Here is a 46,229-nt window from a genome sequence, read left to right on the forward strand (position 1 = left end):
GACGAGTCATGATTCAGATGCAAACAAACCTCGACGTTGCCGATAACAGCGGTGCGCGTCGTGTCATGTGCATCAAAGTGCTCGGCGGCTCCAAACGGAAGTATGCTGGCGTTGGCGACATCATTGTTGTCTCCGTCAAAGAAGCAATTCCGCGGGGTCGTGTTAAAAAGGGCGACGTGATGAAAGCGGTCGTCGTGCGCACGGCTAAAGACATCCGTCGTGCAGACGGCAGTGTGATCCGCTTCGACCGCAACGCGGCTGTGCTGATCAACAACAACAAAGAACCGATCGGAACACGTATTTTTGGCCCAGTTCCTCGTGAACTGCGTGGCAAGAATCACATGAAGATCATTTCGCTTGCGCCGGAGGTGCTCTGATGCCCGCGAAGATCAAAAAGGGCGACAAGGTCGTCGTAATTGCCGGTCGTGACAAAGGAAAGACTGGGGAAGTTCTCCAGATGATCCCATCCGAAAACCGCGCTGTCGTGCGTGGCGTAAACATGGTGAAACGTCACCAGCGCCAGACCCAGCAGAGCGAGGGTGGCATCATCACAAAGGAAGCTCCAATTCAGCTTTCCAATATTGCCATTGCTGATCCTAAGGATGGCAAGCCGACCCGCGTCGGTTTCACGACTAATGAAGCAGGCAACACTGTACGCGTTGCCAAGCGTTCAGGAGACGTGATTGATGGCTGACGCTACTTACACTCCACGGCTGAAAGCGCACTACAATGATGTAGTGCGTGGCCAGCTTCAGGAGAAGTTTAACTACACCAACCCAATGATGATCCCTTCGGTCGAAAAGATCGTTTTGAACATGGGTGTTGGTGAAGCTGTTGGTGACAGCAAGAAGGCTCGTATCGCTGCTGAAGATCTGAGCTTGATTGCTGGTCAAAAGGCGGTTATTACCCGTGCTAGAAAATCTATCGCGACCTTTAAGGTTCGTGAAGATATGCCACTGGGTACTAAAGTTACACTTCGTCGTAACCAGATGTTCGAATTCATGGATCGTTTGATCACCATCGCGCTTCCGCGCGTACGTGACTTCCGCGGCCTGAATCCGAAGAGCTTCGACGGACGTGGCAACTACGCTATGGGCCTTAAAGAACACATTGTCTTCCCAGAGATTGACTACGATAAAGTAGATCAGATGTGGGGTATGGACATTGTTGTTTGTACCACAGCGAAAACCGATGACGAAGCGCGTGAACTGCTGCGCGCGTTCAACTTCCCGTTCCGCAAATAATAGCGGTATACGGGAAAGGAACGAGGACAGACGATGGCGAAGAAAAGCGCGGTCGAGAAAAACAAGCGGCGCGTAGCTCTTGTTAGCAAGTTTGCTGACAAGCGTGCTGCCCTGAAGGCCATGGCCAAAGACGAGAGCTTGTCCCTTGAGGAGCGTTTCAATGCACGGCTTAAGCTTGCTAAGCTGCCGCGCAATTCCGCGCCTACACGGGTACGCAACCGGTGTGAAGTCACAGGTCGCCCACGCGGTTACTACCGCAAGCTTAAGATGTCGCGTATTGCGCTTCGTGAGTTGGGTTCCCTGGGCAAGATCCCGGGTCTCGTGAAGTCGAGCTGGTAAGGAGTTACTGCTATGTCGATTTCCGATCCAGTCGGGGATATGATCACGCGCATCCGTAATGCGCAGATGCGTCGCAAATCTAAAGTAAGCACACCTGCTTCTAAGTTGCGCGCTCGCATCCTGGACGTTCTGATTTCTGAAGGTTACATCCGCGGTTACACCGCTGTTGACTTCGGTGCAGGCAAGTCCGAACTTGAAATTGAACTGAAGTACTTTGATGGCGAACCAGTGATCCGCACCATTGAGCGCGTATCTAAGCCTGGTCGTCGCGTGTACTCTTCAGTCAAGAACATCCCACACGTTGCAAACGGCTTGGGTGTATCTATTCTGTCAACTCCTCAGGGCGTTATGGCAGACCACGATGCACGTGAGAAAAATGTGGGTGGTGAAGTACTCTGCCGCGTCTTCTGACGCGGCATTGCACGATTTAACAAAATAACAGACAGGTTGATCTTATGTCTCGAATTGGCAAGAAGCCAGTCCCTGTGCCTAGCGGGGTAACGGCAACGATCAACGGCCAGGATGTTATCGTAAAAGGCCCGAAGGGGGAACTCTCCTTCGTGGTCAACGATCTCGTTTCGGTCGAAATGACGGATGATGGTATCCGTCTTGATCCGCGCAACCAGTCCAAGACTGCGCGTTCTATGTGGGGTATGTCCCGCACCATGGTCGCTAACCTCATCACAGGTGTGACCTCCGGCTTCGAAAAGCAGCTGGCGATTACCGGTGTTGGTTACCGTGCACAGGTTCAAGGCAAAACTCTTAATCTTGCTCTTGGTTTCTCTCACGATGTCAAGTTCGACATTCCTGAGGGTGTAGAAATCAAATGCCCGAAGCCGACAGAAATTGTCATCAACGGCATTAACAAGCAGCAGATTGGGCAGGTAGCCGCGAACATTCGTGAATATCGCCCACCTGAGCCATACAAAGGCAAGGGTATTCGTTATGCGGACGAGTTCATCGTTCGTAAAGAAGGCAAGAAGAAGTAACGGTACGGACCATGGCGAATGGAAATTCTTTCGAACGTCGTCGCGCCCGTGTGCGCCGTTCGATCCAAAAGGTAGCGAATGGTCGTCCTCGACTGTCCGTTTTCCGCTCATCCAAGCAGATTTACGCTCAGATCATCGACGATTCCAAGGGTGTGACCCTTGCTTCTGCGTCTACCATTGAGAAAGACGTAAAAGTAGAATACGGCGGCAACAAAGATGCTGCTGCTGTAGTTGGTAAGCTGATTGCTGAACGCGCTATTGCTGCTGGCATTAAAGAAGTCGTGTTTGATCGTGGTGGTTACATCTATCATGGCCGTGTAAAGGCCCTGGCAGATGCTGCACGTGAAGGCGGTCTGAACTTCTGATCGGCGCCTGTAGGTGCTCCTAGAGAACGGGAAACATTATTATGGCGAGACAGGATAATCGGGATCGTGAAGAGCGCGACAGCGAATTTGTCGATAAGCTTGTTCACATCAACCGCGTCGCTAAAGTAGTTAAGGGTGGCCGTCGCTTCGGCTTCGCTGCTCTTGTAGTAGTAGGTGACCAGAAGGGCCGTGTAGGCTTTGGTCACGGTAAGGCTCGCGAAGTGCCTGAAGCCATCCGCAAAGCAACTGAAGCTGCTAAGCGTACTATGGTTCGTGTACCACTTCGTGAAGGTCGTACTCTTCACCACGATGTTGAAGGCCGTCACGGCGCAGGTAAAGTTGTACTTCGTGCAGCTCCTGCTGGTACCGGTATCATTGCTGGTGGTCCAATGCGTGCGGTGTTCGAAACACTTGGTGTTCAGGACGTTGTTGCGAAGTCCCTCGGTACTTCCAACCCGTACAACATGGTTCGTGCAACCTTCGATGCGCTGAAAAAAGAAGACAGCCCGCGTTCTGTTGCAGCACGTCGTGGTCTCAAGGTATCTTCCTTGCAGGCTCGTCGTCGTGACAACGATGATGCGGCACCAGTAAAGGCTGAGGCGTAAGCCTTAGCTTTGCTGACTGAAGAACAAGGGTTAGTGTCATGGCTAATACTGAAAAGACTGTAACAGTCGAACAGATCGGTAGCCCGCTTCGCCGTCCTGCTGATCAGCGCGCAACGCTGGTTGGTCTGGGCCTGAACAAGATGCATCGTCGTCGTACTCTGAAGGACACTCCAGAAGTACGTGGCATGATCCGCAAGGTTCAGCATCTGGTTCGCGTTGTAGACGAAGCATAAGCGGACCGGGAGAACTATCATGAAGCTCAACGAACTCCGGGATAACCCGGGTGCAAGTCAGGATCGTACCCGCGTAGGTCGCGGTATCGGTTCTGGTAAGGGCAAGACCGGTGGCCGTGGTGTCAAAGGTCAGAAGTCCCGTTCGGGTGTTGCTATCAAGGGCTTTGAAGGCGGCCAGATGCCATTGCATCGTCGTCTTCCTAAGCGCGGCTTCACCAACATCTTTGCTAAGGACCTGAACATTGTGTCCTTGGGTCGTGTTCAGACAGCTATCGATGCAGGCAAGCTTGACGCTTCCGCACCGGTTACTGTTGAAGCACTTGTAGCAGCTGGCGTTGTTCGCCGCGTTCTGGATGGCGTTCGTCTGCTGTCCGACGGTGAACTGAAAACCGCTGTAACATTCGAAATTGCTGGCGCTTCCAAAACTGCTGTTGCAGCAGTTGAAAAAGCAGGCGGCAAGGTCGTAATCAAGGAAGGCAAGGCTTAACAGCCTTGTCTTTTTTTCGGGGTGTATCCAAACTGACCGGAGCGCGGAATGGCTTCTGCAGCCGAGCAACTTGCTTCAAACCTTAACTTTTCTGCCTTTGCTAAAGCCGAGGAACTGAAGAAGCGAATCTGGTTCACGCTAGGCGCGCTTTTGGTTTATCGATTCGGAACCTATATCCCTCTGCCTGGAATTAATCCTGACGCGCTCGCACAGGCCTTCGGAAACGTACAGACTGGCATTGTTGGCCTGTTTAATATGTTCTCCGGTGGTGCTGTCGAGCGTATGGCTATTTTTGCCCTCGGCATCATGCCTTACATTTCTGCGTCGATTATCATCCAGCTTATGACTTCCGTTGTTCCTACACTGGAACAGCTGAAGAAAGAGGGTGAGCAGGGCCGGAAAAAAATCAACCAGTACACACGTTTTGGTACAGTGATTCTGGCGACCTTCCAGGCTTACGGAATTTCCGTTGGTCTTGAAGCCGGCACGAACATTGTTATCGATCCGGGCTGGTTCTTCCGTATTGCAACAGTTCTTACCCTTGTTGGTGGTACTATGTTCCTGATGTGGCTGGGTGAGCAAATCACCTCACGCGGCATTGGTAACGGCATTTCTTTGATCATTTTCGCTGGTATTGTTGCCGGGCTTCCTTCTGCGATTGCTTCCACTTTGGAACTTGGTCGTCAGGGTGCTCTTGCAACTCCGATCATTCTGGCAGTTGTTATTCTGTCAGTCGTGGTTATCGGCGTTATCGTATTCATGGAACGTGCACAGCGTCGCTTGCTGATTCAGTACCCACGTCGTCAGCAGGGCAATAAGATGTTTGAGGGGAACACTTCGTTCCTGCCACTCAAACTCAATACGGCAGGTGTTATTCCACCGATTTTTGCAAGCTCCTTGTTGCTGGTACCAGCGACTGTTTCCAGTTTCCAGACCGGTGATTCCACTGGTTCTATGGCGTGGTTGACGACTGTCACTGCGTTGCTGGGTCACGGTCAACCAGCCTACATGGTTCTTTATGCAGCACTAATCATCTTTTTCTGCTTCTTCTACACTGCGATTGTTTTCAATCCGTCGGAGACTGCAGACAACCTCAAGAAGCATGGTGGCTTCATTCCAGGGATCCGTCCAGGCGAACGTACGGCGCAGTACATTGACCATGTGCTAACTCGCATTACGGTTGTCGGTGCAATATACATTACTCTCATTTGTTTGTTGCCAGAGTTCCTGATCTCAGCAACGGGTGTGCCGTTCTACTTCGGTGGTACGTCTCTGCTCATTGTTGTTAGCGTCACCATGGATACCGTTTCTCAGATCCAGGGACACCTTCTTGCTCATCAGTACGAGGGCTTGGTGAAGAAGACGAAGTTGAGGGGGAAACGTAGATGAGATTGATTCTTCTTGGCCCTCCTGGTGCTGGTAAAGGCACTCAGGCAGGTCGACTTGTTGCGGCGCATGGTATTGTTCAGCTTTCGACTGGCGACATGCTTCGTGCAGCTGTAGCGGCTGAAACCGAAGTCGGCTTGAAGGTCAAAGATGTTCTGACACGTGGCGAACTGGTATCTGATGACCTGATTTGCTCCATCATTTCTGATCGTATTGATCAGGCTGATTGCGCAAAAGGTTTTATCCTTGACGGTTTCCCACGCACCATTGCTCAGGCTGACGCTCTTGGCGAACTGCTTGAGAAGAAGAACCAGAGACTTGATGCTGTTGTTCAGCTGAAAGTTGACGAAGGTATCCTTCTTGAACGTATTGAAACCCGTGCTCGTGAGAGTGCTGAGGTGCGTTCCGATGACAATGCAGAGTCTTTGAAGAAGCGTCTTGCAGTGTACAACGAGCAAACAGCTCCTCTCATTCAGTACTACGGTGAGCGGAACATGCTGATGACCGTTGATGGCATGAAGTCCGTTGACGAAGTCGCTGCAGAGATCGATACGATTTTGAGCACGGTTTAATCCGTGCTTTTTGAAGGCAGGCGCTTGCGCTTGCCTTTATAATAAAGTATAGCCGGCGCACATCGACACCATAATCGATTGGCGCCGGTTTTCCTTGGGAAACCGAGGCTGATCTTTTTGCTGTGTGATGGTGCGCCTTCAACCTGCCAGGTTGCTGGTGTGTTATCGGCAAAAAATGGGAGAGGGGACAACCGTTCCCTCGTAATTGGAGAAAATAAACGTGGCACGTATTGCTGGCGTCAACCTTCCGACGAATAAGCGCGTAGTTATCGCGCTGCAGTACATTCATGGCATTGGCGCGAAGTTTGCGCAGGAAATCACCGACAAAGTTGGTATTGCTGCAGAACGTCGTGTTAACGAACTTTCTGACGCAGAAGTTCTGAAAATCCGTGAAGCAATCGACGCTGAGTACACCGTAGAAGGTGATCTTCGTCGTGAAACTGCAATGAACATTAAGCGTCTCATGGACCTTGGTTGCTACCGTGGCCTTCGCCACCGTCGTGGTCTTCCTGTTCGTGGTCAGCGCACTCATACCAACGCTCGTACCCGTAAGGGTCCTGCAAAAGCGATCGCTGGTAAGAAGAAGTAATTAGCCGGTTATCCGGTGGAGCCGCCGCACTACGGCGGTGAAGATATCGAAGTTAGGAAATAGAATGGCTAAAGATTCGACGCGTGTGCGTCGTCGCGAACGGAAGAACATTTCTTCTGGTGTCGCGCATGTGAACTCTACGTTCAACAACACCATGATCACCATCACCGATGCTCAGGGCAACGCGATCTCTTGGTCGTCTGCCGGCGCGCTCGGCTTTAAGGGTTCTCGTAAGTCTACCCCTTATGCTGCACAGGTCGCTGCCGAAGACGCTGGTCGTAAGGCTGCTGAACACGGCATGCGTACTCTCGAAGTAGAAGTACGTGGTCCAGGTTCTGGACGTGAATCCGCTCTGCGTGCGCTTCAGGCTGCAGGTTTCGTTATTACATCTATCCGTGATGTAACTCCGATCCCGCACAACGGTTGCCGTCCACGCAAGCGTCGCCGCGTCTAACAGTTCGTTAGGCAAGTTTTCCACCCAGGCAAGGAATTGTTGGCCATTAGGCCTACGGGATAGCCAGAGGGTATTTAAACGTGACAATTCAGAAAAACTGGCAAGAGCTTATCAAGCCAACCAAACTCGACATTCGTGCTGGCGATGATGCACGCTTCAAAGCTTCTGTGATTGCAGAACCGCTTGAGCGTGGCTACGGCCTTACTCTTGGCAACGCACTGCGCCGCGTTCTGCTGAGCTCCCTTCAGGGTGCTGCAGTGACCGCTGTTCAGATCGATGGCGTTCTCCATGAGTTCTCATCTATTCCTGGCGTTCGTGAAGATGTGACCGACATCATCCTGAACATCAAGGAAGTAGCGCTTCGCATGGAAGGCGAGGGACCAAAGCGCATGGTTCTGCGTAAGCAGGGTCCAGGTGCGGTCTACGCTGGTGACATTGAAACTGTAGGTGACATCGAGGTTCTTAACCCAGGTCTGCTGCTGTGTAACCTTGATGAAGGTGCGGAAGTTCGCATCGAATTCACTGTTAACACCGGCAAGGGTTATGTTCCTGCAGCCGCTAACCGCCCAGAAGACGCTCCAATCGGCCTGATTCCGGTTGACAGCCTGTATTCTCCGGTTAAGAAGGTTTCTTACAAGGTTGAGAACACCCGTGAAGGTCAGGTTCTTGACTATGATAAGCTGACTTTGACTGTTGAAACTGACGGATCTGTGATCCCTGAAGATGCAGTAGCATTTGCTGCTCGTATCCTGCAGGATCAGCTGTCTATCTTCGTTAACTTCGAAGAGCCACAGCGTGAAGTTCAGGAAGATACAGTTGCAGAACTTGCGTTCAACCCAGCACTGCTGAAGAAGGTTGATGAGCTCGAGTTGTCTGTACGTTCGGCAAACTGCCTGAAGAACGACAATATCGTATATATTGGCGATCTCATTCAGAAGACAGAAGCAGAAATGCTTCGCACACCGAACTTCGGTCGTAAGTCTCTCAACGAGATCAAAGAAGTTCTGGCGCAGATGGGCCTGCATCTCGGTATGGAAGTGGCAAACTGGCCACCAGAAAATATCGATGAGCTCGCTAAGCGCTACGAAGACCACCAATATTAAAGGAACAGGAACCGAGTGCTTTGCATGAGGTTCCGGCGGTCTGAAGCAGATCGCAATTGACTTAACAAAGGAGAGGGCCATGCGCCACGGTAAATCCGGCCGCAAGCTCAATCGGACGTCAAGCCACCGTAAAGCGATGTTCGCTAACATGGCAGCTTCGCTCATCCAGCATGAGCAGATTGTAACGACGCTTCCGAAAGCAAAAGAGATGCGTCCAATCATCGAAAAGCTCATCACTCTGGGCAAGCGCGGCGACCTGCATGCACGTCGTCAAGCAATTTCCCAGATCCGCGACACTGCAATGGTATCCAAGCTGTTTGATACCCTCGCAGAGCGTTATGCGGACCGTCAGGGTGGTTACGCTCGCGTACTGAAAGCTGGCTTCCGTCATGGTGACAACGCACCAATGGCTGTTATTGAGCTGGTTGACCGCGACGTAGAAGCTAAAGGCGCTGCAGACCGTGCACGCGTTGAAGCAGAAGAAGCTGCGGAAGCAACTGAAGCTGCTGCATAAGCTTTTCGCATAAGCGATTTTAAAAAGGGTGCCTCCGGGCACCCTTTTTTATTGCCTGAACGAATTTCACCTTGAGGACGCCTGAAATCGAGAATCCTGAAGGGATCACAGGGTCGCGTTAGGGCAGTTTTATCAGGTGGAACGGGATCTGCGTGTGGTGCACACTGTGCGCTAGGCATTGCAACTTAGGCTGGTGGAGAAAGAGACTAGCCGCGTGAAGAAATTCGGCTAAATGGCTTTGGTATTTTAAGATTTCTTCGATTTGAAAAGCATTTTAAATATTTGTTTTAAGCAGAGATTAACACTATAGCCTGACTATGCTCCCAACGTATTACTCGGGGGCTAATATGCGTTCTAAATCTGATGAGAGCGGCTCTGTATCCTCACCAAGAGTCAAAAATTATTTTAATCGTATTGCTGTTCGTCTTCCATTCATCATGGTTGGACTTGCAATTATTGCGAGTGCCGTCGTGGCATTCCTTGGGTATACGCGTGCGGAAAGCGCGCTGACTGAAGCAAGCAAGAAACAGCTGGTTCTTGTGGCTCAGGCTCGTCGGGACACACTCGATGAAAAGCTTGAGCGTGTTGATAGTGATATCAAGCGTCTGGTTAAGAGTAACGCCATGCGCGTTGCGATGACGGACCTGCTGGCATCCATGGACTCTCTGAGCGCTGACAAAGAAGACATCCTTGGCTACTTCCAGAAGAGTGGGTCTTCAGCAGCTGAGCGTTTGCAGTTGACCGGTAACGGTAACAAGACGCTTTATTCCTGGCGCCATGCGGTGGTTCACCCAGATTTCGTAGCCAGTGTCACTGGTGGCGGGTATACGGATATTCTGATCATGGACGCAAATGGTCTGGTGATCTACTCCGCAACCAAGTCCTCAGAGTTTCTTGAGAGTGTGAAAGAAGGAAAGCTTTCTGGATCTCTTTTGAGCCAGGAGTTCAACAAGGCGGCGAAGGCATCCGAAGGCGATGTGATCTATTCTGAGATTGCTCAGTATGAGCCGGATGGAAATTCTGCTTCCCTTCTGATTTCTGCACCCGTGTTTGTCGAAGATTTCAGTCAGGTTGTCTTCAAAGGCGTGATCACTGTTCGTCTGGACTCCTCGTTCTTCGATAGCGTTCTGCAAAATCGTGAGAATATGGGTGAGACTGGTCAGACTTATCTAGCACGCATTGATGGCACCATCCTTTCCAACCAGGCTCTTTCTGATGTTCCAACTGCATTGGTGAAGAAAGACGACCCTGAAGTTGTTGAGAAGGTTGTGGCAGATCTGCGTGCTAACCCAGAAACCAATGTGGGCTTTGCTGAAGTTCAGGAGCAGTTCGTTCTGGCGCTGCCACTTGGCTTTGAGAAGCTGCCAACCGTTATTGTTGCAAAGACTAGTGTGAGCGAAGCACTGGCTGTGGTTCATGCGCTTGCCAAAGAGATCATCATCAGTGGCCTGATCGTTCTGGCTGTTGTTGCTGCGATCGGCATCTTCATGGCACGTAGCCTGTCTACTCCGCTCAATCGTCTGTCCTTCAACCTGAAGCAGATCGCTAACGGTAATCTGGATGTTGAGATCATCTCTGCTCAGCGCAAGGATGAGATCGGTGACATTGGCCGTGCAGTGAAATCCTTCCAGGCTGGTCTGGTTCGTGCAAAAGAGCTGGATGAGAAACAGGAGAGGGAACAGCAAGAACAGGAAGAGCGCGTGAAACGTGTTGATGCTCTCAATGAGAGCTTCGATGTGGGCGTTCGTGATATCCTGACCACTGTGACTGATGCTGGTGGCAATCTGGAAAGCACTGCGAAGAGCATGGCGAGCATTTCAGAGCAGACCAACACTGAAGCGCAGACTGTGTCTTCTGCTTCTGAGCAGTCTCTGATGAACCTTCAGGCTGTGGCTGGTGCTGCTGAAGAGCTTTCTGCAACGGTTGGTGAGATTGACCGTGAGGTTCGTCGTTCCGCTGATGTATCCAAGCAGGCGGCTGAGAAAGCTGCTGCGGCTGAGGTCTCCGTCAACGGTCTGATGGAAGCTGCTCAGCGTATTGGTGAAGTTGTTTCTCTCATCAATGACATTGCTGACCAGACCAACTTGCTGGCGCTGAACGCTACCATTGAGGCTGCACGTGCTGGTGAGGCTGGTAAAGGCTTTGCGGTTGTTGCATCTGAAGTTAAGGGACTTGCGAACCAGACTGGTCAGGCGACTGGCGAGATCAGTGTTCAGATCCAGTCCGTTCAGGCTGAAACCGAGAAGGCTGTTGAAGCCATCAAGGAAATCAGCACTGTTATTGCGGATGTGAATGAAGCGGCCACCGCGATTGCTGGTGCTGTTCAGGAGCAGGCAGTGACCGCAACTGATATCTCCAGCAACATTCAGCAGGTGACTTCCGGTAGTTCTGAAGTGGCTCAGGCCATCACCCGTGTGAGTATGATTGCAAGTGATGCTGGTCATGAAGCGGAGAATGTTCTTGGTGCTGCAAACCAGCTGACCCATCAGTCTGAAGAGCTTAAGGTGATGGTTGAAGAATACCTTGAGAACATCAGAGCAGCTTAACACCTGCCAGTTCTGACTAAGATTAGTGAAGCGCCGGGGAGACCCGGCGTTTTGCGTTTGTGGAGGTATGGGTGATTGGTGCCAAGCAAAATGCCATAAGCTGTAAATCCACATGGAGTTTTCGGGGATACGAGCTGGCTGCCTAAAACCGACAGATTGGCCTTTTCATTTCCATATTGCAGACTTATCTGTAACCTGCTGCTCCCGAATTTTTTGAAAGAAAATCATTTTGACGTGGGGGCTCTTGCCGAAGGGATTTAAGAATGGGTCAAATCAGGAAGTCTGCTGCTCACTTGGTTCTTTGTGCGGTTCTTGGTGCATCTGGCGTGGTTGCGTCACAAGGTGCAGGCGCACTGGCCAATGAGAAGACTGTTCCCACATCACAAGCTGAGATTTCGCTTTCCTTCGCTCCTGTTGTGAAGAAAGTGGCACCAGCGGTGGTGAACGTTTATGCCAGCCGCACTGTTCAGGAACGTCGCAGAGTTTCTCCGTTCTTTGATGACCCGTTCTTCCGCCGTTTCTTTGGTGAGCAATCAGATCGCTTTGCCCCACGCTCGCGCAGCCGTGTTCAGAGTTCTCTGGGCTCTGGTGTAATCGTTTCTGAGGATGGAACGATCATTACCAACCATCACGTGATTGCGGGTGCTGATGAGGTCCGCGTCGCACTTTCTGATCGCCGTGAGTTTGACGCAGACATCATCCTCATGGATGAGCGCACTGACCTTGCTGTGTTGAAGGTGCGAGATCCTGATGGTGCCTTCCCGGTTGTGCCTTTCGCTGATTCTGATGGGCTTGAGGTTGGTGATCTTGTGCTTGCCATTGGTAACCCGTTTGGGGTTGGCCAGACCGTGACGCAGGGTATTGTTTCTGCTGTGGCACGCAATCAGGTGGGTGTCTCTGACTATCAGTTCTTCATTCAAACGGATGCTGCCATCAACCCGGGTAACTCCGGTGGTGCGCTGGTTGATCTGAAAGGGCGTCTGGTTGGTGTGAATACGGCGATCTTCTCTCGCTCCGGTGGTTCCAACGGTATCGGCTTTGCAATCCCAGCCAATATGGTGGAAGTGGTTGCCTCTGCTGCGGATGATGGCGGTATCGTACGCCGCCCATGGGTTGGTACCAGCGTGCAGCCTGTCAGTTCTGATATTGCGGCGAGCCTTGGACTGGAGCGGCCGAGTGGTGTGCTTGTGACGCGTATCCAAGATGGTAGCCCAGCAGACCGTGCTGGGATTCGCGTTGGTGATCTGATCCTTTCTGTTGGTGGCACAGAGGTTGATGATCCGGATGCCTATGGCTATCGCCTTGCCACCAAGAAGGTTGGCGGCACCACCAGTTTTGAGGTGATGCGCGGTGGTGAGCCGTTCATGGTTGAAATCAGCCTGGAGCGTGCGCCGGAAACTGTGGCAAGAGATACACGGGAGATCAAAGGGAACTCGCCATTTACGGGTGTTCGGGTTATGAATCTTTCTCCAGCCGTGGCTGAAGAGCTGCGTATGTACAACGAGTTCTCTGGTGTGGTGATTGCTGATATTCAGGCGCGTAGTAATGCTGCCTATGTCGGCTTTAAACCCGGTGATATCGTGGTTGAGATCAATGGTGCAGAAGTGACAAGCACCAAAGACCTTTCCAAGCTGACAGCCAAGCGTCAGCGTACGTGGAACATCACCTTCAAGCGTGATGGTCAGCTGCGGCAGGTAAGTTTGCGATAATGCAGTCCTGAAGCATCGTTCGCTTCAAGGCTTGCGCAGAGGAATATTGAGAGACCATGAGTGATCTGTTTTCCGCCAATGGGATGGATCAACTGGAAGACAGGCCGCTTGCTGATCGCATGCGGCCTCGTGTTCTGGAGGATGTTGTCGGGCAAGGCCACCTGCTGGGTGAAGATGGTATTTTAAGCCGTATGCTGCGTTCCGGCTCTCTTGGGTCTCTTATCTTCTGGGGGCCTCCGGGGACTGGTAAGACCACCGTGGCCCGACTGCTTGCTGATGCAACGGATCTGGAGTTTGAACAGATCTCTGCAATCTTTTCCGGTGTTGCGGATCTGAAGAAGTGCTTTGAACGCGCCAAAGGACGTCGGATCTCAAGTAAACGGACATTGCTGTTTGTAGACGAGATTCATCGCTTCAACCGTGCGCAGTTGGATAGCTTTTTGCCTGTGATGGAAGATGGCACCATCACACTGGTTGGGGCGACCACCGAGAACCCAAGCTTTGAGCTGAACGCAGCGTTGCTGTCACGCTCTCATGTGCTCACTTTCCAGTCCCTCAATGAAGATGCGTTGATTGACCTGCTCAAGCGGGCTGAAGAGGAGATGGGCCGCGAGTTGCCTCTGGATGAGGACGCGCGTCTTTCGCTTGTTCGGATGGCCGATGGGGATGGTCGTTCAGCGCTGACATTGGCCGAAGATGTCTGGCGGACAGCTGGTGAGGATGAGGTGTTTGATACTGAACGCCTCGCTGAGGTGGTTCAGCGCCGGGCGCCGATCTACGACAAGACCAAGGATGGTCACTACAATCTCATCTCAGCGCTGCACAAATCCATTCGCGGATCTGATCCGGATGCTGCGCTTTACTGGATGTGCCGCATGCTGGAGGGCGGAGAAGATCCGCTTTACATCATTCGCCGTCTGACGGTGATGGCCTCTGAAGACATTGGCATGGCTGATCCGAATGCGTTGGTGCAGGTGAATGCTGCGCGTCATGCCTATCAGCTGGTTGGTTCTCCGGAAGGGGAGTATGCGCTTGCGCAGGCTGCGGTTTATCTGGCGACGGCTCCAAAATCCAATGCGTCTTATCTGGCCTATAAAGCCGCGCGTATGGATGCGCGGGAGCATGGATCTCTGGTGCCGCCAAAGCATATTCTCAATGCGCCGACGACCATGATGAAGAAGATGGGATACGGTGCGAGCTACCGGTATGACCATGATGAGCCGGATGCGTTCTCTGGTCAGGACTATTTCCCTGAGAAGATGGGTCGGCAGAAGTACTACGAGCCGAATGCTCGTGGGTTTGAGCGCGATATTCAGAAACGCTTGAGCTATTGGGATCGATTGAGAAAAGAACGCGGCAACCAGTAAGGCTGGCCACTTGTTTTAGCGAGGGCCAAAAGCACTTTGCAGGCAAACACATAAACTACACGTAACTTTGTTTGGGTTTCCCGTTTGCAATCGGGCATCCTTCTTCGCACACTGACATGAAAGAGAATCTGGTGTGTGGAATGAGGCAGCTTGAACTGAGACTTGGACTGGTGCTGTATGGCGGGGTTTCGCTTGCCATTTATATGCACGGCGTTACTCGTGAGCTGCTCAACCTGCAACGTGCCTCCCATGCTTTGCACCAGTTCCGCCGCGACCGTGAGCGCGGTGTGGAGAGCGACGTTGAGCTGGAAGGCTCCGCGAAATCCTACTTTGATCTTCTGGAGAGCTTTGGTCCGCAGCTGGATCTGCGGGTTGTGATTGACGCCATCTCGGGCGCTTCCGCTGGTGGTGTCAATGCCATCATGCTGGCACGGGCGCTGGCGCATGATCTTCCACTCAAGCACCACAGTGATTTGTGGCTGTCGCTTGCTGATGTGGACAAGCTGGCCAATGAAACCTCCGGGGTAAGCAAGCATGCCAAACGTGTGCTGGCGCCTATTCTGGATAAGCTGCTGGTGTTTCTCGGCACCGATGTTCCGCACAACAAAGAGACGCGTACCAAGCTGCGGGATTTCATCAGCTCCCGCTGGTTTACGCCTCCGTTTTCAGGGGAACGGTACTCCGGTTGGCTGGTAGATGCCTGCCGTGCCATGGATGAGTATGATCGCGGTGAGACCCTGATCCCTTTTGGGCAGCGGTTGGAGTTATTCGTTACGCTGACGGATTTTCACGGTGTGTTGCGCCGGATTGCGCTGCATGATCCTGAGTTCATTGAGGAGCTGGATCACCGACGGATCGTGAACTTCAATGCCATCCATCGTGTTTCCAGTGGGTTGCACAGCCAGATGAGCGCGGAGTGCATTCCCGATCTGGTGTTTGCTGCTCGGGCGACCTCCAGCTTTCCCGGTGCTTTCCCGCCCATGAGTGCGGCGGAGATGGATGGAGTGCTGGAGCGCCAAGGTTTGGAATGGAGTGGGCGTGAGGCGTTCATGACGAATGTGCTTCATGCCAACTGTGATGCGGAAGGGGAGCGGATCTTTATCGATGGCTCTCTGGTGATGAACAAGCCTTTTGAGCCGCTTATTGAATCCATTGCGCAGCGACCGGCTGCCCGCGAGGTGGTGCGGCGATTGCTTTATCTGGATCCGTTGCCGTTCTCTCATCGCGATGTGCCGACTGATCCTGAACCTCCGGGGTTCTTCAAAAGCATCTTTGCATCTCTTGCTCACATTCCGCGCAATGAACCGATTGGTGATGAACTGCAGGAGATTGAGCAGATCAACATGAAGGTGCGGCGCATTCAGGAAGTGGCTGATGCAGCTCTGCCTATGGTGCGCCGGGAAGTGCAGAGGTTGCTGGAGAAGCATGGCAGCTTGCCTGAGACAGAGGGTGACTTTTCTGTTGTGCGGCAAGGGGCTGAGCTGAGTGCGATGGAGCAGTCTGGCTTTGCCAATGCCGGATATTTGCAGCTGCGACTGGGGCATCTTGCACACCGGGTTGTTTCTTTGATCTCCAACCTTTCTGGAGTGCAGCAGGAAGGCTGTATTGAGAAAGGGGCGGAGGTCGTTCAGTGGTCCTGGGAGAGCGTTGAAGAGGTTGTGGTCAATGCGCTGACTTTCTCCAAGGAAGAAGAAGGGGAGGCGCAACGGGATCAGGCCAAGATCCTCAATGAGCTGAAGAGCCTTGATGTTGACTATCGCATTCGTCAGCTTCGCTTCCTGATCGAGCAGATCAACAAGTTCTACCATCACGAAGAGATTGCTGGTTCTGTTGAGTTTGCCCGTCATCTGGATGTGTTCAAACGCGAGCTGTATGGGCAGATTGCCAACTTGCGGAACCGGTGGTCAGAGGAGTTCTACGGCACCGAGACCATTCATCTAGCGACACTGCTCAAAGAGCCGTCTCCGCAATTGGAGACTGTGCGCAAGGTGCTTGGTGTGCTCAGTCTGCGTATGGGGCTCTCTGATCTTGATAAGCTGACAGATTCCATTGTGTTTGAAGGCGTTGGCAAGCTGGGCGATCTGAAAGCTGCACAAGGAATCTTGGAAGGGTACATCGGTTTCCCATTCTTCGACACCAGCATGTTCCCGGTTCAGCAAGCGCTTGATGCGTTTGAGCTGCGGAAGATTGAAGTGGGGCGGATCAGCCCTAAGGATGCGCAGCTGTTGAGCCCGGGCGGTGTTGACCTGAAAGGGGCGCAACTGCAGATGTTTGGCGCATTCTTCAATCGTGGATGGCGCGAGCATGATTATCTGTGGGGCCGACTGAACGCAGCTGAGCGTCTGGTGCGGTTGCTGCGAGATGTTTATCAGCAGTGTCACGGTTCAGCCCGTCCCATTGCACCGGGGGATGATATGAACCTGCGGGCGATCTTCCTTGATATACTCGAAGAAGAAGAGGGACATCTGGAGGATCATGCAGAACTGGTGCAGGCGTGCCGTGATAAGGTTGACGAGGTCTTCTCTAAGGGATGTTAGCTACACAGCACTTTGTACAAGACACACTCACCAAAATCCGATAGGGAAGAGGCATGAAAAATCTCATCCTGATTGCACTTGGCGGCGGGGCAGGAGCGGTTTGTCGGCATCTGGTTTCAATGGCCGGCCTACGTCTTCTGGGGCCTTCTTTTCCTTGGGGCACTGTCACCGTAAATATTCTTGGTTCTTTGCTGATGGGGATCTTTGTTGAGGTTCTTGCTCAGCGTCTGAATGCTTCTTCTGAGCTGCGTTATCTGATTGCTACGGGTTTCCTTGGTGGCTTCACCACTTTCTCAACGTTCTCGCTGGATGTGGCGGTGTTGTGGGAGCGGGGAGAGCCGATTGCGACTGTTGCGTATGTGCTGGTTTCGGTGATCCTGTCTGTCTCAGCCTTGTTTGCTGGTCTTTACATCACGCGGCAGGTTCTCGCCTGATTTTGCAAGTTGGCGGCAAAAACTCATAGAAACTTGATGGTTTTTCGTTTTTGACGGGCTGAATCAGCGTGAAAGGCTTGCATGTTTGGGCGGCACCTGCCAAATGAGCGCCAACAGATTTAATAGGAACGGCTGGCGCACCCTTCGTGCTGCCGCCGCGATAAAGGTCAGGACCTTCACTCATGAGTGGCTCCCAGAAAAAAGCAGCGCCTCAGAACAAGGGTGGCAGCCCCGTCAAGATTGAGATGCGCCGCGTTGATGAAGACGACGCAGGCATCCGTCTGGACCGCTGGTTTAAAGAAAATTTCCCTGAACTTGGCTTTGGTCGTTTGCAGAAACTGCTGCGGACAAAACAGGTTCGTGTTGATGGCAAGCGTGCTGAAGCTTCCACTCGTTTGGAAGCTGGACAGGAAATCCGCATTCCACCGCTTGGTGTTGAGCTTGCTGCGGATGACCGCAAAAACGCAAAGCCACGCGCCCGTAAGCTGGTTGACAGTGATCGTGAAGCCATTGAGCAGATGATGCTCTTTGAAGACTCTCATGTCATGGTGCTGAACAAGCCTGCTGGTCTTGCCGTGCAGGGTGGTTCTGGCCTGAAGCGTCACGTGGATGGTATGCTGGACGCGTTCACCAACCAGAAGGGTGACAAGCCGCGTCTGGTTCACCGTCTGGACCGTGAGACCTCTGGTATTTTGCTTGTCGCGAAGACACGCCGTGCAGCGCAGGAGCTGACGAAAGCATTCCGTCACCGCAACACGCGCAAGATCTATTGGGCGATGGTTGCTGGTGTGCCGAAGCCGCGTCAGGGCCGTATCTCGACTTATCTGGCCCGTGATGAGGGTGAAGAGCGCATGCGTGTTGCTCGTCATGGTGATGATGAGGCACAGCACGCAGTCAGCCTTTACAACGTGGTTGAGCAGTCTGGCCAGAAGCTTGCATGGGTGACCCTGAAGCCAGTCACTGGTCGTACGCACCAGCTGCGCGCGCATTCGGCTCATATTGGTCATCCGATCATTGGTGATCCAAAATACTTCAACATCCAGAACTGGGAGCTGCCGGGCGGCATTCAGAACAAGCTGCACTTGCTGGCACGCCGGATTGTTATTCCGCATCCGTCAGGCAATGGTGTGATTGATGTTTCTGCGCCTTTGCCTCCGCATATGCAGCAGACCTGGAACTTGCTTGGTATGGATGTGAAGGACTATGATCCTGAAGTGAATGAACCAGAATAAGTAATAGCAAAATAACGGGCTGATCTTCATGTATCTCATCGTGTTTGACTGCGACGGCACGCTCGCGGATAGCCAAGACAATATCATGATTGGTTTCACCGCAGCATATCGCTCTGTCGATCTGCCGCTGCCATCACGTGATGAGATCCTTGAAACGGTTGGCCTGACGCTGAACATAGCCTTTGAAAAACTGTTGGGCCGGAAAGATCCTGAGCTGATCGAGAGAATGGTCAAAGGATACCAGCAGGTTGTTTGGGAAATGCGCTCTAAGGGACGAGACTATGATCCGCTCTATGAGGGGGCAATTGAGGCTTTGAAAGAGTTGGATGGCCGGGAAGATGTGCTTCTTGGTATCGCAACTGGCAAGCACTCCCGCGGAATGAAGCATCTTATCAGTCTGCATGAACTGGAAGGTGTCTTCACCACAATGCAGACCGCGGATGTTGCGCCGTCCAAGCCAAACCCGGGCATGATTTTTCAGGCGATGAGCGAAACTGGCGTCGATCTTGAAAACACGATTATGATCGGTGATACGACCTTCGATATGCAGATGGCCCGCAATGCAGGCGTTAAATCTGTTGGGGTTACATGGGGTTATCACAGTGCCGACGATGTGAAGAGCGCTGGTGCCACCTATGTCATCGATCACTTTAAGGAACTCATTCCAGTGCTGAGCGAGCACTTCAAGTGGAATAAGGAAGTCGCATAATGCGTGACATTTTTGAGCAGATTGCAGATGACATTGCAAAAGGGCCTGTTGATGCTGTTCAGGCTGCACGTGAGCACACGAAACGAAACCTGCCAAAGCGGTTTTATGAGCGTGTCAGCGTTGAACAGAAAGACGACGTCTATGCTGTTCTGCTGGATGGGCGCTCCATCAAAACGCCGGGACGTAATGCTCTGGTGTTCAAGGATGAAGTGATTGCGGAAGGTGTGGCTGCCGAATGGGAGCTGCAGGAAGAAGAGATTGATCCGGGCACAATGCCACTCACACGCATTGCTCATTCCGCGATTGATGCCGTTGAAGAGAAATTCGCCGACGTTGCAGATGAGATCACCCGTTATGCTGGGAACGACCATCTCTGCTACCGCGCTGACTCTCCTGCTGAACTCGTTGGTCGTCAGACTGCCCAGTGGGATCCTGTTCTGGGCTGGGCGGAGAAGCTGCTTGATGGTCGCTTTAAGCTGGTTGAAGGGATCATGCATGTTGCACAGGATGAGGCTGTGACTGCAGCTTATCGTGCTGAGCTGGACAAGTATGATGCGTTGCAGTTGGCTGCGATCCACACAGTGACATCCATTTGTGGCTCTGCCCTTTTGGCATTGGCACTGGCTGAAAAAGCGTTTGATGCGGACGCTGTCTGGTCCGCTGCTCACGTTGATGAAGATTGGAACATTGAGCAATGGGGACAGGACGAAGAAGCTGCTCGTATTCGCCGGTTCAAGAACGATGAGTTCAATGCTGCTGCTCTTATTCTGGTGGGAGCGCCAGAAGAAAGCTAAGCAGTTTCTGACTGAGATCTGAAGTTTAAAAGCGCAGTCGATAGCTGCGCTTTTTTGTTGGCTGGCTTCTGCATATCGTAGAAAGAAATCAATAGTTTGTAGTATGTGGGCAATGGAATTTTATTTGCCGTGATACTGTCGAATCTGTTCAACTGTGTGCTGCAGCCATCCGGCATAAGAATAATGTTTAAAACGACACATCGCCAAACACGGTCATAATCACAAAAATTGAGGAATTCCGCCGATGAAACATAATGAGAAAGTTATTGAGCGGCTTAATGAGGCTCTGAAGCTGGAGCTTGGTGCCGTCAATCAGTACTGGCTGCATTATCGCCTGCTGGATGACTGGGGCTTTGGCAAACTGGCGCAAAAGGAGCGCGAGGAATCCGTTGAAGAGATGGAACATGCGGACAAGCTGATTGAACGCATCCTCTTCCTTGGTGGTCACCCAAATATGCAGACTGTTGGCGCTCTGAAGATCGGTACAAACCTGAAAGAGGTTCTGGAAGCTGATCTGGCTGGTGAGCATGAAGCGCGCGAATCTTACAAGAAGAGCCGCGAGATCTGTGATGCCGAAGGCGACTATGTTTCCATGAAGCTTTTTGACGATCTTCTGGCAGATGAGGAAGGGCATATCGACTTCCTTGAAACACAGCTTGAGCTTCTTGAGAAGATTGGTGAGCAGCACTACGGTGCGCTGAATGCCAACTCGGCTGATGCGAGCGAATAATCACGCTAACTGATTGCTTTGATTTGAAAGAGCTGCCCATTGGGTGGCTCTTTTTTGTTGGGTTAAAGTTGTTTGCTTCCAGCTAGAGTGCGCGCCATTCGATTGGATTCAATCAAGTGGCAAGAATTCGCAAAAAAAACTTATCCCCCTCATCAATAACGCTCTTAAGCTTGTTCTCGTGCCCACGCATTCGGGCAGGAGTGGACCGTCCGCTCCGTGGCGTGGGCGGGGTTGGGCTACCGGCATGAGGTAACGTATCGTGTCGGGAGGTCCGGTGAAGCGCCATACCCTATTGAGACCACAGTGGTAGTAGGGAGCTTGGGGTCGTTCCGGAGGGCGTCCGGTGGTGGCAGGAAACTGCCGATGGTACAAAAGCGTATCAATGATGCGCAGATGTACCTGTCGCGTCTGTTCGAGAGGGAGCCCGCGTGTTCATGATAAAAGGCCCGGGCGAGGCGAACAGCCAATGCCGAAGAAACATTTCTAACAAGTAGCGCAGGCAGAGCCTGTTCGCCTTGCTCCACCCGTTGAAACGGGAACTCCAATTCTCCAACACCGCCTGTTACCAGCGCGGTGCTATAGGTGCTTTAGAGTGTATTGCCGAACAGTGCCTCCGGTTTCCAATAGGATTACGCGTAAAGCAAAAGTTTAAAGCTTGGCGCGTGAATTTAAATGAATGCGGCATGCTTTAGGCTTCATTAGGAACGATCGGGGATTTGGGTTGGCGGTGTGCCGGGCTGAACTATGTTTATGGGGTCAATACTCGTTTGGGGGACGGTTCTGAACGAGTTGCATTTTCACCTGCATTCCCAAAGGAGCAGTGTTCGCACTGAGATCTCATGAAAGCAAAAGACGGTGTCATTGAACGTTTGAACAAAGCCCTTTCCATGGAGCTCGGGGCTGTCAATCAATACTGGGTGCATTTCCGGCTTCTTGAAGATTGGGGCTATACAAAGCTTGGCAAGAAAGAGCGGGCCGAGTCGATTGAAGAAATGCAGCATGCTGACCGTTTGGTTGAGCGCATTGTGTTTCTGGAAGGCCATCCGAACTTGCAAACCATCGCTCCGCTGCGTATCGGCACATCTGTGAAAGAAGTGCTGGAGGCTGATCTGGCCGGAGAGCGTGAGGCGATTGAGTATTACAGCGAATCCCGTGTCTTCTGTGAGCAGCAGGGGGACTTCGTGACCATGGCACTTTTTGACAGTTTGCTGGCTGATGAAGAAGGACACTGCGATTTTCTTGAGACTCAGTTGGAGCTTCTTGAGCAAATAGGCGAAGAAAAATATGGATTGCTCAATGCGGGCAGTGCGGATGAGGCCGAGTGAGATTTGCTGATTTATCAGCAAAGAAAGCTTGGTTTCCCAAGGGTTATGGCGTGTTGGGTTGAGGTGGTTTGCGGTTGCATCGTAAGAAGCTTCTCAATCCAACGGCTTACTAGTTTTTTTGCTTAGGGGCGTGTTAGGAGATAACTCAGTTAGATTGGGAGCTGAGATATCTTATGAAGGAAGTTCTAGCTGAATTAGAAAAAAGACGTGATGAAGCGCGGCTTGGTGGGGGACAGCGCCGAATTGATGCGCAGCATAAACGCGGAAAACTCACCGCACGAGAGCGCATTGAAATTCTGCTAGATGAAGGTTCCTTCGAAGAATTCGATATGTTCAAGCAGCACCGCTGTACCGAGTTTGGTATGGAGGAGACGCACTTCCCGGGTGATGGCGTTGTTGCTGGTTGGGGTACGGTCAATGGCCGTACGGTTTACCTCTTCTCAAAAGACTTCACCGTATTCGGTGGATCGCTTTCTGAGACCCACGCAGAGAAAATCATGAAGATCCAGGATATGGCGCTGCAGAACCGCGCGCCGATCATTGGTATTTTCGATGCAGGTGGTGCTCGTATTCAGGAAGGTGTTGCGGCACTTGGTGGATACGGTGAGGTGTTCTGGCGCAATATTCAGGCGTCCGGTGTTATTCCGCAGATCTCCGTGATCATGGGTCCATGTGCTGGTGGTGATGTGTATTCCCCAGCCATGACCGATTTCATCTTCATGGTGCGCGATACATCCTACATGTTCGTGACTGGTCCGGATGTTGTGAAGACCGTGACCAATGAGACTGTGACGGCTGAAGAGCTGGGCGGTGCGAGCATTCACACCACCAAGTCTTCTATTGCAGATGGTGCGTTTGATAACGATGTGGAAGCGCTGCTGCAGATCCGCCGTCTGGTGGATTATCTGCCGATGAACAATCAGGCGCCGCTGCCTGAGCTTTCCGTTTATGATGATCCATCTCGTCTGGATGAGAGCCTCAATACGCTGGTGCCGGATAATCCGAACAAGCCTTACGATATGCGTGAGCTTATCCTGAAGACCGTGGATGAGCAGGATTTCTTCGAGATTCAGGAGAGCTTTGCCGGAAACATCATCACGGGCTTTGGCCGTGTTGAAGGGCGTACCGTTGGTATCGTCGCCAACCAGCCAATGGTGCTTGCTGGCGTTCTGGACAGTGATGCGAGCCGTAAAGCTGCACGTTTTGTGCGCTTCTGTGATTGCTTCAACATTCCGCTGGTTACTTTTGTTGATGTTCCGGGCTTCCTGCCGGGTACAGCGCAGGAATATGGCGGGTTGATCAAGCATGGCGCAAAACTGCTGTTTGCTTATGGTGAGGCGACTGTTCCGAAGATCACTGTGATCACGCGTAAGGCTTACGGTGGCGCTTATGACGTGATGAGCTCCAAGCACATCCGTGGCGATGTGAACTACGCTTGGCCATCTGCTGAGATCGCTGTGATGGGCGCGAAAGGTGCGGTTGAGATCCTGTATCGCAATGAACTGGATGATCCTGAGAAGATTGCCGAGCGGACAAAGGATTATGAAGACCGGTTTGCGAACCCGTTTGTGGCTGCAGAGCGTGGTTACATTGATGAGGTGATCATGCCTCAGTCTACCCGGATGCGGATCTCTCGTGCGCTGGCAATGCTGCGGACCAAGAACCAGCAGATGCCATGGCGTAAGCACGACAATATTCCGCTCTAAGACAGAGCTTGTGATTTCTGAAAAATGAAAACCCCGGCCTTCGTGAAAAGGTCGGGGTTTTGTTGATAGGGGAGAGGGGGACTAACTTGAGGCGAGTTAGGTCTTAGTTTTCGTCGTTCTCAACCACACAGGTGTAACCGATGAGGGAATGGTTGGAATCTTTGGTCACAACGTAGGCGCGCTGTGTTTCTTCGTGTGGGCCACAGAAGGAGCCATTTGCAACGAAGCGATCGTAAAGACCTGGACCGGTTGCCAGAACGACTGCGCCTTTATCCTGAACCAGAGCTTTCACCTGGGAGCCTGTGAGGTCAGTTGTGCTTGTGAGAGGAACATTCATTGCCTGAGCAACGGAAGCAGCAGAAACGAGGCCGAGTACGGAAAGGGTTAGTGCGATCTTTTTCATTGTATTAGCTTTCGGTTTTAATTCTTATGGGAACTTGGGGAGGGAAAGGCCGGAGGCACAGCCTTTCCTTGGGGCTTTGTGATGGGCGTGCTTCTAACTTTGGGGCGAGTTAGAAAATCAGCTGTTCTTGTTATCGACCACGCAGGTGTAACCAATGAGGGAATGGTTGGAGTCTTTGGTCACGACGTAAGCGCGCTCTGTTTCTTCGTGAGTTGCGCAATAGGAGGCGTTTGCAACGTAACGATCATAGAGACCTGGGCCAGTTGACAGCACGATTGCGCCTTTGTCCTGAACGAGTGCTTTTGCTTCAGAAGCGGTCAAATCACCAGTGTTGACCAGAGCTGCCTGAGCGATGGAAGCAGCGGAAACGAGGCCGAGTACGGAAAGGGTCAGAGCGATCTTTTTCATTGGGATTACTTTCTATTTTTACAATATGAGTTGTTTTTTGAGAGGGAAAGACTGGGGAGGAACAGTCTTTCCCAAGGGGGATGGGGGAGCTCTCTAACTTGAGGCGGGTTAGAGGCTTAGTTGTCTCTGTTTTCAACTACGCAGGTGTAGCCGATGAGGGAGCTATTGGAGTCTTTGGTTACGACGTAAGCGCGCTGTGTTTCTTCGTGGGAGGCACAATAAGAAGCGTTTGCGACGTAGCGGTCATAGAGGCCTGGACCAGTTGCGAGCACGATTGCGCCTTTGTCCTGAACGAGTGCCTTTGCTTCAGATGCGGTCAGGTCACCAGTGTTGACCAGAGCTGCCTGTGCGATGGAAGCAGCAGAAACGAGGCCGAGTACGGAAAGGGTCAGAGCGATCTTTTTCATTTGTTTTACTTTCGAATTTATACAGTTTTGGTCATTGTTCAGAGGGAGAGACTGGGAGGAGCAGTCTTTCCGATGGGATTTTGCCGATCTTCATTATTATTTCGGCGCGTCTTTTGAATTTAGACTGATGGAAGGCAGTTTCTTGCCCTCTTACATCTTTCTGTCTTTAGTTGTTGTTCTCTTTATCAAGCTAATTTTTGAGTTGTTACTCTAAATCATTTGCTTGGTGTGTGTTGTTGTTCGTTGATGATTGTATGTTTACTGGAATTTTTTGAGTAAGATGTGTTCTGAAGCACAAAATTATCTTTTCGCAACTTTGAATTTTGGTCGGTAACGAATTCGTGTCTTCGTGTTCTTGGGGATTACTTGCGTGTCTGTGATCAAGCTCACACTTTTGCTTGTAGGTGGTGCAAAAAAGTTGCCGCAACCACATGTTGGTGGCGTGCGGGGTGTGTCTGGCAAGTTTGGGAATGTGGATTATGGATTCGACAGCATTAGAAGAGGGGTAGGAAAGCCGCCTCTTTTTCCATGTGTGGATGTTGTGCCGTTCTTAATCGAAGATGTCGGAGCCGAAGGGGCCTTCACCGCTGTTGTAGCCCGGCTCACATGAATAGCCGATGAAGCAGCGTTTCTGATCCTTAGTGGGAACCCATCGGCTCATTAAACGCTCATAGGGTTGGCAGAACTGTAAGCCTGCAACAAACCGGTCGTAAGTTCGGGCACCAGTGCTCAGTACGATGCCGCCAGCACGCTGAACAACTGAGCGTGCTTCCAGGCATGACATTTGGCGAGTGTCAGGGCGGGCAAATGCAGAGGTGGAAACTATGAGGGCCAGAGTGCTCGTTAATACGAGTAGGGTCGATGTTCTCATAGCTTCCTCCTTCTTTACTGGTTCTGCCGTGTGCGTGGTGAGCAGCGATAACCAATCTGGCAGGCGTTGCTGTCTTTGGTCGGAGCCCACTCCCGGCGCAGGACTTCATTATGAAGGCAGTATCTGATGTCACTGACAAAACGCTCGTAGGTGCGTGGCCCTGTGGTCAGGACGACGCCACCGCGGCTGTTGACCAGCTGTTTGGCTTGTTCACATGTCAGGTTGCGTGCATCCGGTCTGGCCTGTGCGTTGGCTGAGCCTACCCACATCAGGGTTATGAGGCTACCGGCAATAATAGTGGCGGAGGCATTTCGCATGGGGTCTTTTGCCTTACAAAGCAGATAAAGAGAGGCTTATAATCAAGCCGTGTTCCATCCGTTTTGCAGGCAAAAGCCTAAAACTGCGAGTATCAAGGTGAGCCGTGGTTAGCCGGCTCTAAAGAAGAAATGATTGATTTAACCGTTTGCGGCAGGGCGCGGGCGGGTAACTTCCACACCAAAGCCACCTGTATGCACTGGCACCGGAGCAGATGGTTTGTTCACTTTGACGGTGATTTTGGAGATTCGCGCATCCATGGCAAACACTGCATCGCAAATGGCACCTGCAAGGCGTTCCAGCAGGTTAAAGCGGGAGTTGGTCACAACATCCTCTACTGTTTTGGCCAGTGTACCGTAGCAGATGGTGTCTTCATAATCGTCTGAAACAGTTGCCTTCTCAAAGTCAGCCCAACAGGTGAGGTCGATGATAAAGCGTTGGCCCAACTTGGCTTCTTCATCATGCAGGCCGTGGAATGCAAAGAATGACAGGCCTTCCAGAAATATCTTGTTTTCATTCATTGTTTGGCTCCTGAGGGGATCTTTACTGTTGGAGACCTGTGTTGCCAGAGCTGGCTCGGAAACACAACGTCTTTCCTTGGGAAATGCGCTGCATATAGATGAAAGAGCAGTTCAATTTGCGATTTGATAGCATCTATTGCCCCTACGAAAGTGCGATGGTTCTTCGCCCTATTGTGAGGTTGCGGAAGTGCGTAGAGATGCCTACAACCCTGCACTGTAAATAAAGAAGGTGTGTATGTGGGATGGGCATGTTTTCAAAGATTCTGATCGCAAACCGTGGGGAAATCGCTTGCCGTGTTATCAAAACGGCGAGATCGATGGGGATCAAAACGGTTGCTGTTTACTCTGATGCGGACCGGGATGCGCTTCATGTGGAGATGGCTGATGAGGCTGTTCACATTGGTGAGCCGGCTGCAGCCAAATCATACCTCGTAATCGACAAAATTATTGATGCATGCAAACAGACCGGTGCTGAAGCTGTTCATCCGGGCTATGGCTTCCTTTCCGAGCGCGCAGAGTTTTGCGAGCGCTTGAAGCAGGAAGGTATTGTCTTTATCGGGCCGAACCCAAAAGCAATTGAGGTGATGGGAGACAAGATCACCTCCAAGCGCTTTGCTGCTGATGCCAATGTTTCTACCGTGCCAGGCTACATGGGCCTGATTGAAACCCCGGAAGATGCCAAGCGCATTGCTTCTGAAATCGGATATCCGGTGATGATCAAGGCCTCCGCCGGTGGTGGTGGTAAAGGTATGCGTATTGCCTGGAACGATGAAGAAGCCATGGATGGCTTTGATCGCGCCAAATCAGAAGCTGTCAGCTCCTTTGGTGATGATCGTATCTTCATTGAAAAGTTTATCGAGAACCCGCGCCACATTGAAATTCAGGTGATGGGCGACAAGCACGGCAATGCGATCTATCTGGGCGAGCGTGAATGTTCTATTCAGCGCCGTAACCAGAAGGTCATCGAAGAAGCGCCATCTCCATTGCTGGATGAGGAAACTCGCCGCAAGATGGGTGAACAGGCCGTTGCTCTGGCCAAGGCTGTTGACTACGACAGTGCCGGTACTGTTGAGTTTGTGGCAGGGCAGGACAAGAGCTTCTACTTCCTTGAAATGAACACTCGTCTGCAGGTGGAGCATCCGGTGACAGAACTGATCACCGGCGTAGATCTTGTTGAGCAGATGATCCGCGTTGCTGCTGGAGAAGAGCTCTCCATCAAACAGGATGAGGTGAAGCTGAACGGTTGGTCAGTTGAAAGCCGCATCTATGCGGAAGATCCTTACCGCAACTTTCTGCCGTCTATTGGTCGTCTGACACGTTATCGCCCACCTGTTGAAGGTGAGCATGACGGTTATGTGGTTCGCAATGACACTGGTGTTGTTGAAGGCTCCGAGATCTCCATGTTCTACGATCCTATGATCGCGAAACTGGTGACTTATGCGGCGACCCGCGCAGAAGCCATTGAGAGTATGAGCACTGCGCTTGATGAGTTCCAGGTGGACGGCATTCAGCACAACGTGCCGTTCCTTGCATCCTTGATGAAGCACCCACGCTGGCGTTCTGGTCAACTGGCTACGAGCTTTATTGCTGATGAATATCCGGATGGCTTTGAGCCAGCGACACCGGATGCGGAGGCCCGCAGTGTGTTGGCGTCTGTAGCGCTTTCCATGCATCTGATTGAGCGTGAGCGTCTGGACCATCTGCCGGGCCGTCTACGTCCGCATCATGGCGGTGTGCGCCGTGAGTGGGGTGTGCTGATCAATGGTGAGAAACTGGATGCTGAGCTGATTGAAGGCATGGCTGTTACGCCGCTTGATATCGATGTTTGTGTCGAAGGTAGTCCACGTGCCCGTGTTGCCTCCTCTTGGGTTCCTGGTGACATGCTCTGGAAAGGGCAGGTTGGTGAGCGCAATGTGAGTGTTCAGGTTCGCCCGGTTGAAAACGGCTACCAGTTGGACTGGCAGGGCTATTCTGTTGTCGCCAAGGTGATGACACCTCGCAATGCTGAACTAGCTTCCCTGATGCCTGAGAAGGTTGCTCCGGACACATCCAACCTGTTGCTTTGTCCAATGCCGGGTCTTGTTGTTTCGCTTCATGTGGAAGAGGGGCAGGAAGTGAAAGCTGGCGAGCAGCTGGCGATTGTTGAAGCCATGAAAATGGAAAATGTGCTTCGGGCAGAACGTGATTGTGTGGTAAGCGCTATCAAGGCTGCTCCGGGCGACAGTCTGGCGGTTGATGCCGTTATCATGGAATTTGAATAAGGAGTTGGCGCAAAGCCAATTCCTGTACTGAGGATTTGGCTTTGCGCACTCTGCTTTTTGATTTGGATGGAACGCTGACAGACCCTTTTGTCGGCATTGTAACGAGCGTTCAGTATGCGCTTGAAAAGCTTGGCCGCGATGTTCCTCCAGCTGAAGACCTCGCCTTTATTATCGGTCCTCCTCTTACAGAAACGTTCCGCCAGCTTCTGAATACAGAAGATGAAGAGCTGATCCTTGAGTGCATTCGCTTGTATCGGGAGCGTTTTACGACTGTCGGTCTTTACGAAAACGAGCGCTATGAGGGGATTATTGAACTCCTTCAGACTGCCAAAGACCGTGGAGATCGCCTGTTCGTTTGCACTTCCAAGCCTTGGGTTTACGCTGAAAAGATCATTGCTCATTTTGAGATGGATGGCCTGTTTGAGAAGACCTATGGCTGCGAGCTGGATATGACGCGCGGCAACAAAGTGGATTTGCTTGCTTACTTGCTGGAGCAGGAAAGTCTGGATGCATCTCATTGCATTATGATTGGTGATCGCAAGCATGATGTTATTGCTGCGAAGGAAAATGGTGTGCAGTCTATCGGTGTGCTCTGGGGCTATGGTTCTGAAGAAGAGATGGCCGATTGCGGTGCTGATACCGTTGTCCGCTCTCGTAAAGAGTTGGCCGCTCACCTTGCCGACACCCTTGTTGCCTGATCTCTTTTGTAATGAGTTGAACTGATGCCGATTTATTTTGCTTATGGCCGTCTGATGAATCCGAAGATTATGGCCAGTCGCTGCCCGCAGGCCAAGCCGCTGGGGCCAGCTTCCATGGATGGTTATCGCTTTATCATCACCACTGAGGGTGTTCCTTCCATGGTGAAAGCTCCGGGCAAGCGCGTGCATGGTGTCCTTTGGGATTGCCGTATCGGTGATGTGACCGTTGTTGATGGAGCTGAGGCGCTTTTCCGCAAGGGGCTCGACAAGGTCTTTCTTCCCGTGCGCAGTGGTAGGCAGAACAAGTCAGCGATCATCTACCTGAGCCGGACTGCCAGCACTGGGAAGCCGCATGCCAAAGCGTGGGAAGGTGTGATGGAAGCCGCTGAGCACTGGGAATTTCCAGAAACGTATAGAGAAGAGCTGCGTCAGTGGGATCTGCGCTAGAGTTTTGCAAACTGTAGAAGTGCATTTGTGGGCTGACAGACCGTTCACAAATGTGTTTTCAGTTAGACTGAAAGACAACTCGCAATTTCCTGAGAATCTGTTAGAAAACAAGTCTCCCAAAGTTGGGAGATAATTCTCAGGGCGGGGTGAAATTCCCTACCGGTGGTGATTGTCTTTAGGGGCATAAGTCCGCGAGCGCCTTCTTTATTTAGAGAAGGGTCAGCAGATCCGGTGAGATTCCGGGACCGACGGTTATAGTCCGGATGAAAGAGAATGTAGGTGAGGGGTGTTCTGATGAACGCTGTTTGCTTGCGCGTCCTGATTCAATGAAACTTGGCGGTTTGCCGTCCTTTGGATCAGAAAGATTTCTTATGTTTAATCTGTTTTTGAATAGTGATTACGAGGTGCGTGTATGAGTTCATCACGCAGTTCAACACGTGCGTCTGCTGCTGTTGTGGGCGCAAGCTGGATGGTGTTTGCTGGTGCAGCGTTTGCTGTGACCAACTCTGCCATGCAGTATCTGACCATGGTGCAGGGGCTGAGCTCCACCAGTGCAACCTTCTGGCAATACCTGATTTCGCTTGTTGCGATGGTGCCGGTGATCTGGCGCATTGGTGTTGATGGTTTGCATACCGAGCAGCTGGCTCTGCATATCTTCCGTGTTTTTCTGGCAGCGCTGGGCGTGCAGTTCTGGGTTGCTGGGTTGGCAAATGGTGTGCCGATCTGGCAGGGCATCGCGCTTTTGATGACATCCCCGTTCTTTGTGACGATTGGTGCCGCTGTTTTCTTGCGTGAAAAAGCAAGTGGGCAGCGGTGGGTTGCGACAGCGGTTGGCTTTGTGGGCGGTATGATTATTCTCAGCCCGTGGGATGAAGCATTCCAGCTGGTTGCGTTCCTGCCGATTATCGCTGCGCTGCTCTGGGGTTCTTCCATCCTCTGCATGAAAAAGCTAGAGGAAAGCGAGAGCCCTCAGTCGGTTACGCTTTATCTGCTTCTATTGCTGACGCCGGTCAATCTGGTTCTGGCGCTGCTGGCTCCAGGTGGTCTTTCGATACCTGACGGCATGAATATGTGGTGGCTGATCATTCTGGCAGGGCTGCTGGGTGCGATTGCACAGGGCTCGCTGGCAATGGCCTATGAGAAGGTGGATGCGGCTTACTTGCAGCCGTTTGATCACTTGAAGCTGCCGCTCAATGTTCTTTGTGGTTTCATTGTCTTCAGCTGGGTGCCTCCGGGCAACTTGTGGCTGGGCGCTGCGCTGATCATTGGCGCATCGCTTTACATTGTGCATGTGGAGCGCGAGCGAAACTAATAAGAAAGCCCGGCCAAGTTGCCGGGCTTTTCTTTTGTTTATGAACTAGTTGAACCAGACAGCGAAGGCGCCGAAGTTTCTGCTTAAAGGTCGGCTTAAGGTGCGCATAAAGTCTCCATCCCAGACTTCGCCTTGCTCGATGTAGTTCACGGCGTTTGGTCCGGTGATAAAGAGAACTAGATCGAAGCTCTCTGCTGTGTCAAAGAACGACTTCATATTGATCCCGCCGTCAAACACCATGTGAGGGATCAACACTTCCCCATTCAGCACTTTTTCTGAGGCTTTCACTGCTTTCAGCCAACTGTCGATGGTTTGCTGTGTGACAGGGAGAGCCTGAAACGGGCTGGTCTGGTTAGGGTTGGGGAGCCATTCGTGGTCGTCGTCGGTTTCCTTCTGAATGAGCTCCCAGGTTTCATAGTTCAGCTGCATAACCTGCAGAAGGTTCTGACGGGTCGCTTTGAGGCGAGCGGGGTTCTCTATTGTCCAGTTGATGGAATGCAGGAAAGTGATTGGGGTTGCGAGTGCGCCTAGATCACGTGGACCACCTGCTTTTCCTTTTTCCTGCAGCTGTTTGCCATAGATGGTGGCATCCGGGCCAAAGACGCTATGGAACGTCATGTCGTAGGTGCTCTCATAATCGAATGCGAGCAGGAAATTGCCTACTGACATGAGGAGGTTAGAGTAGCCTTGTAGCCACTTTGCGTCTGCCAGATCAAAGGTGATAGGAAACGTTGTTGTATCATCCTCAAGTGTGAATGGGCTGCCTCTGGAAAGGCTTGAGAGGATTTCTGCGAGGTTTTCGTAGGGTTCAATGGTGCCGCTGTTGTCAGCATCCAGATTGATCTTCAGAAGGTCAACTTGCAGTTTGACTGGTTGATCAGAGATGCCTGCCAGAGTGTCGTTGGCTTCTTTCAGCTGAGCGACGAACCGTTCCAGCATCTCCCGCGTTTTTTGATAGGTAACCGGCTCCGGGGTTGGATTGGGAGCGACTGGAATGCGGAAAATCGGGAGGAATGCGCGCAGGCTTCTGTTGGGTGAGATGTTTCCTGCGCCGTATTTGAAAAATTCCTGCTGCAGACCTTGGAGGGCGTTCAGGAACTGTAGGGCGCCTAAAGCGAGTTTGGCCTGATTGTTCTCGGGGTTTTGTGCTGTGTTTTTGCTGAATGTAACAATGCCGGTCTGGTAGTCCGCTGTCTCGATGATCGCATTGAAATCGCTGGTATAATCAGTCTGTGAGAGGGCTTGCGTCGGTAGAAGTGCTGTAGCTGCGGATAAAGAAAGTGCAGTCAGGCGGGATTTGAGAAAATTCATAAAGTCTCTCCTAAAGGTCTACCTATTAGATATGGGAATTGATGTTTTTTTTATGGCTTGCAATCTAAGGCTGTGGCGAGGCCGGGCAGTGTTGCCGGTTTCGTCGTCTGAAACGAAAAGGCTTTGTTTATGAAGACTTTAAGCGCACCGGGAGATAGCAATGAAGACCACACACTTTTCCATCACGGGATTGGTGCAGGGTGTTGGCTATCGGGCCTGGCTTTATAAAAAGGCCGGGATGCTGGGTGTTTCGGGCTGGTGCAAGAACAATGAAGACGGATCAGTGGAGGCAGTTGTTACCGGTGATCCGGAAAAGGTAGATGCCTTGCTGATGGCTGTTCAGCAAGGCCCTGTTGGTGCAGAAGTTGAAGCGGTCACGCTTTTGGGAGAAGCCCCTGAAGAGAAGGGCTCGTTCCGCATCGAGTACTAGTTATTCACTCTCTGGCTTTTGTGCCAGACCGGATGGACCGATGGAATGCGTAGGGCCGAAGATCTCTTCGAACTGCTCGCGCAGAATGATATCCACCTCAGGCATCGTGAGCGGCAGGCCCAGATCAACGAAGCTGGTGACGCCATGCTTTTGCACGCCGCAGGGGACAATGCCGGTGAAGTGTTCCAGATCAGGGTCGACGTTCAGCGAGATGCCGTGGAATGTTACCCACTTGCGCAAGCGGATGCCGATGGCTGCGATTTTGTCTTCAACATCCTTGCCCTTTTCCGGACGCTGAACCCAGACGCCTACACGATCTTCCCGTCTTTCCCCGCGTACGTGGTGTTGCCACAGGGTGTCGATGAGCCACTGTTCAAGGGCTGCTACGAACGCACGCACGTCTTGCTGGCGGCGCTTCAAATCGAGCATAACATAAGCAACACGTTGTCCCGGACCGTGATATGTATACTGCCCTCCGCGGCCTGTTTCATAAACCGGGAAGCGATCTTTGGCGATCAGGTCAGCCGGATCGGCGCTGGTGCCCGCAGTGTAAAGAGGCGGATGCTCCAGAAGCCAGACGCGTTCGTTGGCTTCGCCAGCTGCGATGGCTGCAACGCGCTCTTCCATTTCCTTTTGTGCAACTTCATAGGGGATTAGCTCGTCATCGATCACCCATTCAACAGGTGGAGAACCTTCTAAGGGGAAGAAGTCTGTTTTAAGGGTTTGACGATCAGCCATGTTGTTATCCCAAAATGATCTGCGGATTTCGGTTAGTTGGTTTGCCCTAATGAGATGTAAGCGTCTACACTAAAAATAACAGGGCACCAACTCACAGAGTAGGGACTGGTGCATTTTATTCCCTCTGATGGAGCAGGACAGAGATGAACAGGTTCGATGATATCTCCGTCGATATTTCGGTGGTACTGGGTAAATCTGAAATGCCAGTGCACCAATTGTTGCGCATGGGACGTGGAGCGGTGATTGAGCTGGACACCCATGAAGCGGACGATGTGACGATTTTGGCAAACAATACACCAGTGGCCGAAGGGCAGGTGACTGTAGTTGGCGATAAAGTTGGCATTGTTATTACAAAGGTTCTGCAGCGTGCTGTGGAAATGCGGCCCGTAAACATGGAAGATCGCATCTGAAATATCGCGTGCAGTGGATAAGTCCCCGTCCAAAAGAGGTTTTTTCGATTTTTTTCCTCTGCACTGTGAATTTTTGAAAAAGGGTACTTGCGCAGGTTCGAGGGGTTGGCTATATCACCGCTCACCGGCCGACGGGGCGAGGCAAACAAGCCAGACACTCCAACGGCAAGCCAAGGTTTTGCGGCCGTGGCGGAATTGGTAGACGCGCAGCGTTGAGGTCGCTGTGGGGTAACTCCCGTGGAAGTTCGAGTCTTCTCGGCCGCACCAAAAGCCCCGAGCTCTTTTAAGAGCCGGGGTTTTTTGCTATCTAAATCTCTGTTTTTTCTCAGTATATAAAAATGCAGGATCGCTTTATCAGGCGAGGGGCTACGTGTTTTGCGTTGGTTTGCGTTTTTGTGCGTCTATTTGCGTTTTTTATGGTTTGGGTGCGTTCTTATGTTTCCTCTGGATTTCCTGAAGGGCGCATGGGCCTACCCCAAAAAGAACGCAGTTTGATGTAAATCGTGAATTCTTCGCAAAAGGATTGCACGGTCAGAGAAGGTCGCTATAAACACAAACCTGTGCACAGGGACCTTGGTACCAGAGGCATTTCAATTTTCAGCAATACTGAAGGACGATGCTCACGTTAAGCATTTGACTGAACAACCAGTGGAGGTCTCGTGACCCAATCGGAAAATCCCGGTGCGCTTCATGCTACGCCCCCTCCACCACATGTTCGAGATGCCAGCGGACACCTTGATACGGACTTTGTAACGCGCGTTGAAGAAGCTCTTGATACGCGTGATGCTGCTGTTGTGCGCGAGCTGGCAGGTAATCTGCACGAAGCAGATATGGGTGACCTGCTGGAGATGCTGCGCGAGGATGATCGCGTTCTTCTTATTCAGCTGCTGGGTGAAGAGTTTGACTTTGCCGCTTTGACCGAGACCGAAGAGCCTGTGCGTGCGCAGGTTCTGGATGCATTGCCGGATGGGGATGTTGTTGAGGGGATTGGCGAGCTTGAGTCCGATGATGCGGTTTATCTGCTTGAGGACATGGAGCAGGAAGAGCAGGAGAAGATCCTTGCTCAGCTGCCCAATGTGGATCAGGTTCAGATTAAGCGTGCGCTTGAATTTCCTGAAGATTCTGCTGGTCGTATTGTCCAGACTGACTTTATTGCGGTGCCACCCTTCTGGACAGTGGGGCAGGTGATTGACCATCTGCGCAGCTCCAAAGATCTGCCTGACAGCTTCTATGAGCTTTATGTGGTTGATCCGGGGTTCCGCCTGTTGGGTGCTGTGGCGCTGGACCGGTTGCTGCGCACCAAACGCTCCAAGAAGATCTCCAAGATCATGGAGGAGACCCGCCATTCTGTTCTGGTGACTGATGATCAGGAAGATGTGGCGCGCTTGTTTGAGCGCTATAACCTCGTTTCTGTTGCTGTGACCGACACCTCCGAGCGATTGGTTGGTATTGTGACGGTTGATGACATCGTTGACGTCATTCAAGAAGAGGCTGAGGAAGACATGCTGGCGATGGCTGGTGTGGGTGATGAGGAGATCTCTGACAGCGTTCTGGAGATTGCCAGATCTCGCATTTCCTGGCTCTCGGTGAATGTGTTCACCGCCATTTTTGCTGCGTTTGTTATCTCTATTTTCTCGGCCACCATTGAGCAGATGGTGGCGCTGGCTGTGTTGATGCCGATTGTGGCGTCCATGGGAGGGAACTCTGGAACGCAGACCATGGCCGTTACCGTGCGCGCGATTGCCACTCAGGAGCTGAACAGGCGTAACATCCTCAGGGTTTTACGGCGTGAGCTGTTGGTGGGCATCATCAACGGTGTGGGCCTTGGAGTACTGATTGGTGCTATTGCGGGGGGCTGGTTCCTCAACCCAGAACTTGGGGTGGTTATTGGCAGTGCAGTTCTGATTAACTCTATCTGCGCTGGTTTGTTTGGATTGCTGGTTCCAATGGGCTTAGAGAAAATTGGAGTGGATCCTGCCATTGCTTCTTCAGTTTTTGTGACCACCATAACGGACGTTGTTGGCTTCTTTACATTTTTGTTCCTGGCTGCATGGTGGTTCGGTCTGCCGTTTTAGCCAATCAGGAGGTTAGAATGGATGCACCGGGTATCAATGGAATTGTCGAAACTGCTGTTTATGTTGATAATTTTGCCGAGTCGCATCAGTTCTACGGCGACCTTTTAGGGCTGAACCGTGTCGTTGAGGGGGAGCGTATGCATGGCTATGACGCGGGCCCCAACCAGATGCTTCTGGTTTTCCGGCGCGATGTGTGTGGTGATGATGTAGACAGCCCTTTCGGTATGGTTCCCGGACACAGCACGAGTGGGCCTTCGCATTTCGCCTTCGCCATTTCCCGCAGTTCTTTGATTGAGTGGCGGGAATATTTGGAAGACAAAAAGATCCCGATCAGCAGTGAGGTTCGTTGGCCGCAAGGCGGGGTGAGCCTGTTCTTCCATGACCCCTTTGGCAATGTGGTGGAGCTGGCCACGCCGGGTCTTTGGCCGAACTATCAGGATTAGAGCTAGCTTCTCCTGTTGGCCTGAATTGCCATGATTTGCTGATCCTTAGAGTAGCCTTGTGAGGAGGATCTTTCCTTTTTGCCTGTACACTCTTCAGGCGGCAGCTGTGCGGCTGGCCGGGAGGAGGATGTCATGGTTCAGCACTGCAAGGTCATCATTAGAAACCGAAGCGAAACAGCCCGTCGTTTCTATCTGTTCCAACTGCAGCCGGCCTACGTAGTAGTGGGTGGGGAAGCGCCTGAGGTTCACTCCTGCTGTGTCTGTGCTGGTGAGGTTGAGCCTTTCAGTATGTCCGGTGCTGAGCTGGTGTTTGCATTCAATGAAGTGGTGTTGGCTGGCGCTGTTCATGAGAAGAGCGCTTCTGGTGGTACTCGCCGTTTCGCTTCGCCTACCGGGAATGATGAGAGTGATGCACTGGCGTTTGCCATGCAGCGGGTGGTGGGAACGCAAAGTTCTGAAGATGCTGTTTCCATCAATAGCACGCGTTTGAGCGTGGCGCCGCTGGGCCTATCTCCCTCAACCAATGAAACCGGTGTGACCCTGCGCAGTTTCAGGATGCATACGCCTGCGGTTCCAGATGAGGAGCTCGCCGATGTTTACTGCGGCAATGCCATTCAGCATCAGGATGGGCAGGTGGTGCTTTCCAGTTTCGTCAGGCCTCCCTCCGGCAGTCAGGTGGACTGTGCGCCGCTGTTTGCCTTCTGGCTTGATACGGGCCCCTATCAGGTGGGGGAGGTAGTGCCCTATGATCGCTCCGGGTCTGGTCCGGCCCCCGTTCTTATCGAGTTTGCCTTTGATGGGCCTCAGGTGGTGATCGCAGACTACAATGAGGACGGGACATTCTCTCCGGGGGATTAACTTTGCCCCGTTGTTTCAATAGGATGAGCCGGAGTTTGAGGTTGAGAGCTGATTTGAGGAAGGGAGCTTTTACAGATGACACAGCGTGGCGGAACGGATTTGCAGGAACTGCTGGCGTCCATGGAGGCTTCTCTTTCCGAAGAAAGCTTTGTGTTTTGCACCTTTCCCAATGGCAGCATTGAGGCTTTGGCAGAACATTCCCCGCTTGGGCTGTTCTGGGAGCAAGAAGGTCTGACAGCGATCCTTTCCATTGAGAATGCAGGTAAAGCTGGCGTTGAAACCGAACCTTGCTTCCGCCGTATCTCCTTAGCTGTTCACAGTTCCCTAGAAGCCGTCGGCCTCACCGCCGCCCTCTCCAAAGCCCTCGCCGAAGCCGACATCTCCGCCAACGTCGTCGCCGCCTTTTACCACGACCACATCTTTGTGCCGGAAGAAAAGGCGGAAGATGCGATGGCTGCGCTGGAAGAGCTGAGTCTTTCTGCGAAAACTGCGTTAGGTTAGAGCGGCTACGTTTGCTTTAAAACAAGCTGGACTTGGAAAATCCGCCAGACCATATCGCAGTGTTTTTTATTGCCGGACAGGACGTCTTGCCATAGAGCAGAAGTGGTTACTGGGTCAAACACGTCAGAGGTTTTCAAGGCCTCTGGGGACAGCAGGTCATCGACGAGTGGTCGCAAAGTTGTTGTCAGCCATTTGTGCAGAGGGATACCAAACCCTTTTTTCGGGCGTTCCCAAAGTTTGCGCGGGATGTACTTTCCCAGCACCTCTTTCAGGATCGCTTTTGATTGACCATTTGCGACTTTGTGCTCGTCGTTCAGCGAGAATGCAAACCTGACAATGCTATGGTCCAGCATTGGCACTCTGCTTTCTAAGCTATGGGCCATGCTTGCGCGGTCTACCTTTGTCAGAATGTTTTCGCCCAGATAATACAAGGTGTCCACCATGGTTATCTTGTCCAGGTCACTCCAGTCGTGGCGGGAACCGATGCGCTTGATGATTTGTGTTGGAGGCAACTGAGCGCCAGGAATGAGAGCTGACAAATCCCAGGCTGTATTGAAGCTCTTGTAATAAAGGGCGGCAACTTCATTCTCACTTAAGCGCGAGCACTTGCTATTCAGGGCCATCTCTTTAAGCTCGATTGGCATTCCTTTGTGCTGCCTGCTGCCCAGTGCTTTTTGAGCAAGCAGTGAGGGCTTCTTTATGGTGCTGACGATCAAACGTTTTTGATACCTGCTGAAAGCCTGCTGCAAAGTTGCTGGTCTTGTTTGCAAAAAGTTCTCATATCGTCCATAGCCCGCAAAAAGCTCGTCGCCTCCATCTCCTGAAAGTGACACCGTTACTTTCTGTTTGGATATGTTTGAAATCAGATAGGTTGGTATTTGTGAGGGGTCTGCAAAAGGCTCGCTGTATACATCGGGCATGTTCGCAACCAAGTCCAAAGCCTGCTTACCATCAATATATTGCTCATTGTGGGAGGTGCCTAAGTACTCTGCTACCTGTTTTGCAAATGGAGCTTCATTCTCCTCTGAGGTTTCAAACCCCAGAGTGAATGTCTCAATGGGCTGCGTACTTTGTGCCTGCATGAGGGCGACGACCAGTGAGGAGTCGATACCTCCTGATAAAAAGGCTCCAAGAGGCACATCGGATGCCATTTGTCGATTGACTGCACGTGACAAAAGTCTTTCCAGTTCATCCCGTGCTTCGATTAAATCGCCCTGAAAGCGGTTGTTGCGTGCCACAATGGCTTCGTCGATGCTGTCCCAATAGGCTTCTTTGCGTAGCGCAAAGTGATCGCCAGCAGGTTCAACATGAAGAATTTGGCCTGCCTCCAGCTTTTGGACTTCCTTGTAAAGGGACAAGGGGGCTGGAATATAACCACCACGAACACATTCGGCGATTGCATCTTTGTCGACCGATAGTGACAGGGTTGGCCACACCTTCAATGCATTCAGCTCGGAGGAGAAGTAAAACCTGTTGTTTTGCAATGCATAATAAAGTGGTTTCTCGCCCATGCGATCTCGGGCAAGGCTCAGGACCTTCTCCTTTCGATCCCAGAGGGCGAATGAGAACATGCCATGACACATTTGGAGTGTATTTTTGATCCCGTAGTGATCTAACGCGCACAAAAAGACCTCGGTGTCGGAGTGACCAGTCCAGTTGCTTACGAGGCCTGCTTCTTCAAGTTTCGCCTTGATATCTGGGAAGTTGTAGATCTCACCATTATAGACGAGCACAAAGCGACCACTGGGTGAGTGCATAGGTTGCGTGCCTGCATCTGTGCGGTCGAAAATGCTTAGGCGGCAGTGGCCAAGAACAGTTCCGGCTTCTAGGTCGCTCCAAACCTTTTGCGTGTCTGGTCCTCTATGGAGAATTTTGCCTAATGATTTGTCGGTGAGTTGAATGGCTTCACTTTGCAAGCCACCCAAGCCGAGAGTTCCAGATATCCCGCACATGTTTCCAAGCTCGCATTGAGTGTTTTATCAGAGCGATGAAGGCAGAGGAGACTAGTAAGCCACGACCTTCTGAGCTGGAATTCTAAGCCTCTGCGACTTGGTGTCTATCTTTCACAAGTCAGGGTATTTCTCACAATGCAGCTAAGCCGCTCTGCGAAGATGGCTTAGGCCAGGATGCCGAGTTGGGAGGCTGGGGCTCTTGGGGGTGGGGCTATGGTTTGTTGGCCGTTCAGGAGGCACTCGAAGGTTTCGGGTGCGACGGCTGGGGAGTACAGGTAGCCCTGAAATTCGTGGCACTGCAGTTTCTGGATCTGGCGGAGCTGTTCTTTGGTCTCGATGCCTTCTGCCACCAGAGTGAGGTTCAACAGGCGGCCCATCTGGACGATCATCTGAACAATTGGCCAGCGTTTGGTGTCGGCGATGAAGGATCGATCGATCTTCAAAGCGGTCACCGGATAGCGTTGGAGGTAGCCCAGGTTTGAATAGCCTGTGCCGAAGTCATCGATTTCCAGAGTAAAGCCCAGATCGCGCAGGGCGTTGAGTTCTTTCAGCGTTTCATTGGCGTCGCTGAGCAGAGCGCTTTCAGTGATTTCCAGCCGGATTGATCTGGCCGAGGCGCCGGTCTCAATGAGGATGCGGTGCAGGCGCTGGGATATGCGACCGCGACGGAACTGGGCCGGAGACAGGTTGATGGAGATCGCGATGTCATGGCCTGCCTGTGCCCATTGCTTTTGTTGCAGCATGGCTTCGCGGGCAACCCAATCGCCGATCTCATCGATCATGCCAGCTTCCTCTGCAATCTCGATGAAGCTTGCTGCCGAGACAAGGCCGCGGGTTGGGTGGTGCCAGCGCAGCAGGCCTTCTGCACCTACAATGCGGTTGGTGGCGACGCAGACGCGTGGCTGGTAGTGAACAGCGAGCTCTTTGTTGCGCAGAGCCTGACGCAGGGCGGTTTCCAGACTGACGCGTTCTTCCGCTTCCCGGGACATGGAGATGTCGAAGAAGCAGATGCGGTCGCGGCCCAAATCCTTGGCTTTATACATGGCCAAGTCGGCCTTGCGCATGAGGGTGTCCAGATCAACGCCGTGTTCCGGGTAGGTACACACGCCAATGGATGGGGTGACCTGCAGCATGTGTCCGCGCACTTTACAAGGCTTGGACAGGGCTGTTCTGATTTCGCGGCTGATATCGTCCAGCAGGTCGTAATCTGCAAAGTTGGCGATGAGCACAACGAACTCATCGCCGCCGAGGCGGGCGACAAAGCCGATGCCTTCGACGACTTCCTTCAGGCGTTTGGCAATGACGACGAGCAGGTCGTCGCCCACCAGATGGCCGAGGGTGTCGTTGATTGTTTTAAAGCGGTCGAGATCAATGAAGATGAGCGCGCCGGGGTTGCCGGTGATGCGGGTTTCATCCAGATAACGCTCGGCTTCAATCTCAAGAAATGTTCTGTTGGCAAGGCCGGTCAGCGTGTCGTGGTGGGCCAGATAGCGGACTTCGTGTTCTGCTTTCAGGCGTTTGGTGACATCTGAGGCGCTGAGCAGGATTGCTCTGGAGCCAGAAAACGGATCGTATCCGCTGCGAGCGTTTAGGTCGAACCAGCGTTCTCCTTGAGAGGAGTGCATGAGAGCGACGAGGTTTGCCTTGCCTGTTTTGCGCAGTTCATCCAGCAGCGCGTCAAAATCGCGGCGGTTGCACATGCGGTTGATCAGGTCTTCGCAGCCGTCAGGCCGGTTGAGGCGGCTTGCCGGGTTTTCAAAGATCAGTTTGCCGTTCTCATCGAACATGCTGATCATGGAGGTGGTGTAGAGCAGCACCTGTGCGCTGCGCACCTGTTCCGGCTCGTTGCCGACCTCAGAGATAACCTGAACCAGCAGACCCGGATTGCCTGAGACGAGTGGCTGAGGAGATATGGAGCAGTAGACGGAGACCGGCTGAGCATTAGGGATGACGGTGATGCATTCGGTGATGCGGCCTTCTTCCCGTACACGGGTCAGGTAGGACTGCAGCTGCCGCTCATAAGAGGGATCATCAAAGGGGGCAGGCAGTTCAATTCTGAAGGCACCGGTCTGGTCGATACAGTTCTTGAGGGACAGACCGAGGAATGTTAGACCTGCGTCGTTGGCCCAGACGAGTTTGGTCTGGGAGACGTCGACAATATACATAGGGACGTCGACACGGGCGAAGGCGCGTTGGTCTTCTGTTGGGACAGGCGAGTGATATAGGACGTTGGCATCCAGCGTTTCAATAAAACCAGTCAAACCTGAAAATCCCTTTGTGCTGTGTCCTAGGACTAGACACCATCCCCTGCATGTCTATATCAGCTATAGGTAGATCGTTATTTTTACCGATTATGTGAGTTGCAAGGTTATTAAAACGTTATTCCTTTGCCTTTAAGTTGGAACAAACGAACTGAAAATGTGCAAAATGCATTGATTTAGAGGTGGAGAAACGGCGGTCTAGCGAAGGACCTACCAAAAGTGAGGGGAGAACACCCTCTTTTTCCTAGGGAATTTCTGTTAGGCTATGACTTTGCGTGTTTGCGGTCTGCCGCAGTATCTTTTAGTTATGTTTGATCAGAGTCTGCCGCGTGGGGCGGTAGCGAATAAAAGGGAGCATGTCATTCGCATGACGGACTATTGTGCTTCGACGTCAATTCGCCTTGAAGGTGATGAGGACGCGCCAAAGAATCCTGAAAAGTCCATCCCGGTGGACAAGCATCTTTTTGATGCGCGGACAGTGCTGATTACAGGACCTGTGACACAAGAGATGGCTCAGGATGTCTGTTCCCGTCTGCTTGCACTTTCCCAGGTCAGCAATGACCCGATTACCGTTATTGTTCTCTCCGGGTGGCCACGTAGAATCCGGTGACATGATCCACGACATGATCAAGTTCATCCAGCCGGAAGTTCGTATCCTCGGCATGGGCTGGGTGGCGAGCGCTGGCGCTCTGATTTACGTGTCTGTGCCGAAAGAGCGTCGTTTCTGCACCCAGAACACCCGCTTCCTGCTTCACCAACCATCCGGTGGTGCTGGCGGTATGGCAACTGATATCGAAATTCAGGCCAAAGAAATCCTCAAGATGCGTGATCGTCTGAACCAGATCTTCGCAGACGCAACCGGCCAGCCGCTGGAGCGCATCGAGAAAGACACCGACCGCGATTACTGGATGAGCCCGGATGAGGGCATCGAGTACGGTCTTGTTGGCAAAGTGATCAACAACGTCTCCGAGCTTAGCTAACAGCTGGCTCATAATATGTTTGAAGAAGGCGCTCTTTTAGGGCGCCTTTTTTTTGTTGGTCAGGTGCCGTTTACGTCACTGTGGCTCAAATAATACAGGGTAAATACATATGGGGTGACGCACGGGTTTCCTTTTGTTTTGGACCATTCCCTTAGGTAGTACGGTTTTATCGATAAAACCAACGGGGGTGGTTTAACAATGAATAAGAAACTCTGCGGTTCTGCTCTGACTGCGTCACTGATCGTTGCTGCATCTGGTGCTTCGTTTGCTGCTGATGCTGGTGTTCAGGTGGATCTGGAAGGACTGTTTCTTTCCAGCGCCGGAACTGGCAAGGGTGCTTTGGTGGTGAACTACAGCACTGAAGACGTGTTTCATGCTGATATTCTCGATCGCTTTGGATTGGCTCCAGGTGGGCGGGCGAGTGTTGTTGTACCCGGACAGGGTGCATGGTCTGGTTATAGCCTGCAGTTCTCAGGTTTGTACTCCAGGCGCATCAAGGCTGAACGGGATGTGATCAATGCAGATGAGGACCTCTCAGCTGCCTATGACAGTGAATATGATCATGTGTCTGGTCCTGCGAATCCTGATTTCCGCAACTCTGATGCGGCTTATGCCTCCTCATTTAATTATCAGCGTGAGCTGTGGGGCGGTGAATTCAATGTTCAGCGCAAAACAGATTTTTATGGTCTGACGGTTCTAGGTGGACTGCGATACATCGGGCAACGCAACAAGCTGAATGCGGCAACCTTTGATGAGATTGAAGAGTATCAGGGGACCGATGATCAAACTGACCGCGTGAAACTCACCACAAACAACCATATTTTTGGGGCGCAGTTTGGTGTTGAAGGGGCTTATGAGGTTGCGGAGAAGGTTTATCTGGGTGGACGGGCGTCAGTTGGTGCTGGTCTGAATCGGATTGATTTTTCAAGCCGCCTGACAAGTGACAACAACAGTTCCGTTGATATTCGCAAGAAGGAAGATCTGAACCACTTCGCGGCATTTGTTGAAGTGGCGCCGAAGCTGACCTATCAGTTTTCTGAGCGGCTGGCCTTCAATGTTGGTGGCTATGCGATGCTTCTGAATGGTGTTTCTGATGGTACAGAAGAGTATCACCGCGTTGGCCTGCCAGATTACGAGGTGCTGGAAGGGGACGATACTCTGCTGTTTTATGGCTTTAGCGCAGGGGCGTCGATCCGGTTCTGATGCTTACTTAAAAGAAAGCCGCCTTGCTGAAGAAGCTGAGGCGGCTTTTGTTTTTTAGCGCTGCCAACTCTTAGAGGCGTCGAGCCATTGGGCGGTGCGGTGTTCGGGGTTGGTGGCGGTGGTGACGTCGGAGATGGTGGCGATAGAGTCTGCGCCGGCGGAGAAGACGTCGCTGGCACGCTCCAGAGTGATGCCGCCGATAGCGACCAGATGATTGTTGGTGCGCTCGCGCCATTTCTTCAGAGTTTCCAATCCCTGTGGCTGCCAGTGCATTTCTTTTGAGGTGCTATTGTAAATCGGTCCAAGGGCCACATATTCAGGATCTAATGCCAGAGCTGTGTCCAGCTCGGCTTCATAATGGGTGGAAATACCGTAGTAGATCCCCGCGGAACGGAGTGCGCGGAAATCAGCGGTTTTCAGATCCTCTTGTCCTAAATGCACATAGCCCACGTTTGCGTCATACGCTGCCTGCCAGTGATCGTTGACGACAAGCACTGCGCCGGCTTTGTCGCAAAGTTGCTTTGCTTCGCGGACCTGAGATCGGATTTCATCCTCGGACTTGTCTTTGATACGGAGCTGACAAAATTTGACACCAAGAGGAAGGACACGTGGCAGCCACTGGGTGCCATCGATGATCAGATAGAAGCGATCTAACATTGCTGAGTTTCTCGATTAAGTGCGCAGTGACTGGATGGGCCATCACTAGATGCGTGCTGCGTTCATATTTTTGAGCGAAAATATGAGTTGGGCAGGTTGTTGGCTACAAATTTTTAAAATTTGAAGCATTTACACGTCCTGCGTGTGTTGAATTGTGGAGAAAGTCTAGCAAAAAAGGCGAGGGTTTCTTGAGGGTATTCCTGTAAATGTCTGAGTTGAAAAGTAAATGATGAGAAATATTGGAATTTTTACCGTGTTTGCTTGCGGGCAGGGTAATTTTACGTGGTCTTCTTTTTCGCTCGTCTCTGGGGTGTAAATGTCTAATAGCGAGTCTTTTTCCATCTGCGATTTAATGGCGTGGCTTTCCAAGGACGCAAAAATGCTGGGTCGTCCCTGCCGTATCTTTGCGGTGTTGGGAGAGCATTTGCAGGCGCTGGGCATTGAGGTGGACCGGATCTCCACTGGTATCTCCATTCTGGATCCGAATTATCACGGTGAGGGCTTGATCTGGGAACGTGGGGTTGGCCCGCGGGTGCGTTACTTTGAGCGCACGCCTGATACAAGCGAGTCTTATAATCAAAGCCTTTGGAAGCGATCCATTGAGACCGGGCAAACGATCCGACATAAGTTTGGTCATCATGATGAATTTGATCAGCTGATGATCATTCAGGAGCTGAAGGTTCGGGGGTACACGGACTATGTGGCCGTGCCCATGACGTTCTGGATGGAGTAGTGCGTGGGTTGGCGTTTGCTTCGCGTGCGCCGGATGGCTTTAAAGATGAAGATGTGGCGCTGTTT

The 46,229-nt window shown here is 52.0% G+C and carries 51 protein-coding genes, 1 tRNA gene, 1 pseudogene and 1 riboswitch; of the genes and pseudogenes, 41 read left to right on the plus strand and 12 right to left on the minus strand.

Annotated elements, in window-relative coordinates:
- Positions 1–8 precede the first annotated feature (8 nt).
- From rplN to crcB, 21 genes are all read left to right on the plus strand, one after another.
- Positions 9–377 carry a 50S ribosomal protein L14 gene (rplN, locus tag PJE062_RS07275; RefSeq protein ID WP_008547447.1) on the plus strand — a complete coding sequence of 123 codons (369 nt, stop codon included), beginning with the start codon at positions 9–11 and terminating at the stop codon, positions 375–377.
- A complete protein-coding gene (rplX, locus tag PJE062_RS07280) occupies positions 377–694 on the plus strand; it encodes a 50S ribosomal protein L24 (RefSeq protein WP_008547821.1) in 318 nt (105 codons plus the stop codon). The genes rplN and rplX overlap by 1 nt, the downstream gene beginning before the upstream one ends.
- Entirely contained in the window at positions 687–1,244 is a 558-nt protein-coding gene (gene rplE / locus PJE062_RS07285) for a 50S ribosomal protein L5 (protein WP_008547749.1), read from the plus strand. The genes rplX and rplE overlap by 8 nt, the downstream gene beginning before the upstream one ends.
- Before the next feature lie 33 nt (positions 1,245–1,277).
- The gene (rpsN, locus tag PJE062_RS07290) at positions 1,278–1,583 is read left to right on the plus strand and encodes a 30S ribosomal protein S14 (RefSeq protein ID WP_008547545.1); all 306 of its coding nucleotides are present in this window, start codon (positions 1,278–1,280) and stop codon (positions 1,581–1,583) included.
- Positions 1,584–1,595: 12 nt separating this feature from the next.
- A complete protein-coding gene (gene rpsH, locus PJE062_RS07295; RefSeq protein WP_008548012.1) occupies positions 1,596–1,994 on the plus strand; it encodes a 30S ribosomal protein S8 in 399 nt (132 codons plus the stop codon).
- A 44-nt stretch (positions 1,995–2,038) separates the two neighbouring features.
- Positions 2,039–2,572, plus strand: a complete 534-nt coding sequence (rplF, locus tag PJE062_RS07300) for a 50S ribosomal protein L6 (RefSeq protein ID WP_008547719.1) — start codon at positions 2,039–2,041, stop codon at positions 2,570–2,572.
- A gap of 11 nt (positions 2,573–2,583) precedes the next feature.
- Positions 2,584–2,937, plus strand: a complete 354-nt coding sequence (gene rplR, locus PJE062_RS07305) for a 50S ribosomal protein L18 (protein WP_008547748.1) — start codon at positions 2,584–2,586, stop codon at positions 2,935–2,937.
- 41 nt (positions 2,938–2,978) lie between these two features.
- On the plus strand, positions 2,979–3,542 hold the full coding sequence (gene rpsE, locus PJE062_RS07310; protein WP_008548041.1) for a 30S ribosomal protein S5: 564 nt from the start codon (positions 2,979–2,981) through the stop codon (positions 3,540–3,542).
- A 38-nt stretch (positions 3,543–3,580) separates the two neighbouring features.
- Positions 3,581–3,775, plus strand: coding sequence for a 50S ribosomal protein L30 (rpmD, locus tag PJE062_RS07315; protein ID WP_008548093.1), 195 nt, complete (start codon positions 3,581–3,583; stop codon positions 3,773–3,775).
- 19 nt (positions 3,776–3,794) lie between these two features.
- The gene (rplO, locus tag PJE062_RS07320; protein WP_008547624.1) at positions 3,795–4,262 is read left to right on the plus strand and encodes a 50S ribosomal protein L15; all 468 of its coding nucleotides are present in this window, start codon (positions 3,795–3,797) and stop codon (positions 4,260–4,262) included.
- 48 nt (positions 4,263–4,310) lie between these two features.
- Positions 4,311–5,651 (plus strand): preprotein translocase subunit SecY, encoded by a 1,341-nt coding sequence (gene secY, locus PJE062_RS07325; RefSeq protein ID WP_008547409.1) that lies wholly within the window; start codon positions 4,311–4,313, stop codon positions 5,649–5,651.
- On the plus strand, positions 5,648–6,220 hold the full coding sequence (locus PJE062_RS07330; protein ID WP_008547880.1) for an adenylate kinase: 573 nt from the start codon (positions 5,648–5,650) through the stop codon (positions 6,218–6,220). Before secY ends, PJE062_RS07330 begins: the two co-directional genes overlap by 4 nt.
- A gap of 220 nt (positions 6,221–6,440) precedes the next feature.
- Positions 6,441–6,809 carry a 30S ribosomal protein S13 gene (gene rpsM, locus PJE062_RS07335; protein ID WP_008547985.1) on the plus strand — a complete coding sequence of 123 codons (369 nt, stop codon included), beginning with the start codon at positions 6,441–6,443 and terminating at the stop codon, positions 6,807–6,809.
- A gap of 64 nt (positions 6,810–6,873) precedes the next feature.
- Positions 6,874–7,263 carry a 30S ribosomal protein S11 gene (gene rpsK, locus PJE062_RS07340; RefSeq protein WP_037036234.1) on the plus strand — a complete coding sequence of 130 codons (390 nt, stop codon included), beginning with the start codon at positions 6,874–6,876 and terminating at the stop codon, positions 7,261–7,263.
- Positions 7,264–7,343: 80 nt separating this feature from the next.
- A complete protein-coding gene (locus PJE062_RS07345) occupies positions 7,344–8,366 on the plus strand; it encodes a DNA-directed RNA polymerase subunit alpha (RefSeq protein WP_008547854.1) in 1,023 nt (340 codons plus the stop codon).
- A 79-nt stretch (positions 8,367–8,445) separates the two neighbouring features.
- On the plus strand, positions 8,446–8,880 hold the full coding sequence (gene rplQ / locus PJE062_RS07350; RefSeq protein WP_037036236.1) for a 50S ribosomal protein L17: 435 nt from the start codon (positions 8,446–8,448) through the stop codon (positions 8,878–8,880).
- Between the two features lie 347 nt (positions 8,881–9,227).
- The gene (locus PJE062_RS07355; RefSeq protein WP_008547887.1) at positions 9,228–11,426 is read left to right on the plus strand and encodes a methyl-accepting chemotaxis protein; all 2,199 of its coding nucleotides are present in this window, start codon (positions 9,228–9,230) and stop codon (positions 11,424–11,426) included.
- Between the two features lie 263 nt (positions 11,427–11,689).
- The gene (locus tag PJE062_RS07360; RefSeq protein ID WP_008547763.1) at positions 11,690–13,135 is read left to right on the plus strand and encodes a Do family serine endopeptidase; all 1,446 of its coding nucleotides are present in this window, start codon (positions 11,690–11,692) and stop codon (positions 13,133–13,135) included.
- A 56-nt stretch (positions 13,136–13,191) separates the two neighbouring features.
- Complete coding sequence (locus PJE062_RS07365; protein WP_008547910.1) at positions 13,192–14,502, plus strand: replication-associated recombination protein A; 1,311 nt, start codon at positions 13,192–13,194, stop codon at positions 14,500–14,502.
- 140 nt (positions 14,503–14,642) lie between these two features.
- Entirely contained in the window at positions 14,643–17,039 is a 2,397-nt protein-coding gene (locus PJE062_RS07370; protein WP_008548161.1) for a patatin-like protein, read from the plus strand.
- 53 nt (positions 17,040–17,092) lie between these two features.
- Positions 17,093–17,473: a fluoride efflux transporter CrcB gene (crcB, locus tag PJE062_RS07375; RefSeq protein ID WP_008547979.1), complete on the plus strand. Its 381-nt coding sequence runs from the start codon at positions 17,093–17,095 to the stop codon at positions 17,471–17,473.
- On the opposite strand, the gene PJE062_RS07380 is transcribed toward crcB, so the two are convergent.
- Complete coding sequence (locus PJE062_RS07380) at positions 17,451–17,657, minus strand: hypothetical protein (RefSeq protein ID WP_037036239.1); 207 nt, start codon at positions 17,655–17,657, stop codon at positions 17,451–17,453. The two genes, crcB and PJE062_RS07380, sit on opposite strands and share 23 nt — an antisense overlap.
- Between PJE062_RS07380 and PJE062_RS07385 the strand changes: the two genes are divergently transcribed.
- The 6 genes from PJE062_RS07385 (at position 17,656) to PJE062_RS07410 (ending at position 23,969) form a co-directional block, all read left to right on the plus strand.
- Positions 17,656–18,705, plus strand: coding sequence for an RluA family pseudouridine synthase (locus PJE062_RS07385; protein WP_008547864.1), 1,050 nt, complete (start codon positions 17,656–17,658; stop codon positions 18,703–18,705). The genes PJE062_RS07380 and PJE062_RS07385 overlap by 2 nt on opposite strands.
- Positions 18,706–18,733: 28 nt before the next feature.
- Complete coding sequence (locus PJE062_RS07390) at positions 18,734–19,414, plus strand: HAD-IA family hydrolase (protein WP_008547642.1); 681 nt, start codon at positions 18,734–18,736, stop codon at positions 19,412–19,414.
- On the plus strand, positions 19,414–20,208 hold the full coding sequence (locus PJE062_RS07395; RefSeq protein WP_008547986.1) for an ATP12 family chaperone protein: 795 nt from the start codon (positions 19,414–19,416) through the stop codon (positions 20,206–20,208). The genes PJE062_RS07390 and PJE062_RS07395 overlap by 1 nt, the downstream gene beginning before the upstream one ends.
- Positions 20,209–20,452: 244 nt before the next feature.
- Positions 20,453–20,938: a bacterioferritin gene (gene bfr / locus PJE062_RS07400; RefSeq protein ID WP_008548065.1), complete on the plus strand. Its 486-nt coding sequence runs from the start codon at positions 20,453–20,455 to the stop codon at positions 20,936–20,938.
- Between the two features lie 839 nt (positions 20,939–21,777).
- On the plus strand, positions 21,778–22,263 hold the full coding sequence (bfr, locus tag PJE062_RS07405) for a bacterioferritin (RefSeq protein ID WP_008547984.1): 486 nt from the start codon (positions 21,778–21,780) through the stop codon (positions 22,261–22,263).
- 173 nt (positions 22,264–22,436) lie between these two features.
- Positions 22,437–23,969, plus strand: coding sequence for an acyl-CoA carboxylase subunit beta (locus tag PJE062_RS07410; protein ID WP_008547585.1), 1,533 nt, complete (start codon positions 22,437–22,439; stop codon positions 23,967–23,969).
- Between the two features lie 103 nt (positions 23,970–24,072).
- On the opposite strand, the gene PJE062_RS07415 is transcribed toward PJE062_RS07410, so the two are convergent.
- The 6 genes from PJE062_RS07415 to folB form a co-directional block, all read right to left on the minus strand.
- Positions 24,073–24,372 (minus strand): hypothetical protein, encoded by a 300-nt coding sequence (locus tag PJE062_RS07415; RefSeq protein WP_008547618.1) that lies wholly within the window; start codon positions 24,370–24,372, stop codon positions 24,073–24,075.
- Between the two features lie 117 nt (positions 24,373–24,489).
- Positions 24,490–24,780: a hypothetical protein gene (locus PJE062_RS07420; protein ID WP_008547387.1), complete on the minus strand. Its 291-nt coding sequence runs from the start codon at positions 24,778–24,780 to the stop codon at positions 24,490–24,492.
- Between the two features lie 116 nt (positions 24,781–24,896).
- Positions 24,897–25,187, minus strand: coding sequence for a hypothetical protein (locus tag PJE062_RS07425; RefSeq protein ID WP_008548021.1), 291 nt, complete (start codon positions 25,185–25,187; stop codon positions 24,897–24,899).
- Between the two features lie 550 nt (positions 25,188–25,737).
- Complete coding sequence (locus PJE062_RS26325; protein WP_157039073.1) at positions 25,738–26,058, minus strand: hypothetical protein; 321 nt, start codon at positions 26,056–26,058, stop codon at positions 25,738–25,740.
- A gap of 14 nt (positions 26,059–26,072) precedes the next feature.
- The gene (locus tag PJE062_RS07435; RefSeq protein ID WP_008547936.1) at positions 26,073–26,375 is read right to left on the minus strand and encodes a hypothetical protein; all 303 of its coding nucleotides are present in this window, start codon (positions 26,373–26,375) and stop codon (positions 26,073–26,075) included.
- A 138-nt stretch (positions 26,376–26,513) separates the two neighbouring features.
- On the minus strand, positions 26,514–26,894 hold the full coding sequence (gene folB, locus PJE062_RS07440; RefSeq protein ID WP_008547923.1) for a dihydroneopterin aldolase: 381 nt from the start codon (positions 26,892–26,894) through the stop codon (positions 26,514–26,516).
- Between the two features lie 248 nt (positions 26,895–27,142).
- On the opposite strand from folB, the gene PJE062_RS07445 reads away from it, so the two are divergent.
- From PJE062_RS07445 to PJE062_RS07460, 4 genes are all read left to right on the plus strand, one after another.
- Entirely contained in the window at positions 27,143–29,155 is a 2,013-nt protein-coding gene (locus PJE062_RS07445; protein ID WP_037036316.1) for an acetyl/propionyl/methylcrotonyl-CoA carboxylase subunit alpha, read from the plus strand.
- 41 nt (positions 29,156–29,196) lie between these two features.
- Positions 29,197–29,853, plus strand: coding sequence for an HAD hydrolase-like protein (locus tag PJE062_RS07450; protein ID WP_008547497.1), 657 nt, complete (start codon positions 29,197–29,199; stop codon positions 29,851–29,853).
- 24 nt (positions 29,854–29,877) lie between these two features.
- Positions 29,878–30,300, plus strand: coding sequence for a gamma-glutamylcyclotransferase family protein (locus PJE062_RS07455; RefSeq protein WP_008547413.1), 423 nt, complete (start codon positions 29,878–29,880; stop codon positions 30,298–30,300).
- Positions 30,301–30,428: 128 nt separating this feature from the next.
- Positions 30,429–30,579, plus strand: a riboswitch (FMN riboswitch).
- Between the two features lie 133 nt (positions 30,580–30,712).
- Complete coding sequence (locus tag PJE062_RS07460; protein WP_008547632.1) at positions 30,713–31,612, plus strand: DMT family transporter; 900 nt, start codon at positions 30,713–30,715, stop codon at positions 31,610–31,612.
- 45 nt (positions 31,613–31,657) lie between these two features.
- On the opposite strand, the gene PJE062_RS07465 is transcribed toward PJE062_RS07460, so the two are convergent.
- Positions 31,658–32,923 carry a hypothetical protein gene (locus PJE062_RS07465; protein ID WP_008547863.1) on the minus strand — a complete coding sequence of 422 codons (1,266 nt, stop codon included), beginning with the start codon at positions 32,921–32,923 and terminating at the stop codon, positions 31,658–31,660.
- 160 nt (positions 32,924–33,083) lie between these two features.
- On the opposite strand from PJE062_RS07465, the gene PJE062_RS07470 reads away from it, so the two are divergent.
- Positions 33,084–33,353 (plus strand): acylphosphatase, encoded by a 270-nt coding sequence (locus tag PJE062_RS07470; RefSeq protein ID WP_014286274.1) that lies wholly within the window; start codon positions 33,084–33,086, stop codon positions 33,351–33,353.
- Here PJE062_RS07470 and lipB read toward each other — a convergent pair whose 3' ends face one another.
- Positions 33,354–34,091 (minus strand): lipoyl(octanoyl) transferase LipB, encoded by a 738-nt coding sequence (lipB, locus tag PJE062_RS07475; protein ID WP_008547783.1) that lies wholly within the window; start codon positions 34,089–34,091, stop codon positions 33,354–33,356.
- A gap of 143 nt (positions 34,092–34,234) precedes the next feature.
- On the opposite strand from lipB, the gene PJE062_RS07480 reads away from it, so the two are divergent.
- The 6 genes from PJE062_RS07480 to PJE062_RS07505 all read left to right on the plus strand — a co-directional run bounded on the left by PJE062_RS07480 (position 34,235) and on the right by PJE062_RS07505 (position 38,378).
- The gene (locus PJE062_RS07480; protein ID WP_008547981.1) at positions 34,235–34,501 is read left to right on the plus strand and encodes a FliM/FliN family flagellar motor switch protein; all 267 of its coding nucleotides are present in this window, start codon (positions 34,235–34,237) and stop codon (positions 34,499–34,501) included.
- A 180-nt stretch (positions 34,502–34,681) separates the two neighbouring features.
- Positions 34,682–34,768: transfer RNA gene (locus PJE062_RS07485), tRNA-Leu, on the plus strand.
- A gap of 392 nt (positions 34,769–35,160) precedes the next feature.
- Positions 35,161–36,576 carry a magnesium transporter gene (gene mgtE / locus PJE062_RS07490; protein ID WP_008547753.1) on the plus strand — a complete coding sequence of 472 codons (1,416 nt, stop codon included), beginning with the start codon at positions 35,161–35,163 and terminating at the stop codon, positions 36,574–36,576.
- 17 nt (positions 36,577–36,593) lie between these two features.
- On the plus strand, positions 36,594–37,019 hold the full coding sequence (locus tag PJE062_RS07495; protein ID WP_008547383.1) for a VOC family protein: 426 nt from the start codon (positions 36,594–36,596) through the stop codon (positions 37,017–37,019).
- Between the two features lie 132 nt (positions 37,020–37,151).
- A complete protein-coding gene (locus PJE062_RS07500; protein ID WP_008547635.1) occupies positions 37,152–37,877 on the plus strand; it encodes a hypothetical protein in 726 nt (241 codons plus the stop codon).
- A gap of 75 nt (positions 37,878–37,952) precedes the next feature.
- On the plus strand, positions 37,953–38,378 hold the full coding sequence (locus PJE062_RS07505) for an ACT domain-containing protein (protein ID WP_008547780.1): 426 nt from the start codon (positions 37,953–37,955) through the stop codon (positions 38,376–38,378).
- A 5-nt stretch (positions 38,379–38,383) separates the two neighbouring features.
- Here the strand turns inward: PJE062_RS07505 and asnB are convergent, their stop codons facing one another.
- Positions 38,384–40,330, minus strand: coding sequence for an asparagine synthase (glutamine-hydrolyzing) (gene asnB / locus PJE062_RS07510; protein ID WP_037036246.1), 1,947 nt, complete (start codon positions 40,328–40,330; stop codon positions 38,384–38,386).
- Positions 40,331–40,494: 164 nt separating this feature from the next.
- Complete coding sequence (locus PJE062_RS07515; RefSeq protein ID WP_008548109.1) at positions 40,495–42,591, minus strand: bifunctional diguanylate cyclase/phosphodiesterase; 2,097 nt, start codon at positions 42,589–42,591, stop codon at positions 40,495–40,497.
- A gap of 367 nt (positions 42,592–42,958) precedes the next feature.
- Here PJE062_RS07515 and PJE062_RS07520 point away from each other — a divergent pair.
- A pseudogene (locus PJE062_RS07520) lies at positions 42,959–43,571 on the plus strand (ATP-dependent Clp protease proteolytic subunit).
- A gap of 198 nt (positions 43,572–43,769) precedes the next feature.
- Positions 43,770–44,774 (plus strand): hypothetical protein, encoded by a 1,005-nt coding sequence (locus tag PJE062_RS07525; RefSeq protein WP_008547579.1) that lies wholly within the window; start codon positions 43,770–43,772, stop codon positions 44,772–44,774.
- Between the two features lie 54 nt (positions 44,775–44,828).
- Here the strand turns inward: PJE062_RS07525 and PJE062_RS07530 are convergent, their stop codons facing one another.
- The gene (locus tag PJE062_RS07530) at positions 44,829–45,431 is read right to left on the minus strand and encodes a thiamine phosphate synthase (protein WP_008548075.1); all 603 of its coding nucleotides are present in this window, start codon (positions 45,429–45,431) and stop codon (positions 44,829–44,831) included.
- Positions 45,432–45,747: 316 nt separating this feature from the next.
- On the opposite strand from PJE062_RS07530, the gene PJE062_RS07535 reads away from it, so the two are divergent.
- A complete protein-coding gene (locus PJE062_RS07535) occupies positions 45,748–46,164 on the plus strand; it encodes a hypothetical protein (protein WP_157039074.1) in 417 nt (138 codons plus the stop codon).
- Positions 46,165–46,229 lie beyond the last annotated feature (65 nt).

The organism is Pseudovibrio sp. JE062 (genome assembly GCF_000156235.1).
Classification (GTDB): domain Bacteria; phylum Pseudomonadota; class Alphaproteobacteria; order Rhizobiales; family Stappiaceae; genus Pseudovibrio.

Coding starts and splice junctions, on each gene's coding strand:
- PJE062_RS07525 (WP_008547579.1), top strand. CDS start 43,770: ATGAATAAGAAACTCTGCGGTTCTGCTCTGACTGCGTCACTGATCGTT.
- PJE062_RS07380 (WP_037036239.1), bottom strand. CDS start 17,657: ATGAGTGAAGGTCCTGACCTTTATCGCGGCGGCAGCACGAAGGGTGCG.
- PJE062_RS07500 (WP_008547635.1), top strand. CDS start 37,152: ATGGTTCAGCACTGCAAGGTCATCATTAGAAACCGAAGCGAAACAGCC.
- PJE062_RS07390 (WP_008547642.1), top strand. CDS start 18,734: ATGTATCTCATCGTGTTTGACTGCGACGGCACGCTCGCGGATAGCCAA.
- PJE062_RS07360 (WP_008547763.1), top strand. CDS start 11,690: ATGGGTCAAATCAGGAAGTCTGCTGCTCACTTGGTTCTTTGTGCGGTT.
- PJE062_RS07385 (WP_008547864.1), top strand. CDS start 17,656: ATGAGTGGCTCCCAGAAAAAAGCAGCGCCTCAGAACAAGGGTGGCAGC.
- PJE062_RS07505 (WP_008547780.1), top strand. CDS start 37,953: ATGACACAGCGTGGCGGAACGGATTTGCAGGAACTGCTGGCGTCCATG.
- crcB (WP_008547979.1), top strand. CDS start 17,093: ATGAAAAATCTCATCCTGATTGCACTTGGCGGCGGGGCAGGAGCGGTT.
- PJE062_RS07330 (WP_008547880.1), top strand. CDS start 5,648: ATGAGATTGATTCTTCTTGGCCCTCCTGGTGCTGGTAAAGGCACTCAG.
- asnB (WP_037036246.1), bottom strand. CDS start 40,330: ATGTGCGGGATATCTGGAACTCTCGGCTTGGGTGGCTTGCAAAGTGAA.
- PJE062_RS07410 (WP_008547585.1), top strand. CDS start 22,437: ATGAAGGAAGTTCTAGCTGAATTAGAAAAAAGACGTGATGAAGCGCGG.
- bfr (WP_008547984.1), top strand. CDS start 21,778: ATGAAAGCAAAAGACGGTGTCATTGAACGTTTGAACAAAGCCCTTTCC.
- lipB (WP_008547783.1), bottom strand. CDS start 34,091: ATGGCTGATCGTCAAACCCTTAAAACAGACTTCTTCCCCTTAGAAGGT.
- rplX (WP_008547821.1), top strand. CDS start 377: ATGCCCGCGAAGATCAAAAAGGGCGACAAGGTCGTCGTAATTGCCGGT.
- PJE062_RS07395 (WP_008547986.1), top strand. CDS start 19,414: ATGCGTGACATTTTTGAGCAGATTGCAGATGACATTGCAAAAGGGCCT.
- PJE062_RS07495 (WP_008547383.1), top strand. CDS start 36,594: ATGGATGCACCGGGTATCAATGGAATTGTCGAAACTGCTGTTTATGTT.
- PJE062_RS07355 (WP_008547887.1), top strand. CDS start 9,228: ATGCGTTCTAAATCTGATGAGAGCGGCTCTGTATCCTCACCAAGAGTC.
- PJE062_RS07535 (WP_157039074.1), top strand. CDS start 45,748: ATGTCTAATAGCGAGTCTTTTTCCATCTGCGATTTAATGGCGTGGCTT.
- PJE062_RS07365 (WP_008547910.1), top strand. CDS start 13,192: ATGAGTGATCTGTTTTCCGCCAATGGGATGGATCAACTGGAAGACAGG.
- rpmD (WP_008548093.1), top strand. CDS start 3,581: ATGGCTAATACTGAAAAGACTGTAACAGTCGAACAGATCGGTAGCCCG.
- rplQ (WP_037036236.1), top strand. CDS start 8,446: ATGCGCCACGGTAAATCCGGCCGCAAGCTCAATCGGACGTCAAGCCAC.
- PJE062_RS07370 (WP_008548161.1), top strand. CDS start 14,643: ATGAGGCAGCTTGAACTGAGACTTGGACTGGTGCTGTATGGCGGGGTT.
- rpsE (WP_008548041.1), top strand. CDS start 2,979: ATGGCGAGACAGGATAATCGGGATCGTGAAGAGCGCGACAGCGAATTT.
- rpsH (WP_008548012.1), top strand. CDS start 1,596: ATGTCGATTTCCGATCCAGTCGGGGATATGATCACGCGCATCCGTAAT.
- PJE062_RS07455 (WP_008547413.1), top strand. CDS start 29,878: ATGCCGATTTATTTTGCTTATGGCCGTCTGATGAATCCGAAGATTATG.
- folB (WP_008547923.1), bottom strand. CDS start 26,894: ATGAATGAAAACAAGATATTTCTGGAAGGCCTGTCATTCTTTGCATTC.
- PJE062_RS07470 (WP_014286274.1), top strand. CDS start 33,084: ATGAAGACCACACACTTTTCCATCACGGGATTGGTGCAGGGTGTTGGC.
- secY (WP_008547409.1), top strand. CDS start 4,311: ATGGCTTCTGCAGCCGAGCAACTTGCTTCAAACCTTAACTTTTCTGCC.
- PJE062_RS07425 (WP_008548021.1), bottom strand. CDS start 25,187: ATGAAAAAGATCGCTCTGACCCTTTCCGTACTCGGCCTCGTTTCTGCT.
- PJE062_RS07480 (WP_008547981.1), top strand. CDS start 34,235: ATGAACAGGTTCGATGATATCTCCGTCGATATTTCGGTGGTACTGGGT.
- rpsN (WP_008547545.1), top strand. CDS start 1,278: ATGGCGAAGAAAAGCGCGGTCGAGAAAAACAAGCGGCGCGTAGCTCTT.
- PJE062_RS07445 (WP_037036316.1), top strand. CDS start 27,143: ATGTTTTCAAAGATTCTGATCGCAAACCGTGGGGAAATCGCTTGCCGT.
- PJE062_RS07460 (WP_008547632.1), top strand. CDS start 30,713: ATGAGTTCATCACGCAGTTCAACACGTGCGTCTGCTGCTGTTGTGGGC.
- rpsK (WP_037036234.1), top strand. CDS start 6,874: ATGGCTAAAGATTCGACGCGTGTGCGTCGTCGCGAACGGAAGAACATT.
- bfr (WP_008548065.1), top strand. CDS start 20,453: ATGAAACATAATGAGAAAGTTATTGAGCGGCTTAATGAGGCTCTGAAG.
- PJE062_RS07420 (WP_008547387.1), bottom strand. CDS start 24,780: ATGAAAAAGATCGCTCTGACCCTTTCCGTACTCGGCCTCGTTTCCGCT.
- PJE062_RS07530 (WP_008548075.1), bottom strand. CDS start 45,431: ATGTTAGATCGCTTCTATCTGATCATCGATGGCACCCAGTGGCTGCCA.
- rplO (WP_008547624.1), top strand. CDS start 3,795: ATGAAGCTCAACGAACTCCGGGATAACCCGGGTGCAAGTCAGGATCGT.
- PJE062_RS26325 (WP_157039073.1), bottom strand. CDS start 26,058: ATGAGAACATCGACCCTACTCGTATTAACGAGCACTCTGGCCCTCATA.
- rplR (WP_008547748.1), top strand. CDS start 2,584: ATGGCGAATGGAAATTCTTTCGAACGTCGTCGCGCCCGTGTGCGCCGT.
- PJE062_RS07465 (WP_008547863.1), bottom strand. CDS start 32,923: ATGAATTTTCTCAAATCCCGCCTGACTGCACTTTCTTTATCCGCAGCT.
- PJE062_RS07415 (WP_008547618.1), bottom strand. CDS start 24,372: ATGAAAAAGATCGCACTAACCCTTTCCGTACTCGGCCTCGTTTCTGCT.
- rplE (WP_008547749.1), top strand. CDS start 687: ATGGCTGACGCTACTTACACTCCACGGCTGAAAGCGCACTACAATGAT.
- PJE062_RS07435 (WP_008547936.1), bottom strand. CDS start 26,375: ATGCGAAATGCCTCCGCCACTATTATTGCCGGTAGCCTCATAACCCTG.
- rplF (WP_008547719.1), top strand. CDS start 2,039: ATGTCTCGAATTGGCAAGAAGCCAGTCCCTGTGCCTAGCGGGGTAACG.
- rplN (WP_008547447.1), top strand. CDS start 9: ATGATTCAGATGCAAACAAACCTCGACGTTGCCGATAACAGCGGTGCG.